41 protein-coding genes, 1 tRNA gene and 5 pseudogenes (1 of these 47 running past the window's edge) are annotated in these 57,671 nt (G+C 69.6%); 20 read left to right on the forward strand and 27 right to left on the reverse strand.

All coding sequences use genetic code 11. The annotated features are described in order from the left end of the window. The 4 genes and pseudogenes from ACFZB3_RS48900 to ACFZB3_RS48915 all read right to left on the reverse strand — a co-directional run. Nucleotides 1-188, reverse strand: a pseudogene (locus tag ACFZB3_RS48900) (hypothetical protein); the annotation flags it as partial. Nucleotides 189-462: 274 nt separating this feature from the next. Then, nucleotides 463-930: pseudogene (locus ACFZB3_RS48905) on the reverse strand (nicotinate-nucleotide diphosphorylase); the annotation flags it as partial. Nucleotides 931-1,191: 261 nt separating this feature from the next. Next, a complete protein-coding gene (locus ACFZB3_RS48910; RefSeq protein WP_391390166.1) occupies nucleotides 1,192-1,485 on the reverse strand; it encodes a DUF1330 domain-containing protein in 294 nt (97 codons plus the stop codon). A 38-nt stretch (nucleotides 1,486-1,523) separates the two neighbouring features. After that, nucleotides 1,524-2,087 carry a carboxymuconolactone decarboxylase family protein gene (locus ACFZB3_RS48915; protein WP_391390168.1) on the reverse strand — a complete coding sequence of 188 codons (564 nt, stop codon included), beginning with the start codon at nucleotides 2,085-2,087 and terminating at the stop codon, nucleotides 1,524-1,526. Between the two features lie 102 nt (nucleotides 2,088-2,189). Between ACFZB3_RS48915 and ACFZB3_RS48920 the strand changes: the two genes are divergently transcribed. Next, nucleotides 2,190-2,465, forward strand: a complete 276-nt coding sequence (locus ACFZB3_RS48920; protein WP_199810501.1) for a helix-turn-helix domain-containing protein — start codon at nucleotides 2,190-2,192, stop codon at nucleotides 2,463-2,465. Here ACFZB3_RS48920 and ACFZB3_RS48925 read toward each other — a convergent pair. Further along, nucleotides 2,402-2,653, reverse strand: coding sequence for an aldehyde dehydrogenase family protein (locus tag ACFZB3_RS48925; RefSeq protein WP_391390171.1), 252 nt, complete (start codon nucleotides 2,651-2,653; stop codon nucleotides 2,402-2,404). The genes ACFZB3_RS48920 and ACFZB3_RS48925 overlap by 64 nt on opposite strands. 346 nt (nucleotides 2,654-2,999) lie before the next feature. Between ACFZB3_RS48925 and ACFZB3_RS48930 the strand changes: the two genes are divergently transcribed. Beyond that, a complete protein-coding gene (locus ACFZB3_RS48930; RefSeq protein ID WP_391390173.1) occupies nucleotides 3,000-3,641 on the forward strand; it encodes a TetR family transcriptional regulator in 642 nt (213 codons plus the stop codon). Between the two features lie 38 nt (nucleotides 3,642-3,679). Here ACFZB3_RS48930 and ACFZB3_RS48935 read toward each other — a convergent pair whose 3' ends face one another. Beyond that, nucleotides 3,680-4,306: a TetR family transcriptional regulator C-terminal domain-containing protein gene (locus tag ACFZB3_RS48935; RefSeq protein WP_391390175.1), complete on the reverse strand. Its 627-nt coding sequence runs from the start codon at nucleotides 4,304-4,306 to the stop codon at nucleotides 3,680-3,682. A 109-nt stretch (nucleotides 4,307-4,415) separates the two neighbouring features. Between ACFZB3_RS48935 and ACFZB3_RS48940 the strand changes: the two genes are divergently transcribed. From ACFZB3_RS48940 to ACFZB3_RS48950, 3 genes are all read left to right on the forward strand, one after another. Then, nucleotides 4,416-5,867, forward strand: coding sequence for an MFS transporter (locus ACFZB3_RS48940; RefSeq protein WP_391390177.1), 1,452 nt, complete (start codon nucleotides 4,416-4,418; stop codon nucleotides 5,865-5,867). 161 nt (nucleotides 5,868-6,028) lie between these two features. Next, complete coding sequence (locus ACFZB3_RS48945) at nucleotides 6,029-6,916, forward strand: NAD(P)H-binding protein (RefSeq protein WP_391390179.1); 888 nt, start codon at nucleotides 6,029-6,031, stop codon at nucleotides 6,914-6,916. A gap of 4 nt (nucleotides 6,917-6,920) precedes the next feature. Further along, entirely contained in the window at nucleotides 6,921-7,751 is an 831-nt protein-coding gene (locus ACFZB3_RS48950; protein WP_391390181.1) for an oxidoreductase, read from the forward strand. A gap of 65 nt (nucleotides 7,752-7,816) precedes the next feature. Here ACFZB3_RS48950 and ACFZB3_RS48955 read toward each other — a convergent pair whose 3' ends face one another. Continuing rightward, a complete protein-coding gene (locus ACFZB3_RS48955) occupies nucleotides 7,817-8,551 on the reverse strand; it encodes a transposase (protein WP_391390254.1) in 735 nt (244 codons plus the stop codon). Nucleotides 8,552-8,664: 113 nt separating this feature from the next. Between ACFZB3_RS48955 and ACFZB3_RS48960 the strand changes: the two genes are divergently transcribed. Further along, nucleotides 8,665-9,522 (forward strand): inositol monophosphatase family protein, encoded by an 858-nt coding sequence (locus ACFZB3_RS48960; RefSeq protein WP_391390183.1) that lies wholly within the window; start codon nucleotides 8,665-8,667, stop codon nucleotides 9,520-9,522. Between the two features lie 231 nt (nucleotides 9,523-9,753). Continuing rightward, complete coding sequence (locus ACFZB3_RS48965; RefSeq protein ID WP_391390185.1) at nucleotides 9,754-10,038, forward strand: antibiotic biosynthesis monooxygenase; 285 nt, start codon at nucleotides 9,754-9,756, stop codon at nucleotides 10,036-10,038. A 697-nt stretch (nucleotides 10,039-10,735) separates the two neighbouring features. On the opposite strand, the gene ACFZB3_RS48970 is transcribed toward ACFZB3_RS48965, so the two are convergent. Further along, the gene (locus ACFZB3_RS48970; protein ID WP_391390187.1) at nucleotides 10,736-11,146 is read right to left on the reverse strand and encodes a hypothetical protein; all 411 of its coding nucleotides are present in this window, start codon (nucleotides 11,144-11,146) and stop codon (nucleotides 10,736-10,738) included. A gap of 205 nt (nucleotides 11,147-11,351) precedes the next feature. Between ACFZB3_RS48970 and ACFZB3_RS48975 the strand changes: the two genes are divergently transcribed. Beyond that, nucleotides 11,352-11,915 (forward strand): CbrC family protein, encoded by a 564-nt coding sequence (locus ACFZB3_RS48975; RefSeq protein ID WP_391390189.1) that lies wholly within the window; start codon nucleotides 11,352-11,354, stop codon nucleotides 11,913-11,915. 637 nt (nucleotides 11,916-12,552) lie between these two features. Here the strand turns inward: ACFZB3_RS48975 and ACFZB3_RS48980 are convergent. After that, nucleotides 12,553-12,987, reverse strand: a complete 435-nt coding sequence (locus ACFZB3_RS48980) for a peptidoglycan-binding protein (protein ID WP_391390191.1) — start codon at nucleotides 12,985-12,987, stop codon at nucleotides 12,553-12,555. A 439-nt stretch (nucleotides 12,988-13,426) separates the two neighbouring features. Further along, nucleotides 13,427-14,242 (reverse strand): SAM-dependent methyltransferase, encoded by an 816-nt coding sequence (locus tag ACFZB3_RS48985; protein ID WP_391390192.1) that lies wholly within the window; start codon nucleotides 14,240-14,242, stop codon nucleotides 13,427-13,429. A gap of 788 nt (nucleotides 14,243-15,030) precedes the next feature. Between ACFZB3_RS48985 and ACFZB3_RS48990 the strand changes: the two genes are divergently transcribed. Further along, nucleotides 15,031-17,289, forward strand: a complete 2,259-nt coding sequence (locus ACFZB3_RS48990) for an NACHT domain-containing protein (RefSeq protein WP_391390194.1) — start codon at nucleotides 15,031-15,033, stop codon at nucleotides 17,287-17,289. Nucleotides 17,290-17,710: 421 nt separating this feature from the next. Here ACFZB3_RS48990 and ACFZB3_RS48995 read toward each other — a convergent pair whose 3' ends face one another. Next, nucleotides 17,711-17,884 carry an alpha/beta fold hydrolase gene (locus tag ACFZB3_RS48995; RefSeq protein WP_391390196.1) on the reverse strand — a complete coding sequence of 58 codons (174 nt, stop codon included), beginning with the start codon at nucleotides 17,882-17,884 and terminating at the stop codon, nucleotides 17,711-17,713. Nucleotides 17,885-18,138: 254 nt separating this feature from the next. Here ACFZB3_RS48995 and ACFZB3_RS49000 point away from each other — a divergent pair, with 254 nt between their 5' ends. The 6 genes and pseudogenes from ACFZB3_RS49000 to ACFZB3_RS49025 all read left to right on the forward strand — a co-directional run bounded on the left by ACFZB3_RS49000 (nucleotide 18,139) and on the right by ACFZB3_RS49025 (nucleotide 23,566). Further along, nucleotides 18,139-18,723 carry a TetR family transcriptional regulator gene (locus ACFZB3_RS49000; RefSeq protein WP_391390198.1) on the forward strand — a complete coding sequence of 195 codons (585 nt, stop codon included), beginning with the start codon at nucleotides 18,139-18,141 and terminating at the stop codon, nucleotides 18,721-18,723. 234 nt (nucleotides 18,724-18,957) lie between these two features. Then, nucleotides 18,958-19,179 (forward strand): hypothetical protein, encoded by a 222-nt coding sequence (locus ACFZB3_RS49005; RefSeq protein WP_391390200.1) that lies wholly within the window; start codon nucleotides 18,958-18,960, stop codon nucleotides 19,177-19,179. A 278-nt stretch (nucleotides 19,180-19,457) separates the two neighbouring features. After that, a pseudogene (locus ACFZB3_RS49010) lies at nucleotides 19,458-20,669 on the forward strand (ISL3 family transposase); the annotation flags it as partial. A 49-nt stretch (nucleotides 20,670-20,718) separates the two neighbouring features. Continuing rightward, complete coding sequence (locus ACFZB3_RS49015; RefSeq protein ID WP_391390202.1) at nucleotides 20,719-20,976, forward strand: transposase; 258 nt, start codon at nucleotides 20,719-20,721, stop codon at nucleotides 20,974-20,976. A gap of 253 nt (nucleotides 20,977-21,229) precedes the next feature. Beyond that, complete coding sequence (locus ACFZB3_RS49020) at nucleotides 21,230-22,198, forward strand: TIGR01777 family oxidoreductase (protein ID WP_391390204.1); 969 nt, start codon at nucleotides 21,230-21,232, stop codon at nucleotides 22,196-22,198. 870 nt (nucleotides 22,199-23,068) lie between these two features. Continuing rightward, a complete protein-coding gene (locus ACFZB3_RS49025; RefSeq protein ID WP_391390206.1) occupies nucleotides 23,069-23,566 on the forward strand; it encodes a hypothetical protein in 498 nt (165 codons plus the stop codon). A gap of 37 nt (nucleotides 23,567-23,603) precedes the next feature. Here ACFZB3_RS49025 and ACFZB3_RS49030 read toward each other — a convergent pair. Next, nucleotides 23,604-24,100, reverse strand: a pseudogene (locus ACFZB3_RS49030) (transposase); the annotation flags it as partial. A 182-nt stretch (nucleotides 24,101-24,282) separates the two neighbouring features. Here ACFZB3_RS49030 and ACFZB3_RS49035 point away from each other — a divergent pair. After that, entirely contained in the window at nucleotides 24,283-24,594 is a 312-nt protein-coding gene (locus ACFZB3_RS49035) for a hypothetical protein (protein ID WP_391390208.1), read from the forward strand. A gap of 121 nt (nucleotides 24,595-24,715) precedes the next feature. Here the strand turns inward: ACFZB3_RS49035 and ACFZB3_RS49040 are convergent, their stop codons facing one another. The 7 genes from ACFZB3_RS49040 to ACFZB3_RS49070 form a co-directional block, all read right to left on the reverse strand. Further along, complete coding sequence (locus ACFZB3_RS49040; RefSeq protein WP_391390211.1) at nucleotides 24,716-26,053, reverse strand: peptide ligase PGM1-related protein; 1,338 nt, start codon at nucleotides 26,051-26,053, stop codon at nucleotides 24,716-24,718. A 54-nt stretch (nucleotides 26,054-26,107) separates the two neighbouring features. After that, nucleotides 26,108-27,352 (reverse strand): ATP-grasp domain-containing protein, encoded by a 1,245-nt coding sequence (locus tag ACFZB3_RS49045; protein ID WP_391390213.1) that lies wholly within the window; start codon nucleotides 27,350-27,352, stop codon nucleotides 26,108-26,110. 83 nt (nucleotides 27,353-27,435) lie between these two features. Continuing rightward, on the reverse strand, nucleotides 27,436-28,263 hold the full coding sequence (locus ACFZB3_RS49050) for a phytanoyl-CoA dioxygenase family protein (RefSeq protein WP_391390215.1): 828 nt from the start codon (nucleotides 28,261-28,263) through the stop codon (nucleotides 27,436-27,438). Between the two features lie 45 nt (nucleotides 28,264-28,308). Further along, complete coding sequence (locus ACFZB3_RS49055) at nucleotides 28,309-29,568, reverse strand: argininosuccinate synthase-related protein (RefSeq protein WP_391390217.1); 1,260 nt, start codon at nucleotides 29,566-29,568, stop codon at nucleotides 28,309-28,311. Nucleotides 29,569-29,595: 27 nt separating this feature from the next. After that, nucleotides 29,596-31,386, reverse strand: a complete 1,791-nt coding sequence (locus tag ACFZB3_RS49060) for an amino acid adenylation domain-containing protein (RefSeq protein WP_391390219.1) — start codon at nucleotides 31,384-31,386, stop codon at nucleotides 29,596-29,598. A 182-nt stretch (nucleotides 31,387-31,568) separates the two neighbouring features. Then, a complete protein-coding gene (locus tag ACFZB3_RS49065; protein ID WP_391390221.1) occupies nucleotides 31,569-32,885 on the reverse strand; it encodes an MATE family efflux transporter in 1,317 nt (438 codons plus the stop codon). Between the two features lie 47 nt (nucleotides 32,886-32,932). Continuing rightward, a complete protein-coding gene (locus ACFZB3_RS49070; RefSeq protein ID WP_391390223.1) occupies nucleotides 32,933-33,733 on the reverse strand; it encodes an alpha/beta fold hydrolase in 801 nt (266 codons plus the stop codon). A 98-nt stretch (nucleotides 33,734-33,831) separates the two neighbouring features. Between ACFZB3_RS49070 and fabD the strand changes: the two genes are divergently transcribed. Continuing rightward, nucleotides 33,832-34,785, forward strand: a complete 954-nt coding sequence (gene fabD, locus ACFZB3_RS49075) for an ACP S-malonyltransferase (RefSeq protein WP_391390225.1) — start codon at nucleotides 33,832-33,834, stop codon at nucleotides 34,783-34,785. Between the two features lie 53 nt (nucleotides 34,786-34,838). On the opposite strand, the gene ACFZB3_RS49080 is transcribed toward fabD, so the two are convergent. The 5 genes from ACFZB3_RS49080 to ACFZB3_RS49100 all read right to left on the reverse strand — a co-directional run bounded on the left by ACFZB3_RS49080 (nucleotide 34,839) and on the right by ACFZB3_RS49100 (nucleotide 52,419). Beyond that, a complete protein-coding gene (locus ACFZB3_RS49080; protein WP_391390227.1) occupies nucleotides 34,839-35,873 on the reverse strand; it encodes a MupA/Atu3671 family FMN-dependent luciferase-like monooxygenase in 1,035 nt (344 codons plus the stop codon). After that, nucleotides 35,870-42,979, reverse strand: a complete 7,110-nt coding sequence (locus ACFZB3_RS49085) for an amino acid adenylation domain-containing protein (protein WP_391390229.1) — start codon at nucleotides 42,977-42,979, stop codon at nucleotides 35,870-35,872. The genes ACFZB3_RS49080 and ACFZB3_RS49085 overlap by 4 nt, the downstream gene beginning before the upstream one ends. Before the next feature lie 127 nt (nucleotides 42,980-43,106). Continuing rightward, entirely contained in the window at nucleotides 43,107-46,577 is a 3,471-nt protein-coding gene (locus ACFZB3_RS49090; RefSeq protein WP_391390231.1) for an amino acid adenylation domain-containing protein, read from the reverse strand. Next, nucleotides 46,574-49,162 carry a beta-ketoacyl synthase N-terminal-like domain-containing protein gene (locus tag ACFZB3_RS49095; RefSeq protein ID WP_391390233.1) on the reverse strand — a complete coding sequence of 863 codons (2,589 nt, stop codon included), beginning with the start codon at nucleotides 49,160-49,162 and terminating at the stop codon, nucleotides 46,574-46,576. The genes ACFZB3_RS49090 and ACFZB3_RS49095 overlap by 4 nt, the downstream gene beginning before the upstream one ends. A 2-nt stretch (nucleotides 49,163-49,164) precedes the next feature. Further along, the gene (locus ACFZB3_RS49100; RefSeq protein ID WP_391390236.1) at nucleotides 49,165-52,419 is read right to left on the reverse strand and encodes an amino acid adenylation domain-containing protein; all 3,255 of its coding nucleotides are present in this window, start codon (nucleotides 52,417-52,419) and stop codon (nucleotides 49,165-49,167) included. Between the two features lie 852 nt (nucleotides 52,420-53,271). Between ACFZB3_RS49100 and ACFZB3_RS49105 the strand changes: the two genes are divergently transcribed. Further along, nucleotides 53,272-53,511, forward strand: coding sequence for a hypothetical protein (locus ACFZB3_RS49105; protein ID WP_391390238.1), 240 nt, complete (start codon nucleotides 53,272-53,274; stop codon nucleotides 53,509-53,511). A gap of 570 nt (nucleotides 53,512-54,081) precedes the next feature. Here ACFZB3_RS49105 and ACFZB3_RS49110 read toward each other — a convergent pair. Then, nucleotides 54,082-54,155: transfer RNA gene (locus ACFZB3_RS49110), tRNA-Met, on the reverse strand. Between the two features lie 958 nt (nucleotides 54,156-55,113). Between ACFZB3_RS49110 and ACFZB3_RS49115 the strand changes: the two genes are divergently transcribed. Then, the gene (locus ACFZB3_RS49115) at nucleotides 55,114-55,668 is read left to right on the forward strand and encodes an ISAs1 family transposase (protein ID WP_391390256.1); all 555 of its coding nucleotides are present in this window, start codon (nucleotides 55,114-55,116) and stop codon (nucleotides 55,666-55,668) included. A gap of 17 nt (nucleotides 55,669-55,685) precedes the next feature. Here the strand turns inward: ACFZB3_RS49115 and ACFZB3_RS49120 are convergent. Beyond that, a pseudogene (locus ACFZB3_RS49120) lies at nucleotides 55,686-55,865 on the reverse strand (IS630 family transposase); the annotation flags it as partial. Nucleotides 55,866-55,961: 96 nt separating this feature from the next. Beyond that, nucleotides 55,962-56,945, reverse strand: a complete 984-nt coding sequence (locus ACFZB3_RS49125; protein WP_391390240.1) for a tetratricopeptide repeat protein — start codon at nucleotides 56,943-56,945, stop codon at nucleotides 55,962-55,964. 112 nt (nucleotides 56,946-57,057) lie between these two features. Here ACFZB3_RS49125 and ACFZB3_RS49130 point away from each other — a divergent pair. After that, nucleotides 57,058-57,671 (forward strand): IS5 family transposase gene (locus ACFZB3_RS49130; RefSeq protein ID WP_391390242.1). Its coding sequence is split into 2 segments (ribosomal slippage): nucleotides 57,058-57,418 and nucleotides 57,418-57,671, totalling 882 coding nucleotides; it runs 267 nt beyond the window's last position; the frame shifts between segments, so codons are not numbered across the junction.

Here is a 57,671-nt window from a genome sequence, read left to right on the forward strand (position 1 = left end):
GCCGCCCCGGCCCAGCCGCTGACACACGCCGATAACCACCACCCCCGCCACCACACCAGATCGGTCGCCAGCAGCACCGCCAGATCCAACGCAGGGGCACTCCGCGTCAACGCACCGACCGAGACGAGACCGACCCCCGCCTCCGCGATAACACGGACACCCACCAGACAGACGGCACCCGAAGCCACCAGCAGAATCCAGGAGACATCGGCACACCCGGCCCGCAATCACACGACCCATCCAATGCCAGCCACCAGCACACTGCCGAACATGACCCAGCACGCCCCAGCATCCAGAACCCCAACAACCAGCACCACAGCCAGCACCACGACCAGCACCACGACATCCCCCCCACCCCCCGCCCCATACACACCACCCCACACCACACCCATCACCCCGGTCACACCACCAGCCACAGCAAAATAACTCCCCCCTCAACAACACCACCACAAAGTCAAACCGAAGATTGCGGCCGCCGCCGACGGTCACCGCGTACTTGTCCAGGGCGCGCAGGCCCGGTGCCGTCTTGCGGGTGTCCAGGATGCGCGCCTCGGTCCCGGCCACGGCCTGGACGTAGCGCTCGGTGAGCGTCGCGATGCCGCACATGCACTGCAGGAAGTTCAGCGCCGTACGCTCCCCGGTGATCAGGCTGCGCGCCGCGCCGGACAGGCGCACCAGGACATCGTCGCCGGTCAGCCGGGCGCCGTCGGAGACGAGCGCTTCCACTGTGACCTCGGGGTCGACCTGGGCGAAGACCTCGGCGACCACGGGAAGACCGCCGGCGATGCCGCATTGCCGGGCGCGGATCTCGGCCACGGCCGCCATGCCTTCGGGAACGCTCCACGCGGTGGTGATGTCCTGGCCCGACTCGTCCTCGGCCAGGGCAGCGGCCACGGCGGTCCGCGCCGCCTGTGAGGGGAACTCTGTCATGGTCCGTGGTTTCCCGTCCTGTCGTTACGGGCCGAAGATCTGCGGTGTCCCGCGCGCGGACCGCTGTCAGAACCGGTTGCGCCGGCACCCCCGGCGGCAGTGGGCGGGGCGCTCGGCAGCCCGCCGCTGCGACCACTCGGTGACCGAACGCAGGGCGTCGCGGGCGTCGTGGCCGAGCGGGGTGAGCGTTGCAGAGCACCTCGGCGAGTCGAGCCTCTTGGCGCTCTGTGAGCCTCCGGTGCAGATCCGACCGGACCTAGGTCAGTCGGTGCCTTCGACGATGCGGAAGTCGCGCTCGACGCCGTCGGAGAGGGCGACCAGCGCCTCCTGGTAGGCCGCGCTCTCGTGCGCCGCGACGGCCTGCTCGAAGCTGTCGAACTCGATCAGGACGGTGCGCTCGGCGATGCCGGCGTCATGCGCCACGACCCGACCGCCACGGACGAGGACCCGGCCGCCCCCGGCCTCGACGGCCAGCGGGGCCAGCTTGTTGTAGGCGGCCAGCTTCTCAGGGTCTGAAATGGTGCGGTAGACGCTGACCCAGTACCCCTTGGGCATGGAACCTCCAGTGTCGGCATGAGTGCATGTGACTTGGATCAGTGTGCGGAGATCGGCTCGGTGCCGGGTTCAAGAGGCAGGCGGAGCGCCCTGACGGCGAACGACACGGCGTGGTACCAACCGCAGACCAGGACCAGATCGAGCGCGGCATCTTCATCGGCGACAGCGACCAGGTTCGCCCAGGTGTCGTCGGAGAGGTCAAAGGTCGCATGGAGCTCGTCGACCGCTTCGAGCACGGCACGGTCGGCGGTGTGCCAGCAGTCGTCCGCCGGACTTCCCTTCGCGAGGGACGCGAGCTGCGCCGCGTCGAGTCCCGCTTTCTCGGCGAAGCCCGCGACGTGCACAGCCCACTCGTAGTCGGCGCCACACAGCACGGTGGTCCGGTCGATGACCAGCTCGCGCTGGCGCAGAGTGAGAGCGGAGCGCCGGGAGAAGTAGTAGCTTCCCCAGCCCGCGATGGAGCGGGCGAGCTCGGGCCGGCGGGCCCACACCCGGAACAGCTGGACGGGGGAATGCCCGAGGAGTTCAAGGGCCTCGCGGGCTCCCTCGCCATAGGGCGGCGAGAGCGGCTCGATGCGAGGCTGCTTCGATTTCAGAGGCATAGCGGGACGTTAACATTGACGCTTCGGAAAGGGAAGCAGATGACACGACCGACACCACTCCCAGGCCGCCGGGTCCGCGGCTCGCACACGGGGCGCCCGATCATGGCGCTGCTGGACCTCCTGGGCCGACGCTGGGCGCTGCGAGTCCTGTGGGAGCTGCGGGACGGCTCATCTCCGACCTTCCGCCAGCTCCAGCAACGATGTGGCGGCGTCTCGTCAAGCGTCCTGGCAGACAGGCTTCGCGAGCTCGGACAGGCCGACCTCGTCGAGCACGCCGGCGAGGGGTACCTGCTCACCGAACAGGGCAGGACCCTTCAGGAATCCCTCGCCCCGCTCGATGCCTGGGCCTCCGGTTGGCGCCCCAAGGCGGCGGACTGACGGCCGCGACGGCAGGACTGCGCGTGCAGACGGGCCTTTCCTGTCTCCACCTGGATCAGGTCCATCGCCTCGGCCTGCCCGTCCGGGAGGATGTCGTGAAAATCGAGCAGCACTGCCGCACGCCTGCGCACCGAAAGCGCGGCCCATGCGCGCCAGGCCTCCCGGGCTCTGCTGAACGCCGCCACCACATCGTGGGGCGTCGCCTCGGGCAGTTCCGCGACGACCCTCCCCCGTCATGGGGGGGGCAACTCACGGTCCGGCCGCTGCCCTCCTCACCTCGCGTGAGCCGAGACAGCAGGTCGGAGGTGACTACGTCGGTCGCCGTCCGGTCGCTCCGTGCCGCAACGGGGTTGCCGCCACCGGTAGCGAGGTCGTTGATTCCGCCGTGCGAGGACATGCGGCTCATCCGTTCTGCGGGATTCGGGGGATGCCGTGGGCAACGGGCACCAGAGTTCTGGACCGCTCCGTCAGGGACCGCAGGAACTTGTGGAACGGAATGTCAAGAATGGTCCTGCGGCCTGTACGCTGGCCGCCATGGGACGCCCACCAGGATTCGACAAGGACAAGGTCGTACAGGCCGTCGAACGACAGTTCCGCCGTACCGGATACGCCGGTACCAGCGTCGACGACATCGCCAAGGCCGGCGGGCTGGGCCGCGGCAGCCTCTACGCCGCCTTCGGCGACAAGAGCCAGCTGTATCTGCGAACGCTGGAGGCGTACTGCGACCGCACCGAGGCCGCCTGGGCCGCCGTACTCGAAGGCCCCGACGACACCGCGCTGGAACGGCTGCACACGTATCTCGTGAAGTCGGCACGGGCCGTCCACGACGATCCCGACAGGCTCGGCTGCATGGTGACCGGCTTCGTCGTCGAGGGAACCGACCATGATCCGCAGGCCGGGGCACGCGCCAGGCAGGCCCTCGGGAGGATCGAGGGTTCACTGACCGCGTGCGTTCAGGCCGCGCAGCGGCATGGCGACCTCGACATCGAGGCGGACGCCCACGAGGTCAGCCAGCTGCTCATGGCGGTCAACCGGGGCATGGAGGTGCTGGCCAGGGGCGGGCTCGACACGTCCGCGCTGGAACGCGTCGCCGACCAGGCCTTCGCGGGACTCCCCCTCACGGCACGAGCCCGGTCCCGGCGGACGCCCCGCCCGACCGTCTCGGGTACTTCCTGAGCAGCGCCTGCCCGAAGGCTGCGCGCTCCGCGGTGCGGTCAGCGCTGCGAGGCGAATGACTCGACATAGGCCAGGGCCCCGTACAGCGCGTCGCGCAGCGGCGTGGAATCGCCGGCCGCCTGGTCCAGCAGCGCACCGCCCTGGAACGCGGCAGCGAGCAGGTGGGCGAGCGCGGCCGGGTCGGCCTCCGGCCGCAGTTCACCGCGCTCACGCATCTTGCCCAGGCCGCTCCTGAACAGTTCCTGCCACCGGTAGAAACCGTCGGCCACGGCATCCCGGTGGGAGGGCTCGTTCTTGACGACCTCGGCGGCCAGGGAGCCGAACGTGCACCCGCCGCGCACCATGTCCTGCGAGGCGATGTAGGAGTCGGCCCACCGGCGGAGGGCGGCGAAGCTGTCCAGTTCGCCCAGCTCGGGCACCTGATGGCGGGCGACGATGCCGTCGGCCTGCCAGGCCAGCACCGCACGCACCAGGGACTCCTTGGTGGGGAAGTGGCGCGTCAGCTGCGAGCCGCTGACCCCGGCCGCCTCCCGGAGCTGCTCGTTGTTGGTGTTCTGCACGCCGTGTTCGTAGATCAGCTCGGCCGCCGCCCTGACGATGCGCTCGCGCGTGGCCAGGCCCTTCGCGGTCAGCTTCCGAGTCTGCGCCCGGCCGGTGGTGGTCATGGTCACCACCGTAACCTAAAAAGGGGCTTGACAACCCATTCTGCGGGATGTCTCCTGGAGGCAGATCGAAAAAGGGTTACCAAGCCCATTCCTCTGGGAGGCGGACACCATGTCCACTCAGGCCGCGCCTCAGGCGGTCGCGCCGGCGGCGCACACCGGCCCAGCCCCGGCACCGGCACCGGCCCCGGCCCCGGCCCCGGCCGTCACCGAAGCGGGTCACCCCCGCCGCTGGAGCATCATGGCCGTGCTGGGTGCCGTCGCCTTCATGGCGCAGCTCGACTTCTTCGTCGTCAACGTCGCACTCGACGGGATCGGCCGGTCGTTCCCGGGCACCGGCGTCGCGAGCGTGTCATGGGTCCTGTCGGCCTACGCGATCGTCTTCGCCGCCGTGCTCGTGCCCGCCGGCCGGATCGCGGACCACTGGGGACGCAAGAAGATGCTGCTGTCAGGAGTGGCGATCTTCACCGCCGCCTCCGCCCTCGCGGCCGCCGCGCCCGGTCTCGGTGTACTGGTCGGTGCCCGGGCCGTCCAGGCCGTCGGCGCGGCGATGATCGTGCCGACCTCGCTCGGCCTGCTCTACCCGAGCTTCCCCAAGCACCGGCACACCCTGGTGGTCGGCCTGTGGGCGGGCGTCGGCGCGATCGCCGCCTCGGCGGGCCCGCCCGTCGGCGGACTGCTCGTCACCCTCGACTGGCGGTGGATCTTCCTGGTCAACGTTCCCGTCGGCATCGCCACCCTCGTCGCCGGCGCACTGCTGCTGCCCGAGGTGCGCCGGCCCAAGGGGGCGGCTGTACCGGACGCGGCTTCCGCCCTCGCGCTGCTGCTGGCCGTGAGCCTGCTGGTGCTCGCCACCGTCCAGGGGCCGGGGTGGGGCTGGACGGACATCCGCACCATGGCCCTGTTCTCCGCAGCCGCCCTGGCCGGGGCCGCGACCGTCGAGCGCACCCTGCACGCCAAGGCACCGGTGATAGAGAGGCAGTTGTTCGCGGGGAGGCCGTTCACCGCCGCCGCCGTGGCCCTGTTGCTGTTCTCCGCCGGCTTCGCGATCGTCCTGCTCAGCACCGCCCTGTTCATGCAGGAGGTGTGGCACTTCAGCCCGCTGCGCGCAGGTGCCTCCATCGCCCCGGCGCCCCTGGCCTCGATCGGCTTCGCCATGAACGCCGGACCCATCCAGAGCCGGTTCGGACGCACGGCCCCCGCCGTGACCGGCACGCTGGCCATGGCGCTCGCCGCCGTCTACTGGATCGCGACCGTGCACACCACCCCCGACTACTGGAACGGCATGTTCCCGGGCCTGATCCTGGTCGGCCTGGCCGGCGGTCTGGCCCAAGCGCCCCTGTTCGCGGCTGCCGGCGCCCTGGCACCGGAGCGTGCCGCCACCGGAAGCGCCGTGCTCAACATGAGCCGGCAGATCGGCAGCGCCATGGGCGTGGCCCTGCTCGTCGCCCTCACTCCCCAGGCCACGACCAGCGGGTTCGACCATGCCTGGTCCGTCCAGGCCGGGGGCGGAATCGCCGCGGCCGCCGCGCTGCTCGCCCTCCGGCCCCGCCGCACACCCTGACCACCCAGCCGCGGCCGCTCGGAGCGGGCCGGCAGGCCGACCACGGCCTCCGGCTGCACCGGGACCACACCGCCCCCCTCCCCCATCCTCTGCGGCACCCGTCCGAAGGTCTGACGCTGGAGTTGCCGCCGACGCCCTCTCAAGAAACGGAGACCACCCCCATGGAACGCAGCCTCCTCGTGATCGGAGCCACCGGAAAGACCGGCGGTCACACCACCGAACTCCTGCTCCAGCGAGGACACCGTGTCCGCGCACTCGTCCGAGGCCCCGACGAGCGCGCCGAGCGCCTCGCCTCCCTCGGAGCGGACGTCGTCGAAGGCGACGTCCTCGACCTGGACTCCCTGGCCCGGGCGACCAAAGGCATCGACGCCCTGTACTTCACTTATCCGATCCGCCCCGGACTGATGGACGCCACCGCGAACGTGGCTCAGGCGGCGGAGGAGAACGGGGTCCGGGCGATCGTGAACATGTCGCAGGTGTCCGCCCGCCGTAACACGGCCAGCAACGCGGCACGCCAGCACTGGGTCGCCGAACGCGTCCTGGACCACGCCCCGGTCCCGGTCACCCACATCCGCCCCACCTTCTTCGCCCAGTGGCTGATCGACACCTGGGCCGACGGAACCGGTGAACTGCGTCTGCCGTTCGCCGACGGACGCCACGCACCCATCGCGGAGAGCGACCAGGCGAAGGTGATCGCGGCCGTCCTGGAAGACCCCGCCCCGCACGCCGGCCAGATCTACCCGCTGTACGGAGCCGAGGAACTCAACCACTACGAGATCGCCGAGAAGATGGCGCGGGCGCTGGACCGTGACGTCACCTACGTGCCCATCGAACTCGATGAATTCGCCGCCATCCTGCGCGGGCGCGGCGCGCCGGACCACCTGATCCAGCACCTGCTCGCCGTCGCCGTCGACTACCGCAACGGCGTCTTCGCCGGCACCAACGACCTGGTGAAGACCATCGGCGGCAGCGACCCCCTCGACGTCGAGGGCTTCATCGCCCAAAACCGCGCGGCCTTCGGCCTGACCACCACCTCAACACCGGAGTAGAACAATGAGCGTCTGGTTCATCACAGGGTCCTCCCGGGGCTTCGGCCTGGAAATCACCCGCGCCGCCCTCGCGGCCGGCCACCAGGTGGTCGCGACCGCGCGGAAGGCGGAAACCGTCCGCGAGCAGTTCCCCGACGCCGGCGACACGCTGCTCACCGCACCGCTCGACGTGACCGACCCGCAGAGCATCCAAGCTGCCGTAGACGCCGCGGTCGAGAAGTTCGGCCGGATCGACGTACTGGTCAACAACGCCGGCACCGGACTGCTCGCCGCGGTGGAGGAGTCCGACGACGCCGCGGTGCGCGCGGTGTTCGAGACCAACGTGTTCGGCCCGCTCGCCGTCCAGCGCGCCGCACTGCCGGTACTGCGCCGCCAGCGCTCCGGCCACGTGATCAACATCAGCTCCATCGTCGGCTTCGCCACCGCGCCGGGCTGGGGCATCTACGCCGCCACCAAGTTCGCCGTCGAAGGCTTCACCGAGACCCTCCACACCGAACTGGCCCCGTTGGGTATCCACGTCACCCTCGTGGAACCGGGTTTCTTCCGCACCGACTTCCTCGACCCCGCCAGCCTCCGCACCGGATCCGACACGATCGACGACTACACCGCCACCGTCGGCGCGATGCGTGCGGCCACCGAAAGCCTCAACCACGCCCAGCCCGGCGACCCGGTCAAAGCCGCCCGCGCCATAGTCGAGATGACCGCCGCCCCCGAACCACCGCTGCGCCTCCCGCTCGGAGCCGACACGCTGCAAGCCTTCGACACCAAACTGGACACCTTCCGCAAGGAGATGGACGCCTGGCGACACGTCGCCCTTGCCACGGATCACGACTAAGGCTTGTCCCGTAACTGATCTTCGAGTCGAAGGAGCCAAGGCTGCTCGGCCGGTGGCCGCCGCGCCTATCCGGCGAGGTTGAGGCTGTGCAGCCGGGCGATGCCGAGCATGGCGTGGTGGACGCCGTCACCCTTGAGCCGGCAGTCGCGGAGGATCCTCCAGGTCTTCATACGGGCGAAGGTGTGCTCGATGCGGGCGCGGACTTGCTTGTGTGAGCGGTTGTGCTCCTGTTTCCAGTCGGGGAGTTCTTCGCCGGCCCGGCGGCGGTGCGGCATCACCAGTCCGGTGCCGGGGTAGCCGCCGTCGGCGATCGTCATCGTCGTGCCGACAGCGGCTTTGGCCCCGGATTCCGCCCATGCCCTGCAGTCGTTCCGGTTGCCCGGAAGTGGCTGGCCGACCACGACGACCCGGCGGGTGTCGGCGTCGATGACAACCTGGTGGTTGGTGGAATAGCGATAGTTCTTGGACTGCTCGGCGATCGTGTGGTCACGGGTGGGCTCCAGGGTGCCGTACACGATGAGCACCGTGCCCTTCGTGAAGCGGCGTTGCCGGGGCTTCAACGCGAGGAGTGGGCCGATCTGGTTGATGATCCGGTCGGTTGCGGACTTGGAGATGCCAAACAGCAGGGCGAGCTGGCGCATCGTCAAGTTCGTGCGCCAGTAGGCCGCGACGAGCAGCACCCGGTCCTCCAGCGAAAGGCTCCAGGGCCGGCCGCTCCGGACAAGTTCGGCCCCCTCGCGCCGGAGCGCGGTCACTGTCTTGTGAAACTGGCGCGGATTCACGCCGGTGAACGGGGTTATTCAGGACGGCTCGGACGCCGTGATCACACCAGCCATGCGCTGATCGTCTCACCGAGCCCGTGCGCCTGGACCGGGACTTGATCACGGGGATATCGGCGAGAAGAGTGGGCGGTATGACGGACTCAGCAGACCTCACGCTGGCGCACCAACTGGCTGATCAGGCGGACGAGATCGCCCGGCGCTACTTCCGCGCACCCGACCTGGGTGCCGAGGACAAGGGCGACGGAAGTCCGGTCACTGACGCGGACCGCGAGATCGAATGCGTCCTGCGCGCGTCGATCCGTACGGAACATCCCGGCGACGCGTTCGTGGGCGAAGAGTTCGGCGCCCATGGGCGCAGCAGCCGCCGATGGATCATCGACGCCATTGACGGCACGGCGAGCTTCATTGCAGGCGATCCGGAATGGAGCACTCTCATCGCCCGGGAAGAACACGGCACCGTGACCATGGGCATGGTCTCCGCGCCCGCGCTCGGGCGCCGCTGGTGGGCAACGCCAGGCACCGGGGCCTGGATGGGCCCCTGCCCCTCCGATCCGTCAGCACCGCCGCATCGGCTGACGCTCACGGCAGGAGGAAACGCCAAGGATGCCGCCATCGGAATCTGGCCTCCACCACCGCGGCTAAGCAAAGCCGAACGCGCCGCCGCGGCCCGGCTGGCAGCAGGAACCGCAACCGTGCTCCCCGCACTCAACTGGGCATCTGCGGACCCCACCACGCCGCCACCCAGCAAGCCATCCACCGGATCCGGCACCTGCCACGGAGCCCTCCTGGTCGCGACAGGAAAACTCGACGCCTTCCTGCTGCTGGGCGCCGGCCCCTGGGACATTGCCGCAGTGATCCCCATCGTCGAGGAGGCCGGCGGCACCTTCAGCGACCTCTCCGGCCAGCGACGAACCGACACAGGCACAGCTCTGTTCGCCCGACCCGGCCTCCACCAGCAGCTCCTGGGCCTGGCCAAACCGCCCAACTGACCCACAAACCAGCACCGTTTCACCCCGCCTCATGGGTTACGGGACAAGCCTTAGGGTCCGTCGCCAAAGAATGCTGATGCAAGAATGCTGATGGCCGGATGAAAGGCAGCCGCTAGGGGCCTCAACCGACGTCCGTCGAGTTCATGGACCGCCGATGGCAGGGTGCCGCCGTGAGCCGGCGCCCGGCCTCGTCCGAGGAAAGAGGAAGGCGCCTGTATGACCTTCGGCTGCATGGCATCGATGAAGGTACGGCCCGGTTTCCGCGACGAAGTCGTCTCGATACTTCTGAGCGCTGTCGACGGCCTTCGTGAGGCAGGATGCGACATCTACATCGTTGGCTTGGCCGACGAGGACGACACGACGATCTGGGTGACCGAGGTCTGGAAGTCCAAGGGACATCACGATGCTTCTCTGGAACTGCCCGAGGCGAAGGCGGCTATCAGCAAGGCCATGCCGATGCTCACGGGAGAGTTCACCAAGCGGGAAGTGTCGGTCGCGGGCGGCCTCGGGCTCTGACGATCACCCGTCAAAGGGATCCTGCCCAGACCAGGAGCGACGCGGGACTGACCGCTGCTTCGCACGAGGTGGCGGTCTTGTCATACCGGGTGGCGATGCTTCGAAAGCCCTTGAGCTGATCAAAGCAGCGCTCGACTGTTGTGCGTCGGCGGTAGGTCTCCCGGTCGAATCGCGGAGGTCGTCCGCCAAGACTGCCTCGGTGTAGACGGTGACGTTGCTGGTCAGACTTTTCGGGAAGGGTGTGTGCGATCCCGCGTCTTCACAGATAGGCGCGGAGGCCGCGGGGAGCTGTCGGCCTTGTCCGCGATCACGTGGTCGGGGCGGAAGCGGGATCGGCCGACGCCGTTGCGCGGTACGCGGATGCGCTCAAGCAGACGTTACGCACAAGCACTGTCGGTGACGTCGGCCAAGGGTGAGCAGGATTGCCAGCGACCGACCTTGGCCATCGCAGGCTAAGTGGACCTTCGTTGTCCGGCCTCCGCAGGATCGGCCGACGGCGTGATCGTCCTGCAGACGCTTCCCCCATTGCGGCCAGTGGGCGCGGCGTGCTGGTGGGCCCGGACGACGGTCGAGTCGACCTGGACAAGCCGGTCCAGGTTGCCGGCCGCGTCCACTTGGGCCTGGAGCTGCTGGAGAGCCCTGGTGAACACGCCGCTCTGAGCGTATCGGCGTGTTCGCGCCGAGCCGGTTGCTGCCCTCAGCGAGCTGCGGCCCTACGGATGAGAGCGTCGCGGTCGGGGCCAAGCAGAAACGGCAGCAGCTCTCGCAGAGCGCTCGCGAACGCCCGCACCCTGACCTCCGTCAGGCGCGCATTGCCCGCGTTCGCCGGCAGATGATTCGGGGGCCCAAGCCCGCACTCGGCGTAGAGTCTCCCCACTTCGGCCCGGTGACGTGCAGGTAGGGGTTCCCCCGTCAGTTCCACGAACGCCGACACCGCAACTTCAACGTTCCACATGTAGTGGTAAACGGCGATTCTCAGACCTCGACCGGTGTACTCAAGACCCCCCTCGATGTCGGACGGCGTCGCGAACCCTGCCTCGGTCAGGAAGCTCAGAGCGTCCCGCCCCACTCGGCAGACCGCTTCCTCCCCTGTCTCCCGTTTCCCCATCTCACCACCATCCAGCGGAGCCGTCGCCACCGCCAGGCCACGCACCAGGGAACTGCGCAACCACGGCACGTCGCCTTCAGGAACAGGCACGGAACTTGCCGTTCAACCTCTGATCTTCGCGCGAGGGGTTACTGCGCTACGTCGCGGCCTGCGGCAGACGGTTACCAGCTTCGCGGTGTCCCTCTCTGGTTGAGATGATGCTCCCGTGGCAGAGCCGACCTTTCGATACCACCCTGATCCGCTGGCTTCCGGGTCCGCGTTGCGCACCGACCATGTCTGCAGTGTCTGTGGCATGGATCGACAGATCCGCTATCAAGGCCCTGTCTACGGTCGGCAGCCTGATTCCCTGTGCCTTCATTGCATCCACTCCGGGGCTGCGTCTCGGGCCCTGAGCGTCTCGGCCGGAGCCGATCTGGACTCCGGCATGGCTGCGGTGTTCAGCGATGCCGTTGACGTCCCCGCCGACGTGCCTCTGTCGGTCGTCGAAGAGATCACCCGACGCACTCCCGGCTTAGCGGGTTGGCAGCAGGAGGCCTGGCTGTACCACTGCGGCGATGGCGCGGCCTTTCTCGGCCCCGCCGGATATCGCGAGCTTGAGGCCCACCCAGAGGCCCTCGCCATGCTCCGTGAAGATCATCAGCGTTACGGCTGGGCGCCGACGGAAACCGAACACTTCTTGCGGCGACTGGACCGGGCTGGCGAGCCGACCGCCTACCTGTTCCGCTGCTTGCACTGCAACACAAGCCTCGCATCTTGGGATATCGGCTGAACAGCAGCCCACTTCGTTGAACTGGGCGTTCGCCAAGGAGAGTTACGCGGTGGCCCGCCTCCTGTTGAGGGAGCGGTACTCACCCGTGGAGGTGCGCCCAGGGCAGACGCACGCGACTCCCAGCCGCTGATCCCGTACACCACGACGAGGGACACCATCAAGAGGCCACTCCGGCCCGACGGGGGTGGCCTCTTCGTTTCGCCAACTCGGGAGCTAGCGTCCGCAGCATCCGCAACCCAGCGCCCGCTATGGGCCGCCCCGACCAGCGAAGAAAGGCTCTTAGGAGCGGAGCGTGACCGGACGCTGTCTTCCCTCAACTCTCCAGTAAGAGAGAAGGAGGGCTCTTCAGGAGGGGCAGGATCGCGGTACGGACGCCCGTCTGCCCCCTGCTGAAGAGTCATGGTGGGCCGTGAGAGCGGAACGGGCCCGGCGGCACTCACCGAAGTCTGCCGCCCGCCCCTTGGAAGGCCCCCAGCATCACGCCTATGTGGAAGGGCAACGCAGGAGAAGAAGGCTCCCACATTCACGGGGAGCCCTCTTCAGTCAAGCGCGGTCATGCGGCACCCGGTCGTGGGTGCAGCGCGGCAACGGCCGAGACATCCTCCGATGCCCGCCCAGTCGGGTGGGCCCTGCGTGGTCAGGGGTAGATGGGCCCGTAGGCGCCGGTCAGGTATTCCAGGCAGCTGTTGGTGTTGGGGCCCGCCTGGCCGTCGACGCCCTGCGAGCAGGGCGAGTCGTTCTGGAACTTCTTGACCCAGGACTCGGTCTGCGGCCCGAAGTTGCCGTCCACGGCCAGCGGGGTGCCGCCGTAGTACTCGTCGATGCCCTTCTGCAGGAGCTTCACGCAATAGTCGCCGTAGTCGCCGTAGGCCAGATTGTGATTGGGGACCAGCTGCTGGAACAGCAGGGCGTTGTTCTTGTAGTACACCGTGGTGCAGCTGGTGGAGGAGTACGCCGCGGAGACCTGCGCGGCGGTGGTCGCCGCGTCCGCAGTGGGCGCCACGGCGAGTCCGCCGCCGGCGAGGGCTACCGAGGCGAGTCCGAGGGCGAGCCGCGTGCCGATGACCTTCATGAGCGTGGGTTCCTTCTGTGCGTGGGTCGCTGAGGCACCGCACCGTCGACGGACTGGAGGATCCGGGCCGTCGGGGCGGCGCGGTTCCGATATTGGGGGCGGCGACTGGCGGCGCACCACACCCGGCCGCCGATCGACGAGAGTGTGGGTCATCGAAGCTCTGACCTGCTCTTCTCTCGTTCCAGGTGACGATGGGACGGGTCATGCCCAGGGAACGCGAACCACTCAGAAGCGTGCGCGCCGACAACAAGCCCGCGCACACCTCACCCGTGATCGGCTGCACCACACAGCGTGACGCCGTCGGCCGCGTGGCCGAACCTGTCGCCCAAACCTGCAGCAGACCCAGATGTCCCACCGGGCGGTAGGTAGCAAGGTCGGCGTCAGGGAGGAGGGGCGGGCCTGCCGGTGAGTGTGTGCGGCAGCGAGGTGAAGTGAGAGATCACGGCTTCCGCGCCACGGCTCCCAGCTGGGGTACGACCGTGGGCTCTTCGCCGGGCTCCGGCCGCCACAGTGAGCAGGACACGAGCCCGGGCTCCAGGAGCGTGAGCCCGTCGAAGTACTGGGCGACCTCCTCGCTGCTGCGAGCGGTGACCGGCGGTTTGGCGTTGGCGTTCCAGAACTCCATCGCCTCAAGCTGGAGGTCGCCGCCGAGTTCGGGCTCCGTGGTGGGATGGGTCAGTACGAGGAAGCTGCCGGGGGACAGCGCCTCCACGAGCCGGCGCGCGATGGCCCGCGCCTCGTCACCGTCAAGGACGAAGTTGAGGATGCCGAGCAGCATGAGCGCGGTGGGCTTGGTGAGGTCGAGTGTCCGTCCGGCGATGCGCAGAATCGTGTCCGGGTCGTGCACATCGGCGTCGATGTAGTCGGTGGCGCCTTCCGGGGTACTGGTCAGCAGGGCGCGGGCGTGCGCGAGCACGATGGGGTCGTTGTCGACGTACACGGTCCGCGACTCGGGGGCGATCCGCTGGGCGATCTCGTGGGTGTTCTCCAAGGCCGGCAGGCCGGTGCCGATGTCGAGGAACTGGCGGATGCCGTGCTCCTCTGCCAGACAGTGCACGGCGCGGCCGAGGAACTCCCGGTCGGCGCGCGCGATGTCGCGGATGACGGGGATCATTCCGGCAACGTGATCGCCTACCTGCTGGTCGACCTGGTAGTTGTCCTTGCCGCCCTGCCAGTAGTTCCACACGCGAGCGTTGTGCGCCGTCCCAGTGTCGATTCGCTGCACTGCGGCGGTGGCGCTCTGGTTCTCGCTCACGTCTTCCTCTCCTCGCACGCCCAACGACCGGGTGAAATAGGGCACTTGCGGTCACGGCTGCGCTATGGCACATCGATGGGCGTCATTCTGCCGCACACCGCCATCGTCGTGTCCCGGAACAGGTGGGGCGGAGGAAACTCGGGTCCACGGTGCTCTGCTTGCGGCTGTCGCCACTTGGATCGGTCTGCCCCTGTCGGACGATGAGATCTAGGCGACGAACCGCGGGCGTCATCGCGTATCGCGTCGGCATCCCGCCTGGCCTTTGAGAGCAGGTGCTGCGGACCGTACCGGGTGACGTCTCCGACATGCTCAGCGAGGGTCCGGCAGTTCTGGCGCGGCAGGTACGACAACAGCCCGAGCACGAAGGCCCGAGTACGGCGCCGGGGTTCCACCCGGACGAACCGCGGCCCGATACGGACCATCAGAAGCTCGACTAACGCTTCCTGCCGACGGGCAGGACCCACGCTGTGACCTGCGATCACCGTCTGATCTTCCGTATACGCACAGAGGTCAGCGGCCGACGGTCCAATGCGTCGCTTCACCACCGCTGCCTGTGCTCCGGCCCAAAGTCAACTCCCCTTGGTGGCCGGAGTTCTGCCGTGAAGTGGCGATGATACCGAAGATCCCTACTGTGGAGTTGAGGCCTGAGCAGAGGAATTGCCGCACGGGTGGCTGAACGCTGGTGGAGGGCGCCCTGGCGCGCTGTTGCCATGCAGGTCCGGCGCCTCGTTCGGGTGGATGCTTGCGCCCACTCCCCTTCGGTTGTGCCCTGCTGCCACAATGGCCGGATGGGGACTCGGGGGTGGCGCACCGTCCTGTTTCTGGCGGGGGCCGTCGGACTTTCTCTGGTCGTGCTGCTGCTCGGGGGAGCACTTCTGAACGGTGGCCTGGGCGCTGCGTCGGATCTGTCGGGCGTGTTGTCGGCGCTGCTTGCGGTGGTGCCGCTGGCCACAGTGCTGTTGGTCTGGCGGCGGCGGATGAGCGGGCGCCCTGGCCCGGAGTCCCCGATCGAGACCGTCGACGCGGCCAAACGGCAGCTGGCCGAAGAGGTGGGGCTCCGCTGGCGGCGCGAGGCCACCATCCGCGACCAGGACGGCGGCCGCCCGATGCCCGTGGTCTGGCGGGAGCGGGCCTCCGGGGGAGTTGTCCTCGCCGGTGCCACCAGTTACCCCGAGGCACAGCGTCAGATGGACCAACTCGCCGACCGGTTCCTGGCATTGCTGCCTCGCCGGCTCGTTGTTGTCGGTGAGCCCGGCGCGGGCAAGACCACGTTCGCGATGCAACTGACACTCGCCCTGCTGCGCCCGTGGACGCACGAATCCGTGCGCCGGGTGCCCCCGCTGGTCCCGGTCCCGGTCTCAGCGTCGAGTTGGTCCCAACGGTATCTCACGGACTTCACCGCCTGGATGGCCGACGAGATCGCCCGCAGTTACCCCTCGGTCGCACGGTTCGGCACCGACATCCCCCGGCGCCTGGTCGAGGGCCTGCAGGTGGTGCCGGTCCTGGACGGGCTCGACGAACTGCCCGCCGTGGCCAGGGCCCGGGTCCTGCGCACCCTTGGCACCACGACCGGCACCGATCAGCCGCTGATCCTCACCTGCCGTACCGGGGAGTTCGAGCAGGCGGTGCGGCGGGGAAGTGAACTGCTGGCGACCGCGACGGTCGTTGTTCCCGAGCCGCTCACCGTCGAGGCGGCAGCCGCCCACCTCCGCGCGCACCTGCCCGTGCCCCCGGCGTCCGGCTGGGCGGAGTTCCTGCGCCGTCTGGAAGCTCCAGGACCGCTCCGTGGCCCGGTTGCCGTCGTCGCCTCGGCGGTCACCAACCCGCTCGACCTGGGGCTGCTGCGAACGACGTACGCGGTCGGGAGCACCTCCCCCGGCGGCCTGTTGAACCCCGAGCTGATCGACTCACCCGCGGCGCTGCGTGGTCATCTGCTCGACCGGCTGATCCCCTCGCTCCTTGAACAGAACCCGCCCCTGGACACTGACCCCGGGCGGCTCCACCCCCGCCGGACATACCAGGCCGGAGAAGTACGGCGCTGGCTCACGTTCCTGGCTACCCTGCTCGCCCGCACTCCGGTGGAGCGTCCCTACATCCTCGCGAGGGCGCCGGGCGCCGACTTCAGGCTGGGCATGCGTGCCGAGCTGGGTACACGCGATCTGAAATGGTGGAGTCTGTCACAGCTGGCGCTTCCCCGGCCGGTCCTTCCACTGACGCAACTCGTCAGCTGGGTCGCACTGACCGCAGCCGTCGGCGCGGGCGTCGCGACGGTCGCACCGTCCAAGGACGCGCCCGATGCCGCCGCGGGCGTCCGTCTGGTCTTTCTCGGCCTGGTGATCGGCACAATCAGCGCGCTGTTCGCGAACGGCGCGCGGCGCTCACAGCCGCAGGGCGGGTCCGCCGAGCCGAACAGCCGGGGGCTGGCCCACTTCACCCGCCGTGTCTTCGGCGGCGCGCTCGGGGGTGCCATGCTCGGGGGCACCGCCGCTGCCGTGCTGCAGATCGACTGGATGCGCAGGCCCATGTTCGGCAAACAGCGGGCGACAGTGCTGGACACCCTGGCCGAACACCCGTTCCCCGTGGTGGGGATCGCGGCAGCCGTGGGTGCGGCAGTCGGCTTCTACACGTGGGCGCAGGCGGCCTGGGCGGTGAACAGAACAGGCACCCCCATAGGTTCGCTGCGGGCGGACCGGGACAGCCGACTGCTCCGTGGCGCCGCTGTCATGGTCTGCACCGCAGCGGTCCTCGTCTGGCTGTCGTGGAGTCACCTCCACGACGACGGAACGGCCCAGAGTCTGATCGCTCTGCCGGCCATCGCCGTGGGACTGACCTTGTTCAGCGGCGAACGCGCCTGGCTCGTGTACTCGGTCACAGTCGGGTATGCGGCCTGCCGCGGCGACCTGCCGTGGCGTCTGATGACGTTCCTCGACGATGCGCACCGGCTGGGCCTGCTCCGTGCGGTCGGGCCGGTGTATCAGTTCCGCCACGCCGAGTTCCAGGACCACTTGGCGCCGCCGCTGCCGCCGTTGCCGCCGCCTGAGCCGTAGCCGGCTCCCGCGCCGGCCGCCTCCCGCCGCTGGTGGCGAACCCCCGTCCTGACGGGCTTCGTCGTCGGCGCGGGCATCTCGACGCTCTGGGAGTTCACCGGTCCCGCCGTGACCATACCTACCGTGGTCCTGGCGGCCGCCTCGTACTGGTGGTGGAGACGCGAGCGATCCCGTTGAACGGGACCAGGAGCGAACTTCGTCAAGGGCTCATAGCAGGACCATGAGTGGGGATTCTTTTGGCGTCGCCGGCAGATGAGGCTGCATGCCAGGGAGACCAAGGCGTCGTGGAGTTCGAGGCGTCGTGCCCCTCGGACGGCACGGCATCTGAACGGGTGCAGGAGGGCGGGGACCTGCTCGACGACGTGGCGGAGGGCGTGAACTTCGCCTGTCGTACGCGAAGTTCAGCCGTGTGGCGTGCCTGCTACCGGTTGGCCGTGAGGAATTCCTCCAGGATCTCGGCGAACCGCGTCGGCTGCTCCTCGGCCGGATAATGGCCGCAGTCGTCGAGGACGACCCCCGTGACGTCGTCGGCCGCCAGCCGCATCGTCTGGGCGGCATTCGCGCCGCTCCACAGCGCGCCGCCGACGGCGAGCACCGGTAGCTTCAGCCGGGTCTTGCTGCGCTGCTCGTTCTGCGCGATCGTCTCGTCCAGCGCCCGGTAGTACGCGAAGCTCGCCCGCAGCGCGCGAGGATCCGCGGCGATCGCGTCGACGTAGACATCGACGGCGTACGCGGGGATCGCGGTCCGTGTGGCGGCCTTGGTGGCGAACTGCCAGCCGAAGAAGAGCCGCTCGCGTCCCCGGACCAGTTCCTCGTTGAGGGACCCTGGCAGGCCGCAAGCAATTCGACGTGGACGAGGCCCTTCGACGCGCGATGCACGTCTTCTGGCGCTGGGGTTATTCGGAGGCCTCGATCGATCGCCTGACCGAGGGCACGGGCCTGGGCCGGGGCTCGCTCTACGGCACTTTCGGCGACAAGAGCGCCCTGTTCCGGAAGAGCCTCCAACGGTACGCGCAGACCTACCACCCGCTGTACGAGCAGGCGCTGTCCGGCCCCCACCCGAGCCCGAGCGCCGCAGTGGCCGCCTTCCTGCAGGTCGCCCTGAACCGTATCGCCGACCCGACGGTCCCGGACGGCTGCCTGCTCACGGTGTCGGCAACGCAGTTCCCGGCGCTTGACGCGGAGGGCCGGGCGATGGTCCGCGCCATGATGGACGGTCTGCGGGCCAGGCTGGAGCAGGCGTTGCTGGCGGCGGGGGCCGGTGAGCAGGAGGCGGCAGAGCTGGCGTTGTGCACGCTGGCGACGAACAAATCTCTGGCGGTGCTGAGCCGCACCGGCTTCTCGGGCGAAGACCTGGCGACCGTCGCGGCAGCCGCCGCCAGAAACGCCAGGGCTGAGCCGAATCGACCGGCCGAACCGGCGGGGCCGCGATAGGCGGGAACGACTCCGCCGCCAACTAGCTCCTCATCGTTGGGATCTTCCATCTTTGGGACCTTCTCGGGTCAGGGCGCGGAACTCGTACCTTCCGAGGGGCTGGGAGATCCCCGACGTCGTATGCCCGGCCAGCTCCGAGGGTGAAGCCTCGGGCGCCGGCGTCCCGCGGTCGTCGGGCGGGCGGGGACGTAATCGGGTGGCGGCCTTCTCTGCGGCGTCCCTAGGGTCGGCGGAATGACACACAACACTGTGGATCCGGCGACGATCACATCGGAGATGGCTGTTCAGATCCGCACGTGGCGGGTCGATGAGGACTTCTCCTGGCGCGCCGTGGCCCAGGCCGCGTCCGACCTGTGGGGCTCCGAGTGGGGAAGCAACCAGCTCTACGGGGAGGACCTCTGCGTGGCTGCCGCGGAGATGCTGGGCGAAGACCCCAACCGGGAACCGTGGAACTGACGCCCGCCAGGTGGTTTCCCCCGGATCAGCGAGCGGGCCAGATCAGGCTGCCGGCGACGTGCAGTCCGGCTCGGAAGACGGTGCTGGCAACGTGGCTTCGATCGGATTCTGGCTCACTTTCCGGGCTCTGTCGCTGATTTGGGGGTTGGTGGCGATCAAGAGCAGGTGGGCATCACCTGGACGTGGGGGATGTGGTTCGCCTGACCGACCTTCTTCTTCCGGGGGTCGGGGTGGCGGTAGATGGAGTGGTTCTTGGGGACGCTGAGGTCCGCCTGACTGTGCGGTCCGCCGTGGGGTCGGCTGCCTGTCCGGGATGTGGGTGGAGATCCTCGCGTGTGCACTGCTACTACCAGCGGTGTCTGGCGGACCGTCCCGTCGCGGGCCGGCAGGTGCGACTCGATGTGCGGGCACGCCGTCTCGTGTGCGGCAACGGCAGCTGTGGGCGTCGGACGTTCGCCGAGCAGATACCGGGCCTGACGCGTCGGCATGCTCGCCGCACGAACGCGCTCACCACCCAGCTCACGGACATCGCCTTGTTTCTGGGCGGACGTGCGGGAGCCAGTCTGTGCGGGCGCCTGGCTGTGACCACCGGCAAGGACACCCTGCTCCGCCTGCTGCGCGCACTGCCCGTCCCGGCGCCGCCGTCTGTCCCGTGTCTGGGTGTCGACGAGTTCGCCGTGCGCCGCGGCCGGACCTACGCGACGGTCCTCGTCGACATGAACACCCACCGTCCCGTCGACGTCCTCGCGGACCGCACCGCGCACACCTTCGCGGCCTGGCTGCGCGAACACCGTGAGGTGCAGGTCGTCTGCCGTGACCGTGCTGGCTCCTTCGGCGACGGTGCCCAGGCCGGTGCGCCACAGGCCCGGCAAGTGGCCGATGCCTGGCACCTGCTGCACAATCTCGCCGAGGCCGTCGAGCGCGTCGTCGGACGACACCGCGCTGATCTGCGCGAACCCCTCACGGACCAGCCTGATCAGGACGAGATCCGTCCATCCGCAGGCGTCCACCCCGCCGCCCCGGACGAGCTGGACGTGCACGGACGGCCTCGGCCGCTGGTGGCGCGCACCCGCGAGCGCCATCAGCAGATCCACGAACGCATCGAGCGCGGCGACAGCCTGCGGGCCATCGCCCGGGAGCTCCGCCTCAGCCGCGGCACCGTCCTGCGCTTCGCCCGGGCCGTCGACGTCGAGCAGCTTCTTGCCGCGGCGACCCACCGCCCGAGCATGATCGACGACTACCGCCTCTACCTGCATCACCGCTGGATGGAGGGCTGCACCAACGCTGCCGCACTCACCCGGGGGATCCAGCAGCTGGGCTACCACGGAGACGTCAACACCGTCCGCCGCCACCTGCGGCCCTACCGCACCGGAACGATCCCGGCGGATGCCCCGCTGCCCCATCTGACCGTCCGCAGGGTCACCGACTGGATCATGCGCCGGCCTGAGCAGCTCACCGAGACCGAGCGCAAGTGCCTCGACGAGCTGTGCGAACGCTGCCCTGTCCACGACCACCCAGTACGCCCGGCGCCTGGCCGCGATGGTGCGCGAACGCCGCAGCGAGCACTTGGCGCTCGACGTCTGGCTCGCCGATGTCCGCCTCGACGGACAGCGAGAACTCCGCACGCTGGCCGCCGGCATACGGCGCGACCGAGCAGCTGTACTCGCCGCCCTAACCACCACCTTCACCTCGGGAGCGGTTGAGGGCAACGTCACCAGGATCAAACTGCTGAAGAGACAAATGTACGGCCGGGCCAACTTCGACCTCCTGCGACACCGAATCCTCCTGTCACCTTGATCAACTAGCCGCCAACCCCCAAATCAGCGACAGAGCCCAGAAGTTGAGCCAGAGCCCCCAGAAGTGAACGAAGCCACCACCCGCCCTTCACCACCCCCGGCATCACGTGATCGCCCCGGACAACGCCCCCAACTGACGTCCAGCGTCCCTTGTCGCACGGCGAGGCCGGCAGAAATCGCGGATTGCGTCGCACAGTTTTGAACGTGTTCAACTCTGTGGTCTAGGCTCACTCCCGACGAAGGAGGGGCAGCCGATGAAGATCGTGATTCCTGGGGGTACCGGACAGGTCGGCGCGGTTCTGAAGCGCGCACTCGACGCCGCCGGTCACGAGGTCGTGGTTCTCACCAGACGACCCGGACGTGAGGGTGAGGTCCATTGGGACGGCCGGACCCTGGGGCCATGGACGGCGGCGGTGAACGGCAGCGATGTCGTGATCAATCTGGCCGGACGCAGTGTGAGCTGCCGATATACGGCGGCCAATCTGCAGGAAATGATGGACTCCCGGGTCGAGTCCGCCCAGGTCGTGGGCGCCGCGATCGCGGGCGTTGCCCGACCGCCCCGGGTCTGGCTGCAGATGAGCACTGCCACGCTGTATGCGCATCGCATCGACGCGCCCAACGACGAGGCCACCGGTGTGATCGGCGGTACCGAACCGGGCGTGCCGGACTACTGGGCGTACAGCGTCGAGATCGCCAAGGCCTGGGAGCAGGCTCAGCAGCAGGCCGCAACGCCGGCCACCCGCAAGGTCGCTCTGCGCTCGGCCATGGTGATGAGCCCGGACCGCGGCGGGGTCTTCGCCGTCCTGCTGGGACTGGCCCGTCTGGGTCTCGGCGGCCCGGTCGCCGGTGGAGCGCAGTACGTGTCGTGGATCCACGAACACGACTTCGTGCGCGCGGTGGAGTTCTTGATCGACCGGGAGGACATCGCAGGGCCGGTGAACCTGGCGGCTCCCCATCCCCTGCCGCAACGCGCGTTCATGCGCACCTTGCGCTCCGCGTGGGGTGTACCGGTGGGTCTCCCCGCGACCAGGTGGATGGCCGAGGTCGGCGCGTTCGCTCTGCGTACCGACACCGAACTGCTGCTGAAGAGCCGCCGTGTCGTCCCGGGCAGGCTGCTTCAGGCAGGCTTCGACTTTCAGTACGCACAGTGGCCGCAGGCCGCGGACGAGCTGGTGCGTCGGGCACGCGAACGGGTCGGAGGCAGTTCCGCGGCACGCCGGTGAACGGGATCCGGGACGGCGGCGGATCCGGCCGACCCGTCGGGCCCCGGCCGCCCTGTGCCGCACCAGCCACCAGGCGCGCAACGCCCCCTCCTCTCTGGCCGGCCTCGGCATCACGTGAACAAGTTCGCGTGCTTGTGTACCTGTCGGCGATCGATCTGTCCAAGCTCTATCTACGCCACTCGCCCGGCAACTGACCGCGCTCGCGAGGAGTTCAGCTCACGCCGACGACTCAGGCGGAGGCAGCATCGGCACCAGAGCAGCCATGCAATATCCGGTGCATTGGAAGCAGGTCATGGGCGCCTTCAAGTGCTGGTGCCTGCTGCGGAAAGCTCCGCTGCAGCACCAACTACATCACCGCGATCGTCCAGGCCGTCGTCCTCCGCCACGCAGCAGCATGAGGTTGGAAAAGGCCACTGAATGCCGCCGCCCTGGGCTGGCGGCTCGGACGATGAACTGCCCGGAGATCGTGGCGAGCTGGAGAACATCCTGTCTCGGCTGGGAGTGGAAGTGGTCGTCGTGTTCGCGATAGAGGTCTCACCGGGCCGTGCAGGGACGAGCCGGGCGACCGGCGGGCCTGCGGCACGCCGTGCCGGGCGTTCTTGGTGCAGCTGTCGTCTTCCTCCTGTAGCGGAGTCCTATACCCACCCACCCTGTCGCGTGTCACCGTGGAGGGGGCCTCTCCTACATCCCGCGGACCCGCTGGTGCTGTGACCGCTCAGGTTCGCCGGGCGGCGATTGTTGTCGTTGAGCGAAGCCCATCCGATTCCTGGGACTGTATTGACTGCGCGGCAGCACCAGTACCGTGCGCTACCCGCACGCGGAGCTGCCGTAGCGTGCGGCTTGTGAGAAGCCGGCGGAGGGGGACTGATCGTGCTGTCGGCGAGTGATCTTGAGGCTTGCTTCGGTGCGCCTCGCGGCTACTCCGGGCTGGATGCTTGGGAGGAGCTGGAAGCCGCAGCGGGGCCGCTGCCGATGGACTACAAGGAGTTCGTCGCGGGGTTCGGTCCGGGCATCGTCGGTGGTTTCCTCAACGTGTTGCATCCTCAGTCCGCCGCACTCAACATGTTTGCGACGATTGAGCACATGGCTCCGCTCCACCAAGAGCTCGTCCCCGATGCGATCCCCCATCCCGTGTTCCCCAAGGACGGTGGCATGGTCCAGTGGGCAAGCACGGTGGAGGGCGATGCCTGCTTTCTGGTGGGTGGAGCCGCGGACACATGGCGCATCGGGATCTGGTTCCGCCAGTGGGCCGAGTGGGAGGAATACGAGGAAAGTGTCCCTGCCTGGCTCTTCCGCCAGCTGGAAGGCAAGCTGATCATTCCTGGCCTACCGCTGCGCGTGCACGGTGGTTTTGTTCCCGTGGACTGAATTGACGTCCGAAAAGCCCGGTGTCTTGGATGGTTTGTCGTCCTCCCCCGCGGATGCCCTTCTCGCTGCAGACGCGAGGGCGTTCTTGGCGCAGGGCGGCGAGGACATCGGGGTGACGTGTATGGGTGTTGCGCCAGCGCAGGTAGGCGTCAGGGCCAGGGTCCGCACGATGTGGCTGGGGTGGTTCGAATGGGCGAGGGCCAACTGCCGCAGCGGTCCGAAATGGACTTCGATCGGGTTCGCCCACGATGCATACGTCGGGGTGAAGCACAGTTCGACCCGGTGTTTCCTGGCCCAACGGCGGATGTCGGTGTCCTTGTGGGCGGACAGGTTGTCCATGGTGACGTAGAAAGGCACGCCGTGGGTACGGTGGCAGGTCGCGGGATGTCGCTCGGGATGGCCTTGCTCGGCCCAGCCGGCGCCGGCTGTGGGTCGGATGCCAAGCGGACCGCACTCGTCGACGGCGAACACCCGGTCCGGGAAGCGCTTCAAGACCTTCTCCATGCGGTCCAGTTTGGCGCCGCGGTCGGGATCGCGGTCGGGGTCGGGGTCGGGCGGAAGGAACCCCTTCAACCGCATGATCGGACAGCTCTACCACTGCCTCCAGCGCCGCAAACTGTTCGACGAGCAGACCGCCTTCCCCGTCCAGGTCGCCGCCGCGGCCTGACGGCAGACCACGTCTGCCATGCTGTCCCTCTCGCAGAGACGGGAGACACGTGACCGAGCCGATCGCAGGATGGATCTGGGACCGCAACCTGCGTGCCTTCCTTGAGTTGCTGTCCCGCTACGCCGGATACGCCTTGGACGAAACCGACTGGGAAACCATCGAAGCCGGCGTCCAGGACACCGACCACGAAGCACCCGACAGCTGGTACTCGTATCCCCTGGTTGGCACGAACGCGACCTTGAAGGTCGCCCTCGCTCGGGCCGTCGACGGCCAGGAAGTGTCCGTCAGCGTCACAGGAACCGAGACACCTGAGCTTCGGCTCCGCACAGACACACTCCTGTCCGCCTTCGCCAGCGTCTGACGCGGTCACAGCACTGGCAGCGGCACGGCACAGGATCCAGATCCGCGTGTGCCGGCCGTGGCGCAGGGTCCGGTGGCGCTGGGGAGTGGGCGGTCGCCGGACAGCCCACCACCGCGCCCTGCTACTTGCCGTGGGTGGCGAACAGTTCTCCAAGGGCCGCTTCCAGCCGTTCGGCGTGGGCGGCGTCCTTGGCGACCACGCAGTACTCGCCGAATCCGCCGGACTCACTGTTGTCCGGTACGGTCAGCAGGACGCCGGTCCGGGTCGCGTGGTCATACGCGAGCCCCGCTTCCGTCAGGGCCTTCACGGCGGCGGTGATCGGCGGAAAGGTGCACCTGCGCTGCTCGACGATCACGCGCTCGGCACCCAGGATTCCGCCGACGATGCGCTCACCGATGTGATAGGCGTGGGTGGATCCGCTGACCCGGCAATTGAACTCATTGATCAGGATCCCCCTGTCCGTCGTCAGTATGGCGTCGACGGTGACAACGCCGCGGTAGCCGACCGCGTGAACCGCTCCGCAAAGTCGCCTGGCCTGCTCCAGAAAGTCATCGAATCCTGGAAGTTCAGCGGTGGGAGCCGGCCAGATGTGGCCGTTCAGTACCGGCTCCATGCGCATCGCGCCGTGGCCCGCAAGCTCGATTCCCTCCTCGCCGAGGCTGAACTCGGCGCACAGGGGCAACGAGTCGGCGAAGTAGTGCTCCACGACGACCGGGCTGCGGTCGTCGTCGGACAGCCAGTCCCACCGTTCGGCGAGGTAGGCGTTCAGCGCCTCGCGGTCGGCGGCCACAACGGTCCGCAGCGCACCCACCGGCTCGACACCGGGTACCGGGCTGATCACCTCGTTCCCGAATCCCGCGACATGGAAATCACGTTTGACGATGGCCGGCCTCCCCCGGGACAGCAGTTCCTCCCACAGGAACTCCTCGGCCTGTTCCTTGACCGAACACACCTTCGCCGGCGGGACAGCCACACCCGTCCCGCCGGCCAGCGCGTGAAAAGTGGCCTTGCTGTTCAGCAGCCTGCCTCCGCCCTTTTCCAGGAACGCGAAGCCCGGCGTCACGCGGTCCAGCCCCAGCTTCCGGCTCAGCGCGGCCACAGTGCTGTCGAAGTGAAACGGGAACACCTCGCAAATGTCGGAGGCGCGTACGGTCCGCTCCAATCGGCCGTAGAATTCCGGGTCCATGAGCCGGTCGCGGGACAGAATCCCGTCACCATGCCTCCCGGAGGCCGGGACGATGACCTCGATCGCTGTACGATCGATGCCCAGCAGGCCGGTGACATAGCCGAGGAAGTACTCGTCCGGCGTCATGGGAAGCACCAGTACGTCCCCGTCCTGGAGGGACCATGCCATGCGCTGAGCCTGGTTCCCCACGTACTGGCGATACTCCGGAGAGAGTATCTCCAAGTTACCGACCATTTCTTCGGTCCGCTGATTACTGACGATCATTTTCGCCATCGAGACTCCCCTTCAGTCCTCATGCGCACGTGACCTGTCCGCTCGGGCAGGGTTCTAATCGCAGTCGATCTGTACGATTTCCTCTATGTCGACGAGGAGTTGAGCGAGCTCTTCGTGTGTGGGGACAGAGCCGTAACACACATAGATGTTGCCGAGTCGCCCGGTGCGCCAGTCGATACGGTCACCCGGTGCCTGATGCACGATCATGCGGGTGACTTCGGGTCGCTTCCGAATCTGTTCGACGCCGCGCACTTCGCGGAGAATTTTCGCCCGCAGGTCCGGGACCTTGGCGTAGAGGAAAGCGATCGAGCGGTACACGGTGAGGTCGATCCCACGCAATGCCGTGTCGTCGCCCAGCGCGATCCGGACGGCCAGTTCGATCGCGTTCATTCCCGTCGACTGATGGAGGAGTTCGTGGATCCGGCCACCGAGCCTGCCGTTGACTTCGATCACCTGGGGCCCCTGAGGACTGAACTTGATCTCCGTGTGGCACAACCCGCTGCGAACCCCCAGTGCCCGAACGGCCCGTGACGCAGTATCAAGAACCTCTTCCCGCAAGCTCTCCGAGAGGTCCGCGGGCAGAAACGAACCTGTCTCACGGAACGGTTCGGCCAACGGGAATTTCCCGGTAACCGCGACATGGGTCACCTCACCCTCGTGCACAGCCGATTCCACGGAGACGTAGTCGCCCCAAGGCCACGACGTCGGCATCCCGGGGATCTGCTGCTCCAGCACAAAGGCTTCCGCTGCGCTACCCATCTCGGCTCCTGCGGGAAAGACCTCCGCGCAGATGTCGATCAACTCTTCCAGGGAGTCCACCGGGTACGTGCTCCGGCTTCCCGTCCCTCGGTCCGGTTTGAGGACTGCGGGCACCCCGATCTCCGCCAGTGCCCGGCGCGCCGACCCCTCGTCGTGGACCAGTCGAGTCGACACCGACGACACGCCGGCCGCATTGAGAAGTCCGCGCTGCGTATATTTACGCGTCAAGGATTCGATTCGGTCCGGCGCGTGAAACAGGAGGCCCAGCCGCTCGGCCAACTGCGCGGTTCGCTCCAACTGATATTCACTGAAGGTGACGATTGCCTCCGGTTCGCACACGCGGATGTGCTCTGCGGCCTCTTCCAGGTTCATTCCGGCTATGTCGCACAGAATACCGACCTCCTGTATAAGATCCTTCGGCTGTTCGATCAGATCGGACTCCGGACACACGAAGACAGGGACGGCGAATCCCTGAAGGGCGTCCGCGATGTCCAGGACGCCGGCGGAACCCATGTCATGGACGACTGCGATGCGGTGCAAACCGTTCTCCTGGAATGAGGGCTTCGTGCATCTCGTTCGAGTTCCCGGCGAATCGGGCCACGTTGTACGGCAGGCAAGGCCTGCTACTTGAGCCGTCTCACCGGCGTGGCGTCACGATCGACCAGGAAAGCCGGACGTGACAGCTTTGTCGGCACGTTGTCGACGGAGTTGTAGGTGAGTACGAGCATGGCTCTGCGGTCGGCGGAGAGATTGTTCGATGACGAATGAACGATGGACGGGTGGAACGCCGTGACCGTTCCTGCCCGGCCGAGCAGCACCTTCGGGTGGAAATCCCGGGCCAGCGTCTCCACCCGACTTTCCGGAACGGTGTGGGTGAGATTGGCAGAGACATGTTCACGCCAATCCCGACCGCCGCCGTCACGTCCTGCCCCGGATTCCCCGACATCCTCGACATCCTCGACATCCTCGACGAGCCCCAGCACGTGTGAGCCCGTGAGTACTGTCAGCGGCCCGTTGGTCTCGTGCACGTCGTCAAGGTTGACCGCTATGTTCACCGCGTCGGCGGTGGGCATTCCGTCCTCGTGCGACCAGAAGGCGTAGTCCTGGTGCCAGGGCCACTCACGCCCCTCGCGCGGGCTCTTTATGTTCACCTTGAATTGGTACAGATAGACCGGCCCGCCGATCAGCTGCTCGGCCAGATCCAGCAGCATCGGATGCCGTACCAGCTCGGCGCAGGCCCTGTCGTACCGGTGGCACCCGTGGAGGGCACGGACCGTCCTCGTGCCCTCCTCGTAGACGACTTCAGGGCGTGTGATCGCGGAGATTTCGGCGACGCTGCGGCGTATCCCGTCGAGGACATCCGGTCCCAGCCTCTCGGCCGCCACGAACCACCCCCTTTCGGTGTAAGCAGCACGCGCGATCGAGTAGCCATCGGGTGTCGACTCGGCCACTTCGGGCTCTCTTCCTCCTGCGTTGCGGGACACGGTTCCTCCGGTTCAGGCCGGGCGGACGCCGGCCGACTGCTTCTCCCATTCCTCTCGGTCGCGCAGGTAGAGAGGCTGTTCGGCGACGATCGCGTTCGTGTGTGCGGCTCCGGCGGTCAGCCTCCACCTCACTGATCCGTGCACCCTGTTCGCGCAGGTATGGATGAACTGCTGGCACGCGTCCCGAAGTTCGCCGAACCAGCGGCCCTCTACCGCTTCACGCACCCAGATCTGTTCCATGTGGATCTTCTCGCGTATTGTCTCGGCACCCAGAACGGCGGTCTCCAAGTGTCTGAAGGAGCGCAGGAGAAGACTGGCCGCAGGCATTTCCCGGATCTCCAGGACCTTTTCGCCGCCGGCGAGATGTTCCAGGCCGCTGTAGCGGCCGATGCCGAACGCTCCCGCACGGAGGTTCAGCTCGGCTATGAGTTCCGTCAGCGGCAGCTCCCTGCCGTCGATCGCGACCGGAACGCCAGCACGGAACCGGATGACGACCTGCTCCTCCGGCCTGGCGTGCGACGTGACGCTCCACCTGTACAGGTGCTCGGGCACCACATGGTCCTCCGGATCGTCCAGAATTCCGGACTCGAACTCACGGCACCACAGGTTGGAGTCGCCGCTCACCACCCGGCCCGCCATCTCCTCCAGGCCGGCCTGCTTCAGTTCCCAGATCTTCTGGTCCCGGCTGATGGGATCGAGCTCGTACGGGCTTCCGTACGCTCCGTTGAAGCCGAGCAGGCCGATCGCGCCGTTGAGCCGACGCAGCGTGTTCTGCGAACGGTTGGCCGTATGCAGGATCGTGTGCGCGCCGACGTCTCGTGCGAGTTCCACGGCCACGCGCGCGATGAGCGGGCGGCTCAGCGAGGAACTGATCGGATGGGTGTCCAGGTAGACGGCCTGGGCGGAGATCGCGGGACGCACGAATTCGTCGGCGAAGGTCTCACGCGCGTCGATCACGTGGAGATGTATGCCGAGCGTGTCAGCTATCCGCTGTTTCTCGACGCTGGTCTCGTCGTCGCCCACGTCGACGCTCACCGCGTGGATGTCGCGATATCCCGACCGGGTCAGACACTGGAGCAGATAGCTGCTGTCCAGTCCGCCGCTGAACAGCGTGACGATCGGGTGTTCGCGTCCGGAGTCGTTCGTGTCGAGGTCGCGGAATGAGCGCACCGTGTGTGTCGTGTTCAATGCAGAACCCTCATTCCCGTATTCCGGATTGAAGTCGACGTGGCTGTCGATCGCGGCGGAGTCCGCCAGGCCCGCGGTTTCCACATCGTGACCGCGAGCCGCGATACCGCATCAGGAGACCTGCGCGTCGGCATCGGCTCGCTGGGCGTCGATCAGCGCAGCAAGGTCCCGGAGCACCGGGTGGTCCAGCAGCGCCCGGAAGCCGATGGTGACGCCGAGGTCTTTGGAGACGCGCTGCCGGATGCGGAACGCCAGCAAGGAGTTGCCGCCCGCGGCGAAGAAGTCGTGCCCGGCGCCGGCCGGTCCGGTGCCCAGCATCTCCTCCCAGAGGTGAGCGAGGTACGTCTCCGTCTCCCCCTTCGGCCGGTCGTCCTGGAGGAGTGTGCGGGCCTCGTCGTCGAGCAGTCGCCGCAGCGCGTCCACGTCCCGCTTGCCGTTCTCGTTGGCGGGAATGCCGGGCAGCAGCAGGATGCGGCTGGGGACCATGAACTCCGGGAGTTCCCTCTCCGCGTACGCGGTCAGCTGATCGGCGGTCAGGGTCTCGTCCGCCGCCACGAACGCCACCAGCCGCAGGTCGAGCTCCTCACCGACGGCGAGGACGATCGCCTCCCGCGCCAACGGGTGTTGGGCAAGGGCTCGTTCGACCTCCGCGGGCTCCACCCGGTAGCCGCGAATCTTCACCTGGTCGTCGGCACGGCCCACGTACTCGAAGATTCCGTCGGAGCGCTGCCAACCGAGGTCGCCCGTGGCGTACATGCGGCTGCCGTCAGCTGCGAAGGGGTCGGTGAGGAAGCGCCGCGCCGTCAGCTCCGGCTGGCCGATGTAGCCGCGCGAGACACCCTTGCCCCCGACGTAGAGCTCGCCGGTCTCACCGGTGGGCACCGGCTTGCGGTCGGCGTCCAGGACGTACATCGAGAAGCCGTCCAGGACCCGGCCGATGGGGACCGTGGTCTCGTCATCCCCGACGGCGTCGATCCGGTGGACCGAGCAGCCGGTCGTCGTCTCCGAGGGACCGTACAGGTTCCACAGCGATCCCTGGAAGCCGTTCGCGAGGACGTCCCGGCAGGCGGAGGCGAACATGACGCCGCCGCCGACCTGGAGGACCCGCAGACCGGCGAACGTGTCCGGGGTTTCACGGGCCAGATGGTTGAAGGCCATCGTCGGGACGATCATGACGCTGATGCGGCGGTCCTCGATCTCCTGCTTCACATCCGAGGCCAGGAGTTCGGTCATGGCCGGCAGGACGACGATCTCGGCACCGTGGGCGAAGCTGCACCACGTCTCGAAGTGGAAGGCGTCGAAGGAGACGCTGGCGATCTGGCTGGTCCGGTCGGTCGGGAGCAGCTCCGGCATGGCGGAGTTGCTCGCGAACGCCACCAGGTGGCGGTGCTCCAGCACGAAGGCCTTCGGTATGCCGGTCGAGCCCGAGGTGAACAGTACGCAGGCCGCGTCCTGCGGAGCGGGCGGGGCGAGGTCCGGAGCCTGCGCGTTGGCGGGTTCGCCCCGCCACTCGACGACATCGGTGTCCAGGTGGGACAGACGTGCCGCCCAGCCCGGCTCGGTGACCACGGCCTTCGCACCGCTGCGGCGGATCATCAGGTCCCGTCGCCTGTCCGGGTAGCGGACGTCGACCGCGACGTACGCGGCGCCCGCCTTCAGGATGCCCAGCAGGGCGACGAACACCTCGCTGGAACGCGGTCGGTGCACCACCACGCGGTCCTCCCGCCCCACCCCGCGGGCGGCGAGTCGGGCGGCGAGGGCGTCGGAGCGGCGGTCCAACTCCGCGTAGGTGAGGGTTTGTTCGTCGTCGCTCACGGCGTTCCGGTGGGGGTGGCGGGCCGCGGTCGACCGGAAGAGCTCGACCAGCGTGCCGGTTGCCTGGTGGGGATCGGGCGTACTCAAGACGGACTCCTGACTCTGCGCAACGACGCGGGCGTCGTGGAGGGGCGGGGAGGTCGGTACGACTGAAACGGGCAGCCGCGGGAGGCGGTTCGGTGGCGGGTTCAGCGGCTCGGCGCGCCGGCGGCCGTGCCCCCGGACGGCAACGCCCGGATCTCGCGGGCGAGCCGCTGGGGACAACGGACTCAGGCGCCGGCCGGCAGCAGATCCGCCGTCCTGAGCAAGCCGCTGCGGGCGTGGAAGAAGTAGGCCTGACCCACGACCAGGAGGAGGTTGGCGCAGGCCAGGGAGAGCCACAGAGCGTGCAGACCGCCCGCGGAGCCGACGGGGACGGCGGCCAGGGCGAGCAGGCCGTAGCAGGCGGCGAAGGCGACCAGGCTGGGCACCGTGCGCTTGATGCCGATCAGCCCGAAGCCGAAAACGGCCTGGACCGCGTCCGCGGCGACCGCGAGAAGGACTATGGGCAGCAGATCGACCACCTGTTCGTGCAGGCCCGCGTCCTCCGTGAAGACGGAGATCACCGGCCCTCGGGCCAGGAGCAGCACGCCGGCCAGCGCCGAGACCGCGCACAGGGCGACGCCCACCCCGGCGAGCGCGCTGCGCCGGATCTCCGTGACGTCACCGCTCTTCACAGGGTCGGCCATCAGGGGCACGGTCGCCTGGCCGACCGCGACCGCGGCCGTGAACATGAGGTTCACCAGTGACAACGCGATGCTGTGCACGGCTGCGCTGTCGGTACCGACCCGGGCCGCGGAGAACGCGAGCACACCCAGTACCGCGAACTTGATGAGCACGGTCGCCGCGAGCGGGATGCCGACCCCGGCGAGCCGGAGCACCTCGGACAGCCGCGGCCGACCGAGCCGCAGCGACCGTCCCGCCAGCACCGTGTTCCGGCGCAGCTGGTAGTGGGCGAGGGAGGCGTTGATGGTGCTGGAGGTCAGCATCGCGATGCCGGCACCGGGCAGGCCGAGTCCGTCGAAGGAGCCGACGCCGCCGACGAGCAGCAGCGAGAGCACCACCGCGGCCGCCGTGCCCGTCATACCGGAGCGCATCACCGCCTTGCCCTTGCCCAGGCCGACGAGCGCCGAGGTGGCCGTGGCGCCGATCGACATCATGACGACGGCGCAGGCCAGGATGTAGGGGAAGACGCCCAGTTCGTCGAGGGTGGTGTCAGGGACCCCGCCGAGTCTGCCGATGACCGGGACGGCCGCGACCGCGACCGCTCCCAGCAGGCCGACGAAGATGCCGAGCCACATGCCGTTGCGCAGTACCGGCAGCAGCCCGTCGGCGTCGTCCTTCTGCGCCGAGACGAAGGGCATCACACCGCGCATCGCCCCGGCCACCGCGGCGGTGGCCGGGCTGAAGACCGCCAGGGTGACGGCGAAGGCCGCGAGCGAACCCGTCGCGTGCCGCCCCAGGACGGCCGTGTCCACCAGGGAAGCCGCCGACGACGCGATCATGGTGAGGTAGAGCGGTAGGGCGGCGCCGGCTATCCGCCGCATTCTCCCCTTCTCCGGGGTTCCTGCCGAAGCGGCGGACTTTTTCTCACTCACAGCTCATCACCTTTCTCGTCCCGCGCCGCCTCCGGCGCGTCGTACAGGACGGAACGCACATCCGCCACAAGACATTCAGCGAAACTCTCGACATGTTCGAACAGATAGAAGTGACCACCGGGCCAGGTACGGGTATTGACGGCTCCTCGGGTTCTTTCACGCCAGCCGTCGAGCAGGGCTGCTTTGGCCAGCGGGTCGGCGGCTCCCGAATAGACGGATATCGGGGCACGCAGCAGCGGCCCGTCGGTGTGATCATAGGTGTCGACGACATGCAGGTCGCCGCGCAATACCTCCACCATGTAGTCGACCACGTCCGGGATGGTGAACATCTCCTCCGGCGTACCGCCGAGTTCCCGCAGGAACGCCACAAGCCGCTCGCGTGACCACAGGTCCCGCCGTTCGGCCCGCCGCGCGACCGTCTGGGGGGCTGGACTGCCCGAGACGCCGAGCCACACTGGTGCCTCGCCTCGCCGCTCCAGCTCTCTGACCAGCTCGTACGCGACGAGCGCGCCGAGGCTGTGGCCGAAGACCGCGATCCGTTCGGCGCCCTGGGCAAGGACCGCGGGCGCCAGCCGCTCCACCATTTCCGCGGTGCTGCGGCAGGCCGGCCGCTCCCCCGAGGCTCCCCGCCCGGGCAGTTCCACCGCCAGGGACCGCCAGTTTCCCGGAAGTCGGGACAACAGCGGCGAGAAACTCGCGGCCGAACCTCCCGAATGGTGAATGAGGAAGCAGGTGGTTTCGGGTTCCTGTGTCGGCTTCAGATACGCACCCCGCTCGGGGTGTTCCCTGAACATCATGTGACTCGGCATTGTCTCCGATCCGCCTGCTCGATAGAGTGAGTGACCGCGGTGAAATCCGCACCGAACTCTGCTGTGCCGACACTCGTGAGGTGGCCGTGGACAGGATCGCATTCCTCTTTCCCGGGCAGGGATCCCAGATACCCGGCATGGGCAAGGATTTCGCGGAGGAGTATGCGGAAAGGGTCGAAAAATACTACGTCATGGCGGACAGGATTGTGGGATTCCCGCTGAGCCGCCTGTGTTTCACCGGCGGCGCAGAGGAGCTGAGGGACACCTCCGTGACCCAGCCCGGCGTCTTCCTCACCAGCCTGGTCGCCTCCGCTGTCCTGCAGGACCTCGGCGTGCGGCCGGATGTGGTGGCCGGGCACAGCCTCGGTGAGTACACGGCCCTGGTGCACGCGGAGGTGCTCGCCTGGGAGGACGCCCTGCGGCTGGTCCGGGTCCGCGGCGAGCTGATGTCCCGGGTGAACCGCCGCACGCCCGGCGGCATGGCGGCGGTCCTGGGGCCGTCGGCCGAGTGGGTCGGCGACCTGTGCGCGGAGGTCTCCCGTGCCACCGGCGAGTTCGTGGCAGTGGCGAACTACAACTCGCCCTCGCAGACGGTGGTTTCGGGGAGCGCTCCCGGGCTGGAGGCGTTCACCGCGGCCGCCCGCGCGCAGGGGGCCCGGCATGTGACGCCGCTGAAGGTGGGTGCTCCCTTCCACTCGCCGCTGATGAAGGAGGTCGAGGAGGAGTTCGGCGCACATCTCGACGCGACGTCCTTCGCCACTCCGTCCCTGCCCGTCGTCGCCAACAGCACGGCCGGCTACATCCACAGCGGCAGTGCGGCGCGGGAGCTGCTGAAGCTTCAGCTGTCCTCGTCCGTGCTGTGGCAGCAGACGCTGGAGCTGCTGGTGAAGGAGGAGGTGACGGCTTTCGTCGAGGTCGGGCCCGGCCGGGTGCTGACGAACATCTGCCGCGGCACCGCCCCGAAGGTGCCCGCCATGACCGCCGGCACGGTGGGGCAGGTCCGTCAGGCGCTCGCGCGGCTCACCGCACAGCAGCCGTAACACCCGGGCGGTGGCCGCCCAGGTCCGTGCCGCCCGTCCGCGCCTCCCTCGGCTCACAGCTCCGCACACCTCCGCCTCAGCATCGCGAGATGCCGCAGCGCGGCCAGCACCTCGTCCGTCTCCACCCCGAAGTCGATCAGACAGGCGATCTCGTCGACGCCCAGTTCGGCCAGCGACTCGACGAGCGGGAGACAGCCCTCCACGGAGCCGATCAGACAGCGGGTCCGGGCGTATTCCTGGTACGCGTGGTCCAGCAGCTCCCGCAGCGCCGCTTCCGACGGCTCCCCGGTGTCGGCGGGCTGCGGCGACTTGAGGCCGAAGAGGTTCATGGACGAGCGCATGTACGCGGACATGGGGGCCCGCGCGGTCTCCAGTGCGGTGTGCGCGTCGTCCGTCACGAAGGTGTGGAGCATGATGGTCACGCGCTCCTTCTCGATGCCGTGGCCCGCCGCCTCCAGCGCCTCGCTGTAGTCCCCGAGGTTCTCTTCCAGTTGGTCCCAGGACTGGCCCAGGAGGTGGGTGAGCACGCCGCAGCCCAGCTCACCGGCGGCGGCGAAGGTCTGGGCGGAGCCGGCCGCAGTGATCCACAGCGGGATGCCGTCCTGTCGCGGGCGCGGGTAGGTACGCACGCTCCGCTCCGTCCCGTCCGGTCCGGGCCGGGAGATGGCCTCACCGGCCCACAGGGCGCGCAGGGTGTGGACGCCGTCGCGCACCAGCTCCTTGTTCTTCGCGAGGCTTCCCGGGGCCAGGACGAAGTCCTGCGGGTTCCAGCCCGAGGCGAGAGCGATCCCGGCGCGTCCGCCGGAGAACTGGTCGACGACCGCCCATTCCTCGGCGACGCGCAGCGGGTCGTGCAAGGGCAGCACCACGCTGCCCGCGCGTACGCCGACGCGCGAAGTGACGGCGGCGACCGCCGCCGAGGTCACCGAGGGGTTGGGGAACGGGGCGCCGAAGTCGTGGAAGTGCCGCTCCGGCGTCCACACCGCGGAGAACCCCTCGGCATCGGCGAAGCGCGCGGCCTCCAGGAGGAGACGGTACTGCTCCGGCGTGTCCTGCCCGTTGGCGAAGAAGAAAAGGCCGAATTTCATGTCTCCTGCCTGAGGTCGAGGGAGGCCTTGAGGTCCTCGGGGGTGGTGTCGGCCTCGAACACAAGGGCGTACAGGGCCGTGCGGTACAGGGCCGGCAGACGGGCATCCCGCCGCTCGGCCGCGCCGGCGCCGTACTTGAGCTGCGCCCGGAACGAGGCCGGGCCGTCGGTGACGGTGAAATGCACGCGCTGCCCGGCGGCCAGCGGGTCGGGGCCCGTGTCGCGCAGCCGCTGTCCTCCGAGGCGCAGCTCTCCCCCGTCGTCACGCGCGTAGTTGAACACCACAGGCAGGTCCCGGAAGGCGTGCAGCCGCTCGTCGGCCGCAGCGAGGTCGGCGTAGGGCACGGTGCGTACGGCGTCCACCGCGCGGAAAGCGGTGCGCACCGCCGCCAGCGTCCGGTGCAGCGGCTGGTCGCGCTGCAGCCGGAACGGCATCGGTACGACGTTGGCGAAGGCCCCGACACTCCCTTCCAGGACGGGGGCGACCCGGCCGTCGAGGGCGACCGCGCAGACGGTGTCGTCCGTCTCCCGCGACCAGGCGAGGGCGGTGCAGAACGCGGTGAGGTGCAGCAGGAACGGCGTGACGCGGGCCTCTGCGCAGCGGGCGTGCAGCTGCCGTTGAAGCCGCTCCCCCGGCGCCCAGGAGGCGCGTCCGGCGACAACACCGACAACACCGCCGGCCACCGGGCGGAGCAGGTCCGGTTCCCCGGGGGCGCCGGGGAGCAGCGATCGCCAGGTGTCGGCCGCCTGCCGTGCCTGCTCGCTGCCGACGAGAGCGCGGCGCCAGGTCACGTACCGCAGGAATCCGTCGTCCGGCTCCCGCGGGGCCGACCGGCCGTCGTAGGCCTCGGTCAGGGCGCGGCACAGGGTGTTCAGGCCCCGCCCGTCGAGGGCGGCGAGGTGCACGGTCAGACCCAGCAGAGTGGTGCCGCCGGGTGCCTGGGCCGTCGAGAGGCGGAACAGGGGTTCGCGGCGCGGGTCGACGGGCACGCGCTGGGCTTCGTCGTGGAGCCAGGCGGCCGCGGCGGCCGGGTCCTTGCCCGCGGGTACTTCGTGCACGGCGATACGTTGCGGGCCCTGCCCCCGTGCGCCGCGCTGCGGGTACGGCGGGTCGAGAGCCGGGTGGCGGGCTGTCACCTCGTCCGCGGCGGCCCGCAGACGGTCGATGTCCACGCGCTGTCCGGTGTCGTAGACGAAGGTCTTCTGCCGGGCGGCCGAGACGGTGCCGTCGACGAGTTCGGCCAGTCCCGGGGGCAGCAGCAGCGGCTCGGCGACCGGCGGCAGCTCCTCGCGCGCGTCGTCGGTGGGGGTGCGGCCCAGGACAGCGGTGGCGATGCCGGCGGGGGTTGCCGCCTCGTAGAACTCGCTGACCGAGAGCCGCACGCCGAACTGCTCGCGGACGGCGTGGATGACGCGGGTGGCCAGGAGGGAGTGGCCGCCGGCGTCGAAGAAGTCCTCGTCCGGTCGCAGCCGCGGATTGTCCAGCGCGCGGCGGAAGACGGCGAGCACACCGTGCAGGACACCGCCGTCCGCCCCGTGCGGCTCGGGTTCCGGTGCTGCGGCGGGGCCGCCGGCGGGTGGGGGCAGCTGTGCCGTGTCGACCTTGCCGTTGACGTTGACCGGGAGCCGGTCGACGACGGTGAACGACGACGGCACCATCGCCGCGGGCAGTTCGGCCCGGAGCCGTTCACGGGTGCGTTCGGCGATGCCGGGGCCGGCGTTCGTCACCAGGTAGGCGTCGATGCGCTGGTCGCCTTCCGGGCCGCGCACAGTCAGGGCGACGTCGCGGAGATCGGGATCCTTGCGTATCACCGTCTCGACCTCACCCAGTTCCACCCGCAGGCCCCGGATCTTGATCTGTTTGTCGCCCCGGCCGAGGAACCGCACGTCGCCGGAGGGCAGCAGGCGAGCCCGGTCACCGCTGCGGTAGCCCCGGGCTCCGCCGGGGACCGGACGGTCCGCACGGTGGTCCAGGAAGCGCTCCGCCGTCAGCTCCGGCTGCCCCAGGTAGCCGGTGGCCACGCAGACGCCGCCGATGACCAGCTCGCCCACCGCGCCACGCGGCGCGGCCTGCCCGTCGGCGTCGAGGACGGCCAGAGTGACGTTCTGGATGGGGCGTCCGATCGGTGCGTGCCGGGGCCACCGGTGCGGTGGCCCGGTGAAGCGGTACGAGGTGACGACGTGGGTTTCGGCCGGGCCGTAGTTGTTGATGAGCCGGCAGTCCGGCAGAGCCTCGAAGAAGGACACGACGGACTCGCTCAGCCTCAGCTGCTCTCCGGTGGAGGCGATCTCGGTGAGGGAGGCGAAGGCAGCGGTGTCGGCCGCGAAGCGGGCGGCGAGCGCGTGCAGCAGGGACACCGGAAGGATCGCCTTCTGCACCTGGTGGCCTCGGACGAAGTCCGCGAGCAGATCGTGGTCGTGCTTGGTCTCCTCATCGGCGATGTGCAGGGATCCGCCCGAGCACAGGGCGCCGAACATCTCGTGGAAAGCGGCGTCGAACCCGAAGGACGCGAGCTGGAGCCACCGGCGGGCGGCGGTGTGCCCCGCCGTCTCCCAGTGGATGAGGTTGGTCAGCGCATGGTGCGGGAAGTGGATGCCCTTCGGCCGTCCCGTCGTACCGCTGGTGTAGGTCAGGTAGGCGCCGACGGACGGGTCCGCCAGGTCTCCGGGGGCGATCCGGCCGGTGCCCCGCAGCGCGGTGGGGTCGGGCAGTTCCAGCGGGGCCGCGCCGTCCGCGAAATCCGCGTCGGCGGCGCGGGTGCACAGCACGAGGCGGGCTCCGCAGTCCTGTGCCATCACGGCCAGGCGCTGCCGTGGGTGGGTGAGGTCGAAGGGCACCGGGGTCGCCCCGGCACGCAGCACGCCCAGGATCGCCGCCACGAGGGGCACACCCCGTGCCATGGCGACACCCACGTTCTCCCCGGGGCGGACGCCGCGCGCGACGAGCAGTTCGGCCACACCGACGGAGATCCGGTCGAGTGCGCCGTACGACAAGGACGTACGGCCGTCGGTGACGGCGAGGCGGTCGGGGTGCTCGGCGGCCAGCCCGGCGAAGACGGCGTGGACCGGGCGCTCTGGCAGGGGCACGATCGGGCCGGTCAGCGTGGCGGCGGTGCGCGCGGCCTCGGTGGGTGGTTCGGCCGGGACCTCCCGCAGCGGGCGGTCCGGAGAGCGGGTGAGGGCGTCGAGCAGGAAGGCGAAGGACTCCTGCCAGGCGCCGACCGCCTCCCGGCCGAAGCGGTCGGTGTCGTAGAGGAAGCGGCCCGCGATGGCCCCGTCGCGGGCGAACCACCAGTCGAGCGAGAGCTCGTAGGGGCTGGTGTGCCGGTCGAAGGGCAGCGGACGGCGTTCCAGGCCGGCCGGCGGTTCGGCACCGCCCGCGTCCAGGCTGAGCATGTTGAACAGCACCTGGAAGAGCGGTGTGCCCTGCGGGTCACCGGCACGGCCGAGGTGTCGGGTGATCACCTCCACAGGCAGGTCCTGGTGGTCCAGGCCGGCCGTGACCCGTGCCGCGAGCCGGCCGACGAGCGAGCGGAAGTCCGGGGCGCCGCCGGTTCCGGCCCGGATCGCGAGGGTGTTGACGAAGTTGCCGATCAGGTCCCGGGTCTCGGGCCGGTGACGGCCGGAGACCGGTACCCCGACGACCAGGTCCGGACGGCCGCCGAGCCGCGCCAGCAGCACCGCGAAGGCGGCGAACACCACCACGAACGGGCTTGTGCCGAGCCGTTCGGCCAGCTCCCGCACCTGCCGGGACAGCTCGACAGGGAGGGTGAAGTCGAGGAGGTCACCGCGGTAGCTGCGGGCAGCGGCGGGCGGGCGGTCGCCGGGCAGCTCAAGGGGTTCCGGAAGGTCGGCCAACTCCTTGAGCCAGAAACGCAGTTGGCGGTCGGCGTCCGGGGAGGCGAGCCAGTCGGCGACGGACCGGGCGTGGGCGGCCTGCAGCCCGTCGATCGCGGGCAGGGTGACGGACACGCCGGTGGTGCGGCGGGTGTAGCAGGCGTAGAGGTCCCGCAGCAGGACGCCGGTGGAGTGGGCGTCCGCGCAGATGTGGTGCACGGACAGGGCCAGCACGTTGCGATCGGCGCCGAAGGTGAAGACGCGGGCGGCGAGGACCGGGGCCCGGTTCAACGGCAGTCTGCGATCGAGGAGTTCGGCGATGGCGGTACGCAGAGCGGCCTCGTCCGCGACGGCGACGACGGGCAGCTCCACGGCAACCGAGGGCAGGATCTCCTGAATCGCGTCGTCCGCCGTGGCGCGGAACACCGCACGCAGGCTCTCGTGCCGGGCGACGACGTCGGCGAGCGCAGCCCGCAGTGCCGGCACGTCGAGCCGCCCGCGCAGGTCGGCGAGAACGGGCACGTTGTAGGCCTCGCCCGCCCCGTCGATCTCGCCCAGGAACAGGAACCGCTCCTGCTGCGGGGTCAGCGGCAGGACACCGCTCCGGAAGCGGGTGGTGTCCTGGGGCGCCGTCGTCCCGTCGGCGTGTGCCGTCTCGGTGGCCAGGCGTGCCAGGTTCTGGGGTGTGGGGGCGCGCAGGAAGGTGCCGAAGGGCACGTTCGCCCGCAGGCGCGACCAGGTCATGGCGACGACGCGGGTGGCCAGCAGGGAGTCGCCGCCGAGCGCGAACAGGTCGTCTCCGGGGCCGACTTCGTCGGTGCCGAGGCACTGGGCGAAGATGTCGACGGCCTGCCGCAGCGCACCGTCCCCTCCTGGTTCCGCATCCTGGGCGTGCCGCGGCCCGGCCGCCTCTCCGGGCGGGTGGGCTTCCAGCCAGTGGCGGCGCCGGTCGAAGGGGTAGGGCGGCAGGTCGACGATCCGGCCGCCGTCGGCGTCGGCGAGCCTCGCGCGATCCTCCACCAGCCCGAGGGCCCAGGCCCGGCCGAGGCGCGCGAGCAGTGAGGGATGGCCACCGCGCGCGGCGCACGAACCGTCGACGGCGGCGGCCGCCGCGAAGAAGTCGGGGACGGCCCCTTCCGGCAGGGCTCGTGCCGTGCCGAGCAGTACCAGCGCGCGCACGCGGGGCGGCAGGGTGCGGCGGCCCGGTGGCACGGGGAGCTCGCCGAGGATCCTGTCGAGGTCGGGAAGGCGCCCGGCCGAGCAGAGTTCGGTGCCGTCCTCGTCGTACCAGGGGATCTCCGCCGGGCGTGGCGCGGCCCGGCGCAGGCTCTCGGTGAGCGGGACTCCGTGGACGAGGCCCGCCAGCGCGGTGGCCAGGTCGTCCTCGGTCAGGGCGCCGGCGAGTACCGCGGCGGCAGGCCGCGCGGCCCCGTCCGTCACGACGGCGCGCGGAGCCACACCCCGGTGCTCGGCCCATACGGCGGCCTCGCCCAGGCACAGCACGGCGCCGACCAGCTCGGCGGGCCCCGCGGTGGCCAGGTCGTCGAGGGCCCGCCGCGCGCTCGTCCCCCGGGCGGCGGCCCACGGCCCGGCCAGTCGCTCGGCCGTGCGACGGAAGGCCGGGTGGACGGCGATGAGTTCCCGCACCGCCCGCGCGTCCGGTACGGCGTACCGGAACACGAACGCGCACGTCGCCGGGTCCCCGGGCGGCATGTCGGAGTCGAGTACGACCGGTGCGGCGCCAGGTGTCCAGAGCAGGGCACGCCGGTGCGGCAGGGCCGGGTGCGCCCGGGTGAGGGTGTACGCGATGTCGCGGGCACCCTCGGGGGTCTCTTCCGCGAGCCGATCACGAAGGCCGGTCTCCCGTGCGTCCAAGGCCGAGCGGGAGGCAGCCGAGAAGGGCAGCAGCCGTGCGGGGAGCGCAGGCGCGGCAGCCGGCGGGGGCATCGGGGCCGGGGGTTCCTCGACGAGCAGGTGGACGTTGGTACCGCCCACGCCGAACGAGCTGACGCCGGCGAGCAGGGGGCGCGGGCCGTCCCACTTCTCGCGTTCCCTGATCACGCGGAACGGCGAGGACGCGAAGTCGATGTGCGGGCTGGTCTCCTCGCACCCGAGCGTCGGCGGCAGCTCGTGGTGGCGCAGGGCGAGTACCACCTTGATCAGTCCGGCGATGCCCGAGGCGGAGTCGGTGTGGCCGATGTTGGACTTCACCGACCCGATCGCGCAGAAGCCCCGCGCGTCGGTCGTCTCCCGAAAGGCCTCGGTGAGGGCACTGACCTCGATGGGGTCGCCCAGTGCGGTGGCGGTGCCGTGCGCCTCCACGTAGGAGACCCGGTCCGCGGCAACGCCCGCCATCTGGTGCACCGAGGCGACGAGCTCGGCCTGGCCGTCGACGCTGGGCGCGGTGTAACTGCTCTTGCGTGCACCGTCGTTGTTGATGTCACTGGCGCGGATCACGGCCAGCACCCGGTCTCCGTCGGCCAGGGCGTCCTCCAGCCGCCGCAGCACGACGACACCGACGCCGCTGGCGAACACCGTGCCCGCGGCCCGCGCGGAGAAGGGCAGGCAGCGGCCGTCCGGGGAGCCGATACCGCCTTCGGCGTACGGGTAGCCGAGGTCGGTGGGCTTGATCGCGGCGCCGCCCGCCACCGCCGCGTCCGTCTCGTAGTCCAGCAGGGCGCGGCAGGCGTGGTGGACGGCGGCCAGACCGGAGGAGCAGGCGCAGTCGACCGCGACGCTCGGGCCGGTCAGACCCAGGCGGTAGGAGATGCCGGTCGCCGTGAACCCGCGGTCGTTGCCCATCAGGACGCGATGCCAGCCGAGGCCCTCCACCACCTCGGGGTGGCTCATGACATGGCGCAGCAGGTAGTCGGAGTGGTTCATGCCGAGGAACACCCCGACGCTTCCCCGGAAGGAGCCGGGGTCGAGCGCCGCGTCCTGGAGCGCGTGGACGGTGGTCTCCAGCAGGAAACGCTGTTGTGGATCGGTTGCCGCGGCCTCCGCGGGGGTCATCCCGAAGTAGTCCGCGTCGAACAGGGAGGGGTCGGCGAACGGCTTGCGGACGGCGACGTACGACGGGTCGTTGCCGACCCGCTCCAGCAGTCCCGCGCGTCGCAGTTCCTCCTCGGGCACGGCTTCGTGGGGTTCCGCGCCGTCCCGGAGCAGCTCCCAGAACGCCTCATGAGAGTCGGCCCCGGGGAATCGGCAGGCCAGGCCGGTGATGGCGACGGCCGGAGAATCGGTGTCGTGGTCGGGAAGGTCGGCAGCCAAGGCTCCTGCTCCGGTGTCGAGGCACACGGGTCACCGGCCGGGTGACGGGCGTGTCGCAGGCCGGTGGGTGTGTGCGGGGGTTGGGCGCAGCTCTCGTGGCGTCGGTTCGGGTGTGGCCGTCGGACGGTCAGTCAGGCTCGCTCGCCGGTGCCGCCGGGCGGCGCTGCTGCTTGCGCAGGACCTGTTGTCTGCGCCGCAGTTGGGCTTCGCGCCGGGCGGCCGGGGTCGCCGTACGGTCCCTCGGTGGTGTCCCGGGGCGAGCCGCGCCGCTGAGATGGGCGGCGTACGTCCGGACGGTCGGGTAGCGGAAGAGGTCGACGATGCGGGCGTCCTCGCGGACCCGGGCACGGACCTCGGTCAGCAGCCGGGCCACGAGGAGGGAGGTTCCGCCGGACTGGAAGAAGTCGTCGGCCGGGCCCACCCGGTCGTCCCGCAGCACCGACCGCCAGACCTCCAGCAGGCGGCTCTCCAGGTCGTTCAGGGGCTCCTGTACCGCCTGCTCCCGGGCGGCGGCGAGCCGAACCGTGGGCAGGGCCCTGCGGTCGGTCTTGCCGCTCGTCGTGGTGGGCAGGGCGGCACGGGGGACGTAGGCGGCCGGAATCATCTGGTCCGGCAGCAGGTCCGCGAGTCCGGCGCGCAGCGTCGCCTCGTCGGGCTCGGCACCCGGCCGGGGCACGTAGTGGGCGACCAGGACGCCGCGTTCACCGTCGCGCTGCACGCACACTGCCGCCTGTGCGACCCCGTCGAGCGAGTTCAGCGCGATCTCGATCTCCTCCAGCTCGATCCGGTAGCCGTTGACCTTGACCTGGTTGTCGACGCGGCCGACCAGTTCTATGTCTCCGGAGGGCAGCAGGCGGGCGATGTCACCGGTGCGGTAGACGGGGCCGTCCGGGTGGACGGCGGGCAGGACGGGGAAGCGTTCGGCGGTCAGTTCCGGCCGGCCGACGTAGCCGCGGGCCACGCCGGCGCCCGCGAGGACGAGTTCGCCGTACATGCCGACCGGGACGGGGTTCAGGGTGGCGTCCAGGATGTGGGCCGAGGTGTTGGCCAGCGGCCGGCCGACGAGGACCTCGTCCACATCCGCGGGGACCGTCCAGGACGTCGACCAGACGGTGGTCTCCGTCGGCCCGTACATGTTGAGGACGCGCGGAATGCCGAGGCTCTTGAGCCGCGCGGCGAGCGTCCGGTCGAGAGGTTCGCCACCGACCATCACCACGCGGAGCCTGCCCAGCGCCTCCTCGGCCCCGGGCAGAGCGAACAGGCCGCGCAGCAGGGTGGGGGTGGCCTGCAGCGCGGTCACGCCTTCCCTGACGATGAGTTCGGGGACGGTGGCGGGCTCGGCGCCGTCGGGTTCCTGGCTGTCCCGTCGCAGGCTCTCGGCCGTCTCGGCGAGCACCACGGGCACGCCGCGGGCCAGGGTCCACAGCAGTTCCACCACGGCGATGTCGAAGGTGACGCCGGTGACGGCCAGCCACACCGCCGGGGAGGGCAGTGCGACCGCCTCGTCCAGGGCCGTGAAGAGGTTCGTCAGGTTGCCGTGCGTGACCTCCACGCCCTTGGGCTGCCCGGTGGAGCCGGAGGTGAAGATGACATAGGCGGCAGCCGCCGGATCCGGGGCCGGGATCTCGGCGGAGCCCGGGGCGGTGAGGAGGGTGCCGGCGTCCAGGCGCATGCCGGGGAAGTCCGGGCACCGCCCCGCGAAGGGCTCGCCGGTGACCAGAGCATCGCAGCCGGCCGAGTCGAGCATGGCCGCCAGGCGTGCGTCGGGGGCGGTGGCGTCCAGGGGGACGTACGCGCATCCCGCCCGCAGGATGCCGAGCAGGACTGCGACGAGTTCGGGTGACCTGGGCACGAGGACGCCCACGCGTGACCCGGGCCGCAGTCCCGCGGCGCGCAGTCCCGCCGCCACCGACTCGGCGTGTCGGGCGAGTCCGGTGCCGGACAGGCTCCGGGACCGGAAGGTGACGGCCGGAGCGTCACCGCGTTCCCTCAGCCGGCGCAGGACGGGCTCCTCGACCCGCCCGGCGGGCACGGTCCGGGCCGTGGCGGCGTTCCACCCGGTGATCAGCCGTTCGCTGTCGGGGTCGGCCAGCCGGAGGGCGGCGAGCGGGGCGTCCGGGTGGGCGCACATCTGCTCCGTCAGATACCGGAACCAGTTGGTGAAGCGCCGCGCGCCGTCCTCGTCGAACAGGGTGTCGTTGTAGACGAGGAGGCCCTGAAGGCCGTCGCCGTTCTCGCGGAGCTTGAACATCAGGTCGTACTGGGCGGAGTAGAACGGAGTGTCGGCGGCCGCTGCCCGCACGCCGGGCAGCGTGAACTCCTCGCCCGGGTAGGTCTGGAGGATGAAGATCGTCTGGAACACCGGGGAGTGCGAACTGCTCCGCTCGGGCGCCACCGCCTGCACGACCTGGTCGAACGGCAGGTCCTGGTGGGCGAAGGCGTCGAACGCCGTGCTCCGGGTCCGCACCAGATGGTCCCGGACTGTCCGGGTCTCATCGATCCGGCTGCGCACGGTGATGGAGTTGAAGAACAGGCCGAGGGTGTTCTCCAGCGCCTCGTAGGGACGGTTGGCCAGCGGGCTGCCGACTGCTATGTCGTCCTGGCGGGTCATCCTCGACAGCAGCAGGGAGTACGCGGCCATGAGGGCGCCGTAGAGCGTCGTACCGGTCTCGGCGCACAGCTCGCGGGTCCTCGCGAGGAACGCCGCGTCGTAGTGAAAGGTCAGCGCGGAGCCGCGGTAGCTCTGGACCGCCTCACGCTGCCGTGCGGGCACCAGTTCCAGCAGGGGTGGCAGGTCCGCGAGCGTCTTGCGCCAGTAGTCGCGCTGGCGGCGGGCGAGGTCGCCGCCGAGCCACGCGCGTTCCCAGACCGCGTAGTCGGCGTACTGCACGGACAGCTCGGGCAGCTGTGCCGGGCGGCCGGCGACGCGTGCGGAGTACAGCTCCGACAGCTCTTTCTTGAGCAGACCGGTCGACCAGCCGTCGGAGACGACGTGGTGCTGGGTGACCACGAAGGTCCACCGGCGGGTGCCGGTGCGCAGCAGGTCGAAGCGGATGAGCGGGGCCGAGGCCAGGTCGAAGCGGGTGGAGACGGCCGTGAAGAGGGCCGCGGCACGTTCGCCGGGACCGTCGCACTGCTGGACGGAGAAGACGGCGCGGCAGTCGTCGTGGACGGTCTGGAACAGCCCGTCGGGGGTCTCGGTCAGGGCGGTGCGCAGGATCTCGTGGCGCCGTACCAGGTCCTCGACGGCGCCGCGCAGCACGTCCTCGTCGAGGTCGCCCTCAAGGTCGCTGGCGAAGTACATGTTGTAGACGGGCAGGTCGGTCGCGGTCTGCTCGACCAGCCACAGCCGGTGCTGGGCGTAGGAGGCGGGGATCGGGGCCTGCCGGTCGACGCGCTGGATGCGCACGCCGCGGCGGTACTGCTCCTCCTCGTACTCGCGGAAGAACTGGGAGATCTCGTCTCGCCGGTCGCGGATGGCGTCCTTGACGCCGTCGGTGAGGACACCCTCGGGGGCGGAGACCGTGAGTCTGCCGCCGTTCGTCGTCACGTGGATGCCGCGTGCGGACAGGTCCTCGAGAAAGCGGGCGACGTTCACAGTTCCACCGTCTCCATCGCGTGGTCCGGCTCGGAGGTCGAGGCGGCGTAGACGCGCATCGCGGTGAGTTCGTCCTCGACGAGCTGCGTCATGCCGGCGAGTGTCTCGGCGTCCAGGAGGTCTCCGAGGGGGACGCGGACCTCGAACCGTTCCCGGATGCGGGCCATGATCTGTGAGGCGAGCAGGGAGTGGCCGCCGAGCGCGAAGAAGCTGTCGTCGGGCCGGACATCGGGTACGCCGAGGACCGTCCGCCAGATCTCCGCGAGTTCGGCCGGTACGTCGGCCCCGCCGGAATCGGGGGCCGTGGGCGGCTCCGGAAGGGGCTGTGGGTGTGTCCCGGGGGCAGGGAGCGCCCAATGGCGCACTTCGTCGAACGGGTAGCCCGGCAGGGGGACCCGGTGGCCGCCGCCGCTGCCGGGGATCAACTCCCAGCGCACGTCGGCGCCGTGCTCCCAGCAGCGGGCCAGCAGCCGCAGCCACGTCTCCCGGTCGGCCGCCGCGGCGACGACGTCCAGGCATTCCGCGGGGAGCGTTCCCTCGTCCTCTCCCATCACCACGGAGCGGGTCACCTCCAGCAGGTGTTCGACCGAGGGCGTCCGGTCCGGGGTGAACACCTCTCCGATGGCCGGCGCCCGCACCTCGAAGTCAGGCGGGGCGAGGGAACAGGCCAGCAGCTCCCGTTCGGTCTCCAGCAGCAGCCGCTCGCATGCGCTCAGGTCGCCGCCCGTCGAGGCCAGCGTCAGTGCCCGGAGGTGCCGTCCGGCACACCGCAGGGCCACGTCCCGGGGCAGCGAACCGGCCTGACCGAGCGCCAGGAACTCGCCTCCGTTCACGGCGGCGACCGCGTGCGGGCGTATGCGGAGATCAGCCAGGGAGTCGAGCAGCCCGCTCACGGTCCGCACGGCCCGGGCTGCCTCGGGGCCCTCGGTCCCCGCGTCCTCCTGCGGTCGGTGCGGGTCCGGCGGTCGCCGTACCAGCTTCTCGTCGACCGCGTGCGATGTGCCGAGGCCGAGGCCGATCCCCAGGACCAGCGGACCCGGGGACAACGTGTCGCCCGGCCGGTCGTGCAGGGCGGCGGCGAGGCCGTCGCGCGAGGAGGCCACCCAGGCGCGGCGCACCGGGTGGGGGGTGCGGCCCTGCTGGAGGGTGTGGGCGGCGTCCCGGAGGGCCGGGCCGGGCGTGGTGACGGCAGCGGCCAGGCGTTCGCGCAGCCGGTCGAGCGCCTGCGGGGTGCGGGCCGAGAGCGGGAAGACCCGTGGTTCGTCGTCGTCCTCGGCGGCCGCCCCGGTGGACGGCGGCGGCTCCTCAAGGACCATGTGGGCGTTGGTGCCCCCGACGCCGAGCGCGGTGACGGCCGCACGCCGGGAGTGTCCGGTCAGCGGCCATGGATGGGCGCCGGTGCTGACGTACAGGCCGCTGTCGCCGAATTCGATCAGGGGGTTGAGCCTGTCGTGCCCCACGGTCGCCGGGACCGTGCCCTCGCGAACGGCGAGCACCGCCTTGAGGAGTCCGGCCATGCCTGCCGCGGTGTCCAGGTGTCCGACGGACGACTTCACGGCGCCCACGGCACAGGGCGTGGTCGCGCCGAGTCTTTCCCGTGCCTCTCGCAGCGCGGCCAGCTCGACCGGGTCGCCGAGCGGCGTTCCGGTGCCGTGCGCCTCGACGTAGCCGATGGTCGCGGGATCGACGTCGGCGTCGAGGAGCGCGGCGATGACCACGTCGCGCTGGCCGCGCACGCTGGGTGCGGCGAAGCTCTGGCGGTCGGAGCCGTCGTTGTTGAGGGCGGAGCCGCGGATCACCGCGTGGATCGTGTCGTCGTCCCGCACCGCGTCGGCCAGGCGTTTGAGGACGACGACGCCCACTCCGCTGCCGGGCACCGTGCCGCGGGCCTGGGCGTCGAACGGGTGCAGCGCGCCGTCCGGCGACATGACGCCCCCGTCGTGGGCGCGGTAGCCGTGGTGCTGCGGGAGCTGGACGGAGACCGCGCCGGCCAGGGCGAGTTCACACTCGTGGGCGAGCAGGCTGCGCCGGGCGAGGTGTACGGCGGTCAGCGAGGTGGAGCACAGACTGCTGACGAAGACACTGGGCCCGCGCAGGTCGAGGTGGTACGAAACGCGCAGGGGCAGGGCGGCGGGGGCGTCGGACATACCTCGCTGTGTCCGGGCTCCGCTGCCGGGGGCGGGCAGCAGGTCGGCGTACCGGTTCTCGCCGGCGCCGCAGAAGACGCCGACCCTGCGGTCGTCGCCGCGGCCGGCCCAGCCGGCGTGCTCCAGGGCGTGGACCGCCTCCTGGAGAAGAAGGCGGTGCTGCGGGTCCATGGCGGCGGCCTCGGCCGGGGGAATCCCGAAGTACGCGGCGTCGAACAGCTCGATGCCGTCCAGCGCGCCCGCGACCGGGACGTAGGAGGGGTCGGCGCGGACATCCGGGGGCACGCCCTTGCCGTCCAGGGCGTCGGAGGTCTGGGGGGTCAGGGAGGTTCGGCCCGCCAGGAGGGCGGCCCAGTAGGAGTCGATGTCCGGGGCACCGGGGAAACGGCCGGCCATTCCGACGATCGCGACGGACTGCCTGTCCTGCACGGGGTCCATGCTCATCCTTCGTCGTTGTCGGAGCCGCTCACCGCGCGCGCGACAGCGGCGACGGTCGGGTACTTGAACAGGTCCGTCACCGAGATGCCGGCCGCGATCTCCGTTCTGAGCCGCCGGTGCAGATGGATCAGTGTCAGCGAGGTGCCGCCCAGTTCGAACAGGCTTCGGTCGCGGGGTACTCGTTCGGGTTCGGTCCCCAGGGCCGTCGCCCACAGTTCGGTGAGGCGGCGTTCGAGATCCGTCCGCGGGCCGCCGTCCGGGGTTGCCGCCCTGCCTGTTTCGGGCCTCGGGAGAGCCCGCAGGTCCACCTTGCCGGTGACGGTGACCGGCATTTCAGTCAGGTACATGACACCCGTGGGCAGATGCTCGGTCGGGAGGCGATCGGCGAGATGGCCGCGCACGTCGACCGGTTCGCCGCCGGTCCGGGGGACGACGTAGGCGATCAGCGCGTCCGGCATTCCGCCCCGCACCGTCACCACGGCGTCCCGCACATCCGGATGCTCCAGCAGCAGGTTGCGGATGCCGTCCAGGTCCACGCGCAGCCCGCGTACCTTCACCTGGGCGTCCTCGCGGCCGTGGAAGTCCAGTACGCCGTCCGTGCGGAAGGAGGCGAGGTCGCCCGTCCGGTAGAGCCGGGCCCCGGGGGCGCCGCCGAAGGGGTGCGGCACGAACCGTTCCGCCGTCTGCTCCGCACGGTTGGCGTAGCCGAGGGCCAACGGAAGTCCGCCGATGCACAGTTCACCCACGAAGGTGGGCGGCAGCAACTGGCCGCCCGGACCGAGCACATAGGCCTGCGCGCCGGGGATGGGGCGGCCGATCGGCTCCGTGGAGCCTTGCGCGTCGCCCGGGGCGCAGGTGTGGGAGATGACGTCGATGGCGGTCTCCGTCGGGCCGTAGAGGTTGACGACCCGCGCGCCGCTGTCGCGACGCACAGCCTCGGCGACCCACGGGTCGAGTGGCTCCCCGCCCGCGAAGACCCAGCGCAGGGCAGTGCCCTCGCCCCAGGCCTCCTCGGCCAGAACCGCCTTGAGAACGGTGGGCACGAACTGGACCACGGTCACGGCGTACCGGCGCATCTGGTCAGCCATCAGCGCCGGGTCCCGGTGCGCCTGGGGCGGCGCCAGGACCACAGCCGCGCCCACCGTCAGCGGCGCCAGGTACTCCCAGAGCGACGCGTCGAAGACAGGCGGTGTCTTGAAGTAGAAGCGGTCCTCGGCACGGAAGCCGAACTCGGTCCGCTTCCAATGGAGATTGTTGGCCAGGGCACGGTGCGGAACCACGACCGCCTTGGGCAGTCCGGTGCTGCCGGAGGTGGTGATGACGTACGCGGGGTCCTCCGGGTCCGCCACCCGGTCCTCGAACACCGTCTCGGTGCCGGGCGGGCCGGCGCCCCAGACGACGGCCGTGAGCCCGTCGGGCAGGCCGGCGGCGGCCGCGGCATCCGGTACGACGGCGGCGGCCGCGCCGGAGTCGACGAGCACGAAGGAACGGCGGCGCGCGGGCTGCTCCAGGTCGACAGGGAGCAGGGCCAGACCGCAGCGCAGCACGGCCAGGGCCGCGATCACGAACCGGGCCGACCTGGGCAGGCACAGGGCCACGACGCTGCCGGGCGGCAGGTCGAGCGCGGCAAGGCGGCCGGCCAGAGAACGGGAGACCGACTCCAGTTCCCCGTAGGTGATCTCGCGTCCCTCCTCGATCAGGGCGATCCGGTCGGGAGCGGCCTCGGCCTGCCGGAGGAACGCAGCCGGGACGTGCGGCGCGGTCGGCTCACCAGGGGCCGCGTTCCAGCCTTCCAGCACCAGGGAGCGGTCGGCGGGCCCGACGAGGTCCACTGCGGTCGCCGGGCCGTCCCAGCCGTCGGCCACCTGACCCAGCACAGTCTCGAAGGCACGCGCGAGCCGCTCGGCAACCGCAGGCGGGTACACCGCCGGGTCGAAGTCCAGGCGGGCGGTGGACCGGCCTGGACGGAGGTCGACGGACAGCATCAGCTCCGACTTGGCGGTGCGCGGAGCGAGTGGCAGGCGGTCCGTCTCCAGACCGCGCAGGCGCAGGCCCTGGCCGGTCTCGTTGACGGACAGCATGGGTGGCACGACAGCCCCGCCTCCGGTGAGGTCGCGCAGCCGGGCCCACAGCTTCTCCAGGGACGCGCCCTGGTGCTCCAGACAGGCGAAAAGCGACTCCTGCACGGCCGTCACGTAAGCCGGCAGGCTCCGCCCCGACCGGGACGGGCCGCGGAAGACCAGCAGATCGGTGAAGAGGCCGACGACGGGGTCGTACTCGGATCGGCGCCAGTCCACCGCGGGATAGGAGATGACAACGTCGTCAGAGCGCAGGAAGTGCTGCAACGTCAGCGAGAAGGCGGACAGCAGGAGGGCGAAGGGTGTGGCCCGGAGCCGCTCCGCCGCCTCGGCCAGGTCTGCCCCGAGGACGACCGGCAGCGAACTCTTGGAGGCCGGGGCGGACATCCTTTCGTGGGCCTGGCGCGGAGGTGTCGCGACTGTCTCCAGATCGGCCACGAGGTCGCCCCAGAAGCCCGCGCTCGCCCGGCCCTCGACGGACACGTCCTCGGCGCGCTGCCGGAGGATGTAGTCGAAGTAGCCGTCCGCAGGGTCCCCGCCGGCATCCGGTACGGCGTCCAGCTCCGCGTCGTAGGCCTCCCCCAGTTCCCGCAGCAGCAGCGGGACCGACGGAGCGTCCGTCGCCACGTGGTCGAGGACCAGGAGCAGAACGGCCTCCTCCGCGGCGAACCGGAACAGGTCGGCACGCAGTCGGCACGTCGCGTCGGCAGTGAAGGGAGCCGAGACCTCGTCATCGATCCGCTTGTCCAGCTCGACCCTCGACACCTCGTGCACGCGCAGGACGTCGTCCGGCACCGCACACACGCTCTGTCGCACCTCGCCGTCCGCCGCCTGGCGGATCGACACCCGCAGGACGGGATGCCGCCGGAGCACTCTGCGCAGCGCCTCCGCCAGCGCCGCCTCACTCACCGCGCCGGAGAGGGCGTAGGCGACGGGGACGTTGTAGTGGTCCCCCTCGGGATTGAGCTGCTGGGCCACCCAGACAGACTCCTGCTGTCGGGATAACGGAAAATTGCGTAACTCGCCCGAAAGGGAGCCTGCCATTCCACCCCTCTTTCCCCCGTTAGGCACTTTCCCTGTCTTGCGGACTTCTGCATCCTGCCCGCCGAGAAACCGTTGACACCATGAACCATCAGACTGTGACCTTGGCCACACGTCAATGCATCCGAATTCTTTCATTTTCGGCAATCTTGATCATTCCCGCAGTCGAGTATTATCGGCGGGCATTCAAATAGAAAGCGCAATCACCCCGTCAATTGCGACACACCTGTGGCCGTTGCACCCATCTGCCCACAACGGTCAAATCTCCACAGGCCGCAGCGGGCGCGAGACGACCGACCGCCGGGGATGCTGAATTCACGGGCTCCCGTCGGCGGGCGCCCGTCGGCGGGCGCCCGTCGCGGTCGGCCTCGTGGGCGGTGTGCTCGCCGAGGGCGCGCAGCCGCAAGACTCTGGACGTCGGCCTCGTACCCTTCGCGGTGCACGCGATGAGCCAGCCCGGCGCCGGCAGGACGAGGGCCGCCCAGGTGATCCACCGAACCCCTTGCGGGGGCGCGGCCCACATCACAGGCGACGACTTCATGTTCAACCACCCCGACTAGCTGCGACTTCTGCGCGAGGAACAGCGGACGGCCTCCGAGCGGATCCGCGCCGACTACCGGGCTTGGCAAGCGCGCCGAGGCGTACGTCCGGAAGCGGCGCGGGGGCGTGGTCGTCGAGATCACCACAGCGAGGCGCCGCCGCCTTCGTCGGCGGCGCCTCCGTGTACCGGCAGGTCGGCTACCGGGGGAAACTGGCCGTACGGGCGGTACGGGCGGCCGGCTCCCGCCAGGGCACCGCCTGCCGTTACGCCAAGCTCAGCCGACGGAGACTGCCCGCGCGGTTCACTACCGCCTCGGGGACCTACCTGCGCGATGCGGCCCTGCCCCGACGTGGTGGCGGCGGCCGCACAGCTGTCCGCAGTCGACTCAGCCCTGGGGATGCGCCGCGACACCCACTCCCTCTACCTACCGCAACACCCAGGACAGTCAGGTGCGCTGGAGAGACTCCCCCGCCGCAGCCCTGGCCCTCGTCTCGGAGCGGGCCCGCCCCCGCTCACTCGGGGAGGCCGCACGGTTCTGGGCCACTCAGCGCAGCCTGCACGCGGGGATGCCGGAGTACCGCGACGACCTCATCGCGATCGCCGGGCCGGCCTGCCCGCTGATGCCCGCCCCGCTGCCTCGCCAGTTCCCCACAACCCGCCCCAAGGCCGCGTTGCCCGTGCCCGTCTGAGACCTGGAGCCCTGGCCAAGTGCCCGGCCAGTGCCTCAGGGGACGTCGGTAGGTACGGTGTCGCCAACCCGCCAAACTCCGGGTGGCGGGTTGGCAGCGCGGAGGGTTCCCGTACCGGGGCAGTAGCTCCAGTTCCCGAAGGTTCACCGACAGCGGCACGTGGAAACGGCCCGTCGCGCAGTGAGTGTTGCCCAGCCCGTTGCCGATGAAGAAGTACACAAAACAGTTCCGGCACACCCACCACCCGGCCTGATGACGGTAATTGCGGTTGAAATCCCGGGGATTCTCAACGCGGTACGTCTCGGCCGACGGGGTGTGGCCCCGCGAATTGTTGGGGCACCGGCCGGGGCCGCCGCGCTAGAAGTGGGCCGCCTTGCAGGTTCGGCACCACTTCATGTCGAGGTTGCCGTTGGCCCCGGCCCGTGGCAGCTGGACTTGCGGCCGTGCCGTTCGGGAATCCCGGGCGACACGGCTGTCCAACGCCTTCAGGAACGGCAAGGTCCCGTACTGCGGGCTCGGCGTAAATGAGTTCGGCCCCCTTCAACGTGTACCAAGGGGGCCGAACTGTCGTAGCGGGGGCCGGATTTGAACCAGCGACCTCTGGGTTATGAGCCCAGCGAGCTTCCGAGCTGCTCCACCCCGCGTCGGTGACTTCAGAGTACGCGATGTGGAGCAGCCCGGCTGGGAATTACCGAACGCCGTCGGCCCGCCCGCGGCTGCACCAAGGCGCGGCGAACTCATGTGCTCGGGGGCGGGCAGAGTTACCCCCGCGGAGGGGTGAGGCCCACGGGGGCAGCGGTCGGTTGAACTCAACGGGCGTTCTGCGGTTGCTCGGAGAGTTCTTGGGCGACCCGGTTCTTCACGGGGTCAGCGTCGATGATCCAGATGTTGCGTTTCCGGTCGGTCAGGAATGCCGAGAGGGCGAGTAGGAGTGCTGCCGTCTGGCACAGGGCCAGCAAGCAGCACGTCGATGCGGTAGCGGCGCCCGCGCACCCGGCGGGGATCGGGAACGGTGGCCAGCGCCTCGGACAGCGAGGTCAGCTTGTGCGGTTCGATGGACGGGCAGCGCTCGTTACTGGCCTCACAGTGGCACGCGAGGACGCTGATCAGGGAAGATGGCGCGCGGACGCGACTCCAGGACGATCTTCGGCCTCAAGAGCTTTGATCATCTGGCGGTGCGTCTCTTGCTTCCGCTCCGGCAAAGCGGCCATCAGGCCCCAGAGCCAACGAACCAGCCGATCCCGCCAGCTGGGAACGCATCAAGCCTGGTCAGCCGCCGTCTGGCCATGCATCGCAGCCCGACCTCAGAATGTGCGGGTGAAGCGAATACAGCTCTATACGACGGACACGTCGCCGGTGGCTGGGCAGCGCGTTGTGACTGCTTGGCTTGTTTGGGCGGAGGCGCGGACCGTGCCCGCCGCCCTCGACACCTTGGCCGCAAAAGCTGTTGCGAGTAATGCAGATGCCGTCCTCGCCGTGCGGCTAGTTCAAGATCTGATCGTCCCCACTACGGGCTTTGACGCCTCCAGTAAATATAGTGCATTTTATGCATATGGGACTGCCGTGATTTTCGGATAGTTCGCGAATTTCTCTCGTCAGGACCTGCAACTTGGGCGCGCCGCTGGCGGGCACTACCTCGTGGCCGTCAAGGGCAACCAGAAGAAGCTGCGCCGGCAACTGCGCTGCCTGCCCTGGCTGCAGATACCGCTGCTGGACCACACCCGCACCACCGGGCACGGACGTCGCGAGGTCCGGCGGCTGAAGGTATGCACCGTCGAAGCCGGACTGCTGTTCCCCCACGCCGTCCAGGCCGTCGAGATCAAGCGACGCCGCGTCAACGCCAAGACCGGCAAGGTCCAGACGAAGACGGTCTACGCCGTCACCAGACTCACCCCCGGCCAGGCCGACCCCGCCCGCCTGGCCGAACTGGTCCAGAGCCACTGGCCCGTGGAGGCCCTGCACCACGTGAGAGACACGACATTCGCCGAGGACGCCTCCCAGATCCGCACCGGCAGCACACCCCGCGCCATGGCCACCCTGCGCAACCTCGCCATAGGCCTGATGCGCCAGGCCGGTTGGACCAATATCGCCGCCGCAGCCGACTACTACCGGTCACGCCCCGACTACGCCACCGCACTCCGCGAGATCACCTGCTGAGAACGCATCAGCCCTGGTTCCAGCACCTCCTCGATGCGTTGCAGCTTGGCGTCGCGCTCGGGGTCGGGCGACTCCTTCCAGGTCTTGGTGCGCTGGAAGGTGATGCCACGGCGGGCAAGCAGGCACCGTAATGCTTCGCGCCCAATCCGGATCACACGACCGTGCACCTTCCGCAGGTAGGCGGCGAGTTTACGCATGGACCAGCGGGTGAAGGGCTAGGCACTGTCCGGCGGATCACGTGACTAGGAACCGGAAGGGCATCCTGCCTGGCACCGGTTGGCACGACAGCCCTTTCAGTTCTTACGGATGCGGCGGGCCTCGGCAACGAGTCCGCGAGGCAGCTTCGGACCCGCACATGCGTAGTCGATCAGCAGGTCCCGGTAGGTGGTGTTCGCGAGTTCTGGCGCCAGGGCGATCAGGGCACTCAGGTCGTCGGACGAGCCGGAAAGGCGTGTGCGGTAGGCGGCGCCCGCCGCGCGCAGGGTGACCTCCTGAGGCTCGTATTCCAGGCCCTGATCGACGAGGCTCACGGCTGCGGCGAAGTCGCCCTGCTCGGCGCGCACGTCGGCTAGGTCCAGGTAGAGGGACCAGTTGGCGGAGTCCAGGAGCAGCGCGCTTTCGAAGGCAGCAGCAGTCTGATCCAGGTCGCCCATCACACGCCAGGTTGCCGCTCGTGCGACTGCCGTCCACATGACCCGATCGACGGCATCGGCGCGGTCACAGAGCGCAAAGGACAGTTCGTACCGACCGCAGGCCCGGGGCAGCCGGGCCATGGCGGCCAACGACTCCGGCACGGGATCCCGTTCGGACACCACGTCGAGGGCATGGAACCAGGGCGCGAACCGCTCCCGCATCTCGTCGGTGTCCAGGTCGTGACCGCAGTCCAACGTCCGCAGACACGCCTCGGCCAGCGCCGCAGCACGCACCGCGCCGAGAAAGCGCGCATCACCGAACCAGGGTGCAGCGCCCCATGCCACTTCGGGCCGCACACCCGTGACCGAACCAAGGGCCATCACCGCGTTGTCCATGTCCCCTTCAAGGAACAAGAAGTACGCCTGCGCCAGCACAGCGCTCAAAGAGCCGTTCTCTTCGAGGCTCTCCTTCAGTTCCGAGCGTCGGCCCTGCCACAACTCGGCAAGTGCCGCATAGGGCTTCGGAGCTGCCGGTGCCGAGGCTATTGCCCCCACCAGAAGCTCCACGGCGCCCACCGGGCTTCCGCCGCAGTGCGCCATCACACCAGCGAGACTGACTCGCGCCGCCACTGACTGATTCGACATCGCCAGAGAATACCCGTGGCCAGGCGCGCAAAAGCGACGATCAGATCAGGAGGGGAGAGCCCCCTCTCAACGGCACCCAACGTCCTGCCAGTTGCCGGCTCGTTAGTCCAGCATGGGGCGGGGTGAACTGACGAAGGCTGAGTGGGCCCGGCTGGAGCCGCACCTGTCGGCATCGGGACGGCGCGGCGGGCGGTGGAACGACCACCGTAAGGTGATCAACGGGATCTTGTTCCGGGTCCGGACGGGCATACCGTGGCGGGATTTGCCCGAGCAGTTCGGCAGATGGAAGACCATCTATGAACGGCACCGGCGCTGGTCGGCGGACGGCACGTGGGACCGGATCCTGCGTGCCGTCCAAGCAGAGGCCGATCTCGCGGGCCGGATCGACTGGAGCATGGTCAGCGTCGACTCGACATCATGCCGGGCCCATCAGCACGCGGCCAGGGCTCGAAAGAAGAAGCCGCGCGTCCCGAAAAAAGGACAACGCCCCGGCACCACCGCTCCGACGAAGGACTCGGACGGTCCGGGGGTGGTCTGACCTGCAAAATCCACCTTGCCGGTGAGGGTGGACGCCGACCGTTGGCCTTCCTGGTCACGCCCGGACAGTGGGGCGACGCCCCGCAGATGATCCAGGTCCTCGAACGCATCCGCGTTCCCCGTCCGGAGGGCGGACGGCCGCGCACCCGGCCGGACCACCTCGACGGCGACAAGGCATACAGCTCACGC

This window comes from Streptomyces sp. NPDC008092 (assembly GCF_042957285.1).
In the GTDB taxonomy this organism is placed as follows: Bacteria; Actinomycetota; Actinomycetes; order Streptomycetales; family Streptomycetaceae; genus Streptomyces.

Coding starts and splice junctions, on each gene's coding strand:
- ACFZB3_RS48910 (WP_391390166.1), bottom strand. CDS start 1,485: ATGCCCAAGGGGTACTGGGTCAGCGTCTACCGCACCATTTCAGACCCT.
- ACFZB3_RS48915 (WP_391390168.1), bottom strand. CDS start 2,087: ATGCCTCTGAAATCGAAGCAGCCTCGCATCGAGCCGCTCTCGCCGCCC.
- ACFZB3_RS48920 (WP_199810501.1), top strand. CDS start 2,190: ATGGCGCTGCTGGACCTCCTGGGCCGACGCTGGGCGCTGCGAGTCCTG.
- ACFZB3_RS48930 (WP_391390173.1), top strand. CDS start 3,000: ATGGGACGCCCACCAGGATTCGACAAGGACAAGGTCGTACAGGCCGTC.
- ACFZB3_RS48935 (WP_391390175.1), bottom strand. CDS start 4,306: ATGACCACCACCGGCCGGGCGCAGACTCGGAAGCTGACCGCGAAGGGC.
- ACFZB3_RS48940 (WP_391390177.1), top strand. CDS start 4,416: ATGTCCACTCAGGCCGCGCCTCAGGCGGTCGCGCCGGCGGCGCACACC.
- ACFZB3_RS48945 (WP_391390179.1), top strand. CDS start 6,029: ATGGAACGCAGCCTCCTCGTGATCGGAGCCACCGGAAAGACCGGCGGT.
- ACFZB3_RS48950 (WP_391390181.1), top strand. CDS start 6,921: ATGAGCGTCTGGTTCATCACAGGGTCCTCCCGGGGCTTCGGCCTGGAA.
- ACFZB3_RS48960 (WP_391390183.1), top strand. CDS start 8,665: ATGACGGACTCAGCAGACCTCACGCTGGCGCACCAACTGGCTGATCAG.
- ACFZB3_RS48965 (WP_391390185.1), top strand. CDS start 9,754: ATGGCATCGATGAAGGTACGGCCCGGTTTCCGCGACGAAGTCGTCTCG.
- ACFZB3_RS48970 (WP_391390187.1), bottom strand. CDS start 11,146: ATGGGGAAACGGGAGACAGGGGAGGAAGCGGTCTGCCGAGTGGGGCGG.
- ACFZB3_RS48980 (WP_391390191.1), bottom strand. CDS start 12,987: ATGAAGGTCATCGGCACGCGGCTCGCCCTCGGACTCGCCTCGGTAGCC.
- ACFZB3_RS48990 (WP_391390194.1), top strand. CDS start 15,031: ATGGGGACTCGGGGGTGGCGCACCGTCCTGTTTCTGGCGGGGGCCGTC.
- ACFZB3_RS49005 (WP_391390200.1), top strand. CDS start 18,958: ATGACACACAACACTGTGGATCCGGCGACGATCACATCGGAGATGGCT.
- ACFZB3_RS49015 (WP_391390202.1), top strand. CDS start 20,719: ATGGTGCGCGAACGCCGCAGCGAGCACTTGGCGCTCGACGTCTGGCTC.
- ACFZB3_RS49020 (WP_391390204.1), top strand. CDS start 21,230: ATGAAGATCGTGATTCCTGGGGGTACCGGACAGGTCGGCGCGGTTCTG.
- ACFZB3_RS49040 (WP_391390211.1), bottom strand. CDS start 26,053: ATGGCGAAAATGATCGTCAGTAATCAGCGGACCGAAGAAATGGTCGGT.
- ACFZB3_RS49065 (WP_391390221.1), bottom strand. CDS start 32,885: ATGCGGCGGATAGCCGGCGCCGCCCTACCGCTCTACCTCACCATGATC.
- ACFZB3_RS49070 (WP_391390223.1), bottom strand. CDS start 33,733: ATGATGTTCAGGGAACACCCCGAGCGGGGTGCGTATCTGAAGCCGACA.
- ACFZB3_RS49080 (WP_391390227.1), bottom strand. CDS start 35,873: ATGAAATTCGGCCTTTTCTTCTTCGCCAACGGGCAGGACACGCCGGAG.
- ACFZB3_RS49095 (WP_391390233.1), bottom strand. CDS start 49,162: ATGGACCCCGTGCAGGACAGGCAGTCCGTCGCGATCGTCGGAATGGCC.
- ACFZB3_RS49100 (WP_391390236.1), bottom strand. CDS start 52,419: ATGAAAGAATTCGGATGCATTGACGTGTGGCCAAGGTCACAGTCTGAT.
- ACFZB3_RS49125 (WP_391390240.1), bottom strand. CDS start 56,945: ATGTCGAATCAGTCAGTGGCGGCGCGAGTCAGTCTCGCTGGTGTGATG.